Below are 57671 nucleotides of genomic sequence, written 5' to 3'. Positions count from 1 at the left end.
CGCCCTCGGCTACTTTCTGCCTAAGTTGGATGAAGACGCGCGCAACGCGAAGAAAGAAGGGCGTCTCGTTTGCTGGTCCGCCTCCGTTGCCCCGCCGGAATTCTGCGTAGCCATGGATATCGCCATGGTTTATCCCGAAACGCACGCCGCCGGCATCGGCGCCCGTCACGGCGCCCCTGATATGCTGGAAGTCGCCGAAAACAAAGGCTACAATCAGGATATCTGTTCCTATTGCCGCGTTAATATGGGCTATATGGAATTGCTGAAACAGCAGGCCATGACCGGCAAAACGCCGGAAAAACTGAAGAACTCCCCGGCTTCCGCCGTGCCCTTGCCGGACCTCATCATTACATGCAATAACATTTGCAACACCTTGTTGAAGTGGTATGAAAATCTGGCCAAAGAACTACATATCACCCTGATCACCATCGATGTCCCTTTCAACCATGAATACCCTGTCACACAGCACGCCAAAGACTACATCGTCGGGGAATTCAAACATGCTATCACCCAGTTGGAAGCGATCTGCGGCCGTCCTTTTGACTACGACAAATTCTTTGAAGTACAAAAGCAGACGCAGCGATCCATCGCCGCCTGGAATAAAATCGCGTCTTTCTTACAATACAAACCGTCTCCGTTAAACGGTTTTGACCTCTTCAACTTCATGGGACTCGCCGTCGCCGCCCGTTCTCTCGACTATGCGGAAATTACGTTCACAAAATTAGTCAAGGAACTGGAAGAAAAAGTCTCCCAACAGAAATGGGCTTTCGGCGATAACGAAAAAAGCCGTATAACCTGGGAAGGCATCGCTGTCTGGATCGCCTTGGGACATACGTTCAAAGAGTTAAAGGGCAAGGGATCGCTGATGACCGGTTCCGCCTATCCCGGCATGTGGGATGTTTCTTACGAACCGGGCAATCTCGAATCGATGGCCGAAGCCTATACGCGCACCTATATCAATTGTTGTCTCGAACGGCGCGGCGAAGTGCTGGAACAAGTCGTCCGTGACGGTAAATGCGACGGACTCATCATACATCAGAACCGGAGCTGCAAAAACATGAGCCTCCTGAACAACGAAGGCGGTCAACGCGTGCAGAAAAATCTCGGCGTTCCCTATGTCATTTTTGACGGTGACCAGACCGATCCGCGCAATTTCAACGAAGCGCAGTTTGATACGCGCGTCGAAGCCTTAGCCGAAATGATGGCCGATCAAAAAGCACAAGGAGGAAATCACTAATGAACCACATTGATGAACTTATCAGCAAATTGGAAACTATATCAAACCACCCGCAAGCTGCCGTCTTGTCCTATAAGCGGAATACCGGCAAAGGGCTCGTCGGCGTCATGCCCTACTATGCCCCCGAAGAAATCGTCTATGCCGCCGGCTATCTCCCTGTCGGCATGTTCGGCGCGCAAAAGCCGGCAATCGCCGCCGCGCGAACCTATCTGCCGCCCTTTGCCTGTTCGCTGATGCAGGCCGATATGGAATTACAACTCAACGGCACCTATGACTGCCTCGACGCCGTTCTCTTCTCCGTGCCTTGCGACACGCTCCGCTGCATGAGTCAAAAATGGCACGGCAAAGCGCCGGTCATCGTCTTTACACAGCCCCAGAACCGTAAGATCCGCGCCGCCGTCGACTTTTTGAAAGCCGAATACGCCCATGTCCGCCGCGAACTGGAACGGATTCTGCAAGTCAAGATCAGCGACCTGGCCTTGCAAAAGGCCATTCATATTTATAACGAAAACCGCCGCACAATGCGTGAATTCTGCGACATTGCCGCGCAGTACCCGCAAATTTTCACACCGACCAAACGCCATGCCGTTATCAAAGCCCGCTGGTTTATGGATAAAGCCGAACATACAGCGCTCCTGCGCCAACTCATCGATGCCGTAAAAAAAGAACCGGTACAGCCCTGGAAAGGAAAAAAGGTTATTCTTTCCGGCATCATGGCCGAACCGAATGAATTTCTCGATATCTTCAGCGAATTCAACATCGCCGTCGTCGCCGACGATCTGGCACAGGAATCCAGGCAATATCGCAACGACGTTCCTGCCGGCATTGATCCGCTGGAACAGCTGGCACAATGGTGGCAGGATTTCGACGGCTGCCCGCTGGCGATGAATACCGACAAGCCGCGCGGCCAGATGATCATCGACATGGCCAAAAAATGCGACGCAGACGCCGTCGTCATCTGCATGATGCGTTTTTGTGATCCCGAAGAATTCGACTACCCCATTTACAAAACCGAATTTGAAGAAGCGGGCCTTCGTTATACGGTAATCGACGTCGACCTCGAATCTCCGTCACTGGAACAGGTCCGTACCCGCCTTCAAGCCTTCTCGGAAATACTTTGACCGATGCGGCGTAAACCGGACATACCGGTGTATCTAAATTGACGCACATACGTAAGGAGGAGTGTATTATGGATTTTGCTGTAAGAGAACTGGATCAGGATATCGTAAAATTAGCCGCCGACTTTGCGGAAAAGCGCCTGGCGCCGACAGTCAAAGAACGGGACGAAAAAGAGGTTTTCGACCGCAAGCTGATCGACGAAATGGGCGAACTCGGCCTGCTCGGCATTCCTTATGAAGAGGAATACGGCGGCGTCGGCGCAGACTTTCTCAGCATGGCGATGGCATGCGAAGAAATTTCCAAGACAGATCCGTCTATCGGCCTGAGTTTCGAAGTACACACAACGCTTTGCTCCTGGCCGATTTGGAAATTCGGGACGGAAGAACAGAAACAGAAATTTTTAAAACCCTTGGCAAGCGGTGAAAAACTGGGCGCCTTCGGCCTGACCGAACCGAATGCCGGTACCGATGCGCTGAACGGCTCTACGACAGCCGTCAAAGACGGTGATTCTTATATTTTGAACGGTTCCAAGGTTTTCAATACGAATGGCGGCGAAGCGGAAATCACCGTTGTCTTCGCGGCTACGGACAAGACCAAAGGCGCCAAAGGCATGAGCGCTTTTATCGTGGAAAAAGGAACGCCCGGCTTCACGTACGGCAAAAAAGAAGTAAAAATGGGAATTCACGGCTCCGTCCAACGCGAGTTAATCTTCCAAGATGTCAAAATTCCGGCAGCCCATCTCCTCGGCAAAGAAGGGGAAGGATTCAAAATCGCCATGATGACCCTTGACGGCGGCCGCGTCGGCGTCGGCGCACAGGCGCTCGGCATTGCCGAAGGCGCCTTTCACCACGCGCTCACCTATGCCACCGAACGGGTGCAGTTCGGCAAACCGATTGCGAAATTTCAAGCAGTCAGCTTTCTCCTGGCCGATATGAAAGCTAAGATTGAAGCCGCCCGTTATCTCGTTTACAAAGCGGCCTACAGTATGAATCAGGGAGGCTCGTACAGCATGGATGCCGCTATCGCCAAAAAGGTGGCCTCCGACGTGGCCATGCAGGTAACAACCGACGCCGTACAGATTTTCGGCGGCTACGGATTCACTCGGGAATATCCGGTTGAACGCTACATGCGCGACGCCAAGATCACACAGATTTACGAAGGCACGACGCAAGTACAGCAAATGGTTATCTCCGGCGCACTGCTTCGATAAGCGCGTCGGCAACAAAAGACCTATGGACACGACAGAACCCGTGCCATAGGTCTTTTGTTACCGGCAACTAGCCGGATTTTTCTATTTTTCTTTACCTTTCGAGCAACACGGGCCACGTAAACTTGCCGCGTCAGACGCCGCTCCGACGGCATCGCGCCCCCTGAAGTTGAACGAAACGGCCACAGCCTGCACGGCAGTAAAACGGATGCGCACCTGCTGCCGCCATTTTCGAAAAACCGATTTTCCGCTACTCGATCAGGCTGATATCGTATGCCCCTAAAGACGCTTTCAAAACGTCATCGGCCACCTCATGATTCCGGTCCATATACACTTCAACGAAATGCTTATCACGCCGTACCGCCACGTCGAAAACACCGGAAACGGCCATGACGGCAGTACGCAAATCAGCAACAGCCGCATTCGACATGTAATCAAAAAACTGCAGCTTCATGACCTTGTAATCGAGGCGCTCTATCTTGAAAATAACAGGCCGTGTCCCGTCAGAACAACAGGCGATCATGATATGTTCGTCCTTCATCCAGCCGCGCATGACAGCGCCGCCCTGCAGGCCCGTATAAATGTACCGTGAAATGGCATCCCATGCCTCCGAACAATGCGGTTTTACCGGACCGCCGGCAACGGTATTCTCGTCGGCAATACTCTGTTGTAACGAACGAATCCCCATACGCCAGAAATCATCCTGCGTCCCGTACCGCTCAAAGAGGAACACATCGCCCACATTATAACAAGGACAGACACCGGCATCGGGATCGGCGCAATAGGCCTCCTGCAAATTAGGGTATAACTTCTTGTCAATGACCGTAACCTTTACCTTGTACTGCATCAGACCGCCCCCTTGTACGGAAACTCCCTTATTGCATTCAATACGGTGCATTGGCCGCTTTTATCATAAGCTGCCGGACACGCTGTTTGCTACCTCTATTATCCTATTAAACCCGAAACAGTTCAAGTGCCTTGGAAGCGCATGGCCGTCATATAGCTGCACGCCTGAAGCGATCAGACCGCTTCGCCGCCCGCTTAAATGATCATCGCTTCCCAACAGCCACGCCGCCAACCGCTCGGTAAGGCAGATGGCGGAAAGGAAAAACAGGACCCGGCAGCCGCTGCCGACGCCAGGCCCTGTAAACCTGTTTCGCCCATCGCCCCGATACCGTTTACGCTCCTTGATAAATCAATTCAATTAATTTCATCGTCATATCGTATGATTTCTTCAGACTTTGAACGGGCAGGAATTCGTATTTGGAATGGAAGTTCAACGCACCGGTAAAGTAATTCGGCGTCAAAATCCCCTTGGTAGAAATGAAGGAGCCGTCCGTACCGCCTCGCATGGCAATTGTCTTAGGCGTAATATGCAATTCCTTCATTGCCGCATAAATGTAGTCTATCGCCTTATGGTTTTCATCAGTAACGGCATCGGCAATATTCCCATACGTATCGCTTATTACGCATTCCACGGTTGCACGCGGTTCTCGTGATCGCAACGTTTCTACATGCCGTAAAATCCGCTCCTTCTTTTCTTCGTATTTGTCCTTATGATGATCTCTGATATTCAGATGAACTACCGCTTTGGATTGATTGGACTCTATCTGTTGACACCATATATACCCTTCTTTCCCTTCCGTGCACTCCGGCGTCTCCCTTCTGTCAAACATATTGACAAAATCACACGCCAATAATGTCGGGTTGACCAATACGCCTTTTGCACTCATCGGATGAGCCGAAACGCCGTAAATCGTCACTTCCGCCGAACCGGCATTAAACGTTTCATATACCACTTCTCCCACTTCGCAGGAGTCTATCGTATACGCGAAATCGACAGGGAATTTTTCATAGTCCATATTCTTGGAGCCGAAAAGTCCGCACTCTTCATCGGGGACAAATGCAACATATATATCGCCATGATATATCGTCCGATCGGCGGACAACGTTTCCAAAGCCGTCATAATATTGGCGATGGCCGCTTTATTATCTGCGCCGAGAACGCTCGTCCCATCGGAAGTAATGATATCCTGACCGACGTACGGCAGCAGTTCCGGATGTTCTTCCACCTTCATGACGATGTGGGCGTCCTGATTCAGGACAATGTCCTTTCCATCGTATGTTTCCGTTAGCTTAGGCCGTACCAGCGGGGAAAGATCGACATCTACCGTATCTACGTGCGCACAAAACCCGACAGCCGGAATGACGGCCGCGCTGCCGTCCGGCACATTGGCCGGCAATTTCCCAGTCAAAACGCCATACGGGCTGATTTCCAAATCAACAACACCCAACGACGCGCATTCATCGCGCAAGGTCTTCACCATATCCCATTGCGACGCCGTGCTGGGCACTTTGCTCCCACCATTGAACTTACTTTGAGAGGGAATTTGCACATATTTCCAAAAACGATTCCGTAACCTGTTTTCTATCGAATTCATCTGTTTCTCTCCTATCCAATCCTTAGAACATGCTGCGCGGATAACTATAATCGGCTTGGAATCCGAGAGGAATGCCTAAGCCCCAGAACAAATACAACATGATGGTTAAGACGATCAACAGCGCGACCGTATAGGGCAGCATCAGACTGCTCAACGTCCCGACGCCGGTGTTCTTGCAAAATTTCTGGCAATAAATAATGATCAGCGGATAAAAGGCAAACATCGGCGTGCAAACGTTGACAGCCGAATCACTGACACGAAACGCGCATTGCGTCAATTCGGGCGCAATACCGACAGACATCAGCATAGGCACGAAGATGGGCGCCAAAATAGCCCACTTTGCCGAAGCCGAGGTAATAATCAAGTTCAGGAACGCAACAAATACAATGACGCCAAAAACCGTAACTTGCGGCGGCAAGGCCAAGGATTTCAAAAACTCCGCTCCCGATACGGCCAACAAGGCTCCCAAGTTAGAAGCGCCGAAGGCATACATGAATTGAGCCGCAAAAAAATAAAAGACGATAAGCTGAATCAAGGTCTTGGTTATTTCTTCCATGGAGTGCGTAAAATCCTGGGAGCTTCTGAACTTACCGCTAATCACGCCATACACGATACCGGTAACGGCAAAAAGCAAGAATATGATCGCAACGATAGACTGCATAACAGGCGCTTTAAAACTGGCTATATTGCCGGCAGGATCCCGCAGAATGGAATTCTCCGGCAGCAAAGCGACTGCCAGACCCACCAACATAGCGATCAGAACGAAGCTGGCCACATAAAAAGCTTTATTTTCTCTTGGCGTGATTACCGTCAATTCTTCGCTCGAAAGATCCATATCTTCATTAAGCGGACACGCTTTCCGGCACCAAGGTTCCGTTATCTTTTCCGTAACCCACCAACAGGAAAGGATGACGGCAAACGTAGATCCGAAAGCAAAAAAGTAATTGCATAACACATTAACTTCATAAGCCGGATCAATAATCTGAGCCGCCAATTGAGTAAATCCCTGTATAACGGGATCAATAGCCGAAGGCGTATAGTTTGCCGCAAACGCGCCGGCAATACCGGCAAAGGACGCCGCCACACCTGCCAGCGGGTGTTTTCCGGACGCGTAAAACAAATATGCCGCAATAGGGATAATAATCATGTACCCGCTATCCGGCGCGATATGACTCAACATGCCTACGACGATGACAATGGGCGTCAGCAAAAATTTAGGCGTAACAGATAAAATCTTTTTGAGTCCCGTATTAATGAACCCGGATCCGTCGGCAATGCCGATCCCTAAGGTCGCGACAATGACCATGCCCAGCGGCGGGAAAGACACGTAGTTTTGAACCATTTTCGTCATTAACGTGACCAAGGCGGTTCCGCTTAACATATTATTAATTTCAATAACTTTACCGTTCGCCGGATTTACATAGGAAAACGTGACCTGCGATAACGCTGCCGAAATAATACACGTAATAAAAAAGGCGGCAATAAACAGCATCGTTATATCGGGAATTTTATTTCCTATCCGCTCGATCCAACCTAAAAAACCACCAACTTCCGCCGTCTTCACACTTGTCGAATTACTGTCCGTCATTCTTCATCATCCTTTCATGGAAACAGAGTGTCTTTCATGTACTGCTAAATATAATAAATGCCCATTTTTGCACAGGCCTTTTATATTGCCCTTGCATTTGTGAAAACAAGGTCCCGGCACACGCGTATCGTCCCTCCATCTTCGTAAAGCCGCCTGCTCACCGCAAAGGCTTAGCCAACCAGAAAACCCGCCGACAGCAGGACGCTGCCGCGAAAACGGCGAAATGAAGAGTTTGCCTTTCAACTATAACGCAAACATATGTCCATTGTCAACGGATTTTGCAGCTGGGACGTGCGTTTTTGAAAAGACGGTCTTATCCTGAGGATATAAAACGCATCACGATTGCCTCTTAAGACGAAAAAAAATACGGACAGCTCTCCTTGAGAACTGTCCGTATTTTTTTCTCCGTCATTTCTTCGGCGGCATGTGAATCGTTCTGTTCAATACATCCAACGCGGCTTCCCGCACTGCTTCCGTCACCGTCGGATGTGAATGAATGGTGGAAATCAATTCGTCTACCGTCGCTTCCAGACGAATCGCCAGCGCACCTTCGCTGATCAGATCCGTTGCCCGCGGACCGATGATCTGCATTCCCAGGATCTTCTTGTACTTCGGCGTCGTCAATATCTTGACCAACCCTTCGCCGCCGTTCAGGATCATCGCCTTGCCGTTGCCCATGATCGGGAACGTGCCGACAAGATATTCAATTCCCTGCGCCTTTGCATCCTTTTCCGTCAAACCGACAACGGCCGCTTCCGGCGCAACGTATACACAAGTCGGATTCGTCGTTTCGTTATAGTAAACGCGATGGCCGCAAGCCGTTTCCGCCGCCACCTCTCCCATGGCCGACGCCGTATGCGCGAGCCGCACTTTATCGAAAACACAGTCCCCGATAGCGTACACATTGAAAATGTTCGTTTCCATACTGTCCGTCACGATAATTTGGCCCCGTATATGCTTGATCCCGCAAGCGTCCAGATCAAGATCGGCCGTATTGGCCTTGCGCCCGGTCGCCACCAAAATCTTATCCGCTTGCAGCGTCAGTTCCGTACCGTCGGCGCGTTTACAACAAACGCGATTTCCTTCAATGGACTGTACGGGAGAGGCAACATGAAAGCGAACGCCTATTTTCTCCATATTCTTGACGGCGATATCCGTAATATCCGAATCCAGCATCGGCAAAACCTGTTCCGCCGCTTCGACAACGTCGACTTGCGTTCCGAATGCGGCGTAGGCACAGGCGATCTCCATCCCGATAACGCCGCCGCCGATAACAATCATGGACGACGGCAGCTCTGTCAGTGCCAAGGCGCCGGTCGAATCGAGACAATACGGCGACTCCTTCAACCCCGGGATAGGCGGCACATCATTTATCGACCCCGTTGCGATAATAAACGCGTCGCCCTTCATCCGCTCCGTCGTGCCGTCAACTTTTTTCAGGACCAATTTGCCGGGACCGGTGAAGGCTGCCGCCCCTTCGACGATATCAATGCCATAGCTTGCCAGTAGGGAACGAATACTGTCTCCCATCTTTTTGGCAATATCATTTTTATGGTTCATGACCTGTCCAAAATCGACGGACAGATTATCCGCTTTAATGCCGACGGCAGGTCCTTCCTTGCGCATCGCTTCCAGCAATTCGGCGCTGTGGAGCAGGCATTTCGTCGAAATGCAACCGATATTCACACAGGTCCCGCCAATACGCTCCCGTTCGATCAGGGTAACAGCCGAACCCATTTGCGCCGCGCGGATCGCCGCCACATAACCGCCAGGCCCGCCGCCGATAACAACAATTCGTCTTTTCGTATCACTCATGTCAACACCTCCAATTCCCGCCGTTCCTACGCTAAGAGAAGCCATGGATTTTCCAGCAATTCAGCGATCCGATCCAAGAACTTCGCCGCCATCATACCGTCAATAACGCGGGGATCCGCCGTCAGGGAAAGGTTCATCAACGGCTTGAAAATGATTTCTCCGCCAACGCTTCTGACTGGCGTATCCACAATGGCACAGACCCCGAGAATAGCCAATTCCGGCTGATTGATAATCGGACTGAACGAAGTAATGCCGTACGCGCCTAAATTCGTAATGGTAAAGGTGCCGCCGCTGATATCGTCGACACCGATCTGCTCATTGCGCACGGCGGCAACGAGCCGTGCCGCCTCGTTGGCAAGGTCCGTCAGTGTCCGCTGTTCACAATTCTTAACATTGGGAATAATCAGACCATCATCTTTGGCTACGGCCAATCCCATATTGATGTAACGATGCCGGGTCAGCATATTGTCTTCGAAGCTGGCGTTCACATCGGGAAAATCCTGCAAGGCCTTCGTCACGACATACATCAGTATATGATTGTACTGGATCCGGACGGCGCCCTGCATACTCTCGTTCAACTTGCGACGCATCTCCTTGATTGCCGTCACATCGACGCTGTGATTATATGTAATAACCGGCGAAGTCTGCCATGAGGCCACCATGTTTTCGGCAATCGTCTGCCGCCGCGGCGCAACCTTCGTCTTATCTTCCGTCACCTTTTTCGCCGCTTTTACCGTATCTTCCGTCGCCTTCGCCATGGCCGCCTCCTTGACGTCCGCCTCCATGACACGCCGTCCGTGATAAAGGACATCGACATCGACATGCAGGTCCTTCGCCAACTTGGCTGCCATGGGCGACACTTTGCCGGGAATCGCTTCAATGCCCTGATATTCCACCTGATCCGAGACCACGTCCGACGCCGCCACAGCGCCGTCATTCAACAAAATGCCGCTGCGCTGCAACAGCGCCCCGATATCTTCGCCTTTTTCTCCGATAACGGCAAGCGGCGCCGAGGTTGCTGCCACTTCGCCGTCAGAAACAAGGATTTTCAGCAAATACCCTGCTTCATCATCTCTCGCCTGAATAGTATTGGTCGCTCCCGCCGATTCGACAACGACCAGCTCTTCGCCGGCACGCACCATATCGCCTTCGCCCTTGAGCCATGCGCCGATCTTTCCCTGTGTCACCGTCAGCCCCAACTGGGGCATCACTACGATTTTAGCCATGTCTTGTCCTCCCCTCATCGGTATAAAAACGCCTGTTTATCCTCAGTGCCTGACCGGCAGATAACGGTCCGGCCAATTACGAAACGACGGCAGAAATAAGCAGTCCACAAGAAGGGCGGCTTCGCATCAACCTGTTGTACCGGACTGCCTCAATCAGAACCGGTTAATCATCCCGAATCATTCCATCGGCACAGCGCTGTCTTTTTTTAAGTTTTCCTCGTTTTTTTATTGTAATTAAAATGAAATTTCAAACTTTTTTATCTATACATTGTATTTTACTCCATCTCCTTACGTTTTCATAGTATCTTCTTAACAAAAAAAGATATTGGATTATAACAATACATATGGTACACCGGTTAGTAAAGAAAGAGCTCTTCCTTTATGTTATGCTTTAAACGCTAATAAAAAACAATCACAAAAGAGACTGCCTCATGAACAGCTTAACACAAAACATCCGTTTTCGTCTATCGATTCTTGCTTACGCTGTGACTCGGGCCGCCCGCAAGTGATCCCGTGCCATTTTTTCATTCCCTATTCATACCATTTAGACTGATAACGGAACGAAGTCTACGAAATGATCCACCAAAGCACTGTAATAGCCTGCGTTCTTTTTACCTTAATGTGTGACATTATGTTTAACAAACCTACACTTCTTAATAAAAAATCATAACAGTCAGTAGTACTAGAGAGCTCGGGCCCTATAAGAGCCTACCTCTTGTAGTAGCACTCTAAAGAACGTACTAAATAAACATCTAGCAATCACACGGTTACTACTGGCAGCGCTTCCTCTCAAGGGCCCTTTCTTTGCCTATTTTTACTACCCACAAACGGATTCATATATTCCTTAATAACTCCTTCTTATTTTCCACCGTATCCACGTAATAGCCTCGACACCAAAATCGTTAATTCCTATATTTGTACTTTAAGTCCGCAAGATGGTCAAAAATCAGCAGATAACTTTTACTCTAAATACCTATGAATTAGGATACACTAAGATGTAGTGGAATCGTTATTAAGATATGAATATAATCCATGTAGTCTTTCCCTTCAATTAACTAGCTTGCCTTCGATTGCAAAGTAATCTCAATGTTTTTCCTATATCTTCTTTAATTTGTCCATAGCTGACTTGTATGCAATACTTAGCACAAATATAATGTAATACTTGCATTGCCATTTGCCAGTGATTGACGAACCTTTTATATTTTATCATGGGCGTTTTCTTTTTACTTTAATGAATCCTACTTACCACAAATAAACCGGAAGGTATCATACCTATTCGACGCCAAGAAAAAGGCGACAGCGAGACTTGCCGTCACGCAATCGCCCTCACGGTTCCCATAGAGTACTGACCGTCCTCTTCTTTTTTTACCGGCAACCCCGACGTATCCGTATTGACAAGCGTCTGCTACGCCGATTGTCACGTCTTCAGTACACGGACGGTAGATGGCTGCCTTCCTTGCGGCATCCATGCCAATATCGTGCAGCAGAAGATACCGGCAACGATTACCGTAAGCATTGGCCAAGGCGTATGATTATTAATCAGACCGAGAAAAAACGTTGAAACAATGCCGCTGCCGTATTGCAGCGATCCGATCAGCGCCGCTGCGGTTCCGGCCTTATCGCCGACATGGTCCAACGCCGCCGCCGTTGAACAAGCGGCAATGATCCCGTTCATGGAAAACATCAGGATAATCGCCCCGACAACACCGTAAACGCCTAACAGTGTTGTTTTCACGAAAAAGACCAGTAACACAACAGCCAGCGACGCTATGCCCGTAGAATATTTCAACAAAACATCCAGCGTATACAGGCGTAAGAGGTGGCGATTGAAAAAACTGACGACCATAACGCCGATAACATTTAAGCCGAACAGCAATCCGTAATATACCTCAGATATGCCATAATATGTAATGTACATGAACGGCGTACCTGCTATTACCGCGTAGGCGGCCATGTAGAACATCGCTATGCATAAGGTGTATTTCATAAACGTAAAATCTTTTATCAATATGCCGTATATGTTAAAAACATGGCGCATAGATGTACTTTGCCGCCTGTTTTCGGGCAAGGTTTCAGGAAGGACATGAATCATCAAGCCAATCGCCGCGCCAATACAAGCAACGGCATAAAAAATCATTTGCCATGAGAACGTGACGACAATGATGCCGCCCAGCAAAGGTCCGGCAATCGGCGCAACGGCCATGATCATCGTCACTAACGACAGTTTATCGGCCGCTTCCTTTGCTGTACAGACATCTCTGATCATCGCCCGCGATAACATGGGACCGACACAGGCGCCTGTCGCTTGAAATACACGCCAGCATACAAGCTCGGGCATGGATGTGGACATTGCGCAGCCGACAGTTCCTAAAACAAAAATAACGGAACCTGCGATTAAAGGCTTAATTCTCCCAATCTTATCACTGATAGGCCCCCAAACCAGCTGCGCTATCATAAATCCCAGCAAATATCCTGTAATCGTAAACTCCGAGCCGGCCCCCAGCTCTCCGGCCATCACCGGTAAAGCCGGCAGATAGACATCTGTCGCGAGAGAATTGACTGCCATAAAAGCGCTTAGGACGATTAAAAACATAACTTCCGCTGTTTTAGACGTGAATTTTTCCATATAAATCTAAATCATCATCCTTTCTGAGAACCAAAGGACCTTTCTCCTTTCAGGCGATAAAAATACTCTCTTTATTCATATTTCCGCCAAAGGCGGTCTTAAACAAAGAGAGTATCGCTTACGCCTGAAAAGATTTTCTATCTTAGCGCGCCGTTAAACTCGCGACATGAACCACTCTACCGTTTCCGGATCTGCGTGGCTAAAGAAAAGGCTTTGAGCCCGATCCAAGGCACCAATGGCCGCCATATCGCCGTCAGACAAGGTGAAATCAAAGACGTTGAAATTCTCTTCCATCCTGTCCTTATGAACGGATTTGGGAATAACGACAACATCCCGTTGCAATAAAAACCGAAGCGCCACCTGAGCAACCGTCTTGTGATATCGTTGACCAATGTCCTGTAACGCCGGATTGGTGAAGAAATCATTTCTCCCTTCTGCAAAGGGCCCCCATGATTCGATCTGACATTGATATTTTTTCAAATATCGTCGCGCCACTTTTTGCTGCTGAAAAACATGGGTTTCTATTTGATTGACGGCCGGTTTTATTTGCGCGAAATGCTGCATGTCAATAAATCTGTCCGGCGCGAAATTAGATACGCCGATCGCTCGGACCTGTCCTTTTTTTACGGCTTCTTCCATCGCTCTGTAGGTTCCGTAATAATCGCCAAAGGGCTGGTGAATGAGCAACAAATCGATATACGGACTTTGTAATTTCTCGAGTGACTCCTGAATGGAATTGCTGGCTTTTTCATACCCTGCATTCGTAATCCAAACCTTGGTCGTAATAAAAAACTCTTCCCGAGGTAACCCCGATGCGGCCAACGCCCGTCCCACACCGGATTCGTTCTGATAAGCCTGCGCCGTATCGATACTGCGATAGCCTATACGGATGGCATCTGCTACGGCCCTTTGCGTTTCTTCAGCCGGCGTTTGATATACCCCATACCCTAACTTCGGCATTTTAATTCCGTTATTCAGCGTTACATATTCCATGGTAAATTCCTCCTCTGAAAGCAACCCTTCGTTTCATGCTTGTATTTTACGAAGAGAGTTTCGGCGTCCCCTTATTTACCCGCAGCGTCAATAAGATCGCGCTGAATGAAACCGGCAAAAAAGCGGTCCGCGCGGCACAGATAATTCTGCGCACAGCAGAAACGGCAATCCAAGATGTACAGCGTTTCGATCAGGCGCAAAAGACAATTTATATTTCCGCTTGTGCCCCGATGCCCTTATGGAATATTCTCCCGCGCCTCTCTGCTATTTATCCGCAAAAAATCATCTCTCATCAGATAAGCCAAGTGGAAGATATCCTTTCGGAAATAAAGAACGGTCAAATCAATTTAGCAATTTTGCCTTTTCCGTTAGAAAACGGTAACTACAAGATGGAACCGTTGCTGACAGAAAAACTGTTTATCTCCGTCAGGCCTGGCCATGAATTGGCCAACCGATCAGAAGTCTCCTTTGAAGAAATAAACGGTTATAATTTTTTGCTGCGCAGTGAAATCGGCTTCTGGGACAGTCTCTGCCGGGAATACATGCCTTCTTCAAAGTTTTTAGTTCAAAATAATCAATTTGAATTCGACGAATTGGTTCGCACCTCCTCTTTACCGCGGTTCATTACCAACTGTTCTGCCGATTTCCGGTCCATAAAAAAAGACAGGATTGCAATCCCTATCTCTAACCCTGAAGCAACCGTTACCTTTTATTTACACCATGTGGACCGGGAGACAGCACTCGAAAAAAATCACGGATAATAGCGGCGCGGAATACCGTTTAACGGTGTCTTCCGTATCAACATCTGCGCTAATAAGACGCGCTCTCTCCTCCCGTTACCGATGGTGAGATCAAAATTAAACCGAATCTTCCGCCTGACTAAGATGGTCATATAGATAAACGGTTCATAAATGTAGTAAAATAAACGTAATCCCTTTACTACTGGGAGGCGATATGCAGCAAAACCGCCAACAGCCTGTGCAAGTACGACGATCGTGCGCCGTGACGACCGGAGCAGGCTTATTGCCGCCGCTATCCTTGTCTTGGGCTACGCCCGCATGGGACAATTGGACACGGCAACCAACCGTCGCACGATGTCGCGAATACCAATACGCCGCAACGGTGAGGACATCGGTGATTTCTTTCGTTAAGGAGATCGCTGCCGGCCGGCGGCCGCAGCATGTAACGAAAACACCGAAGCAGCAACGATACGCGCGGCTGTTTCCATTATCTGTTAGAGCAATGTATGGCCATATGGCAAAATTGCAGAAAAGAGGACTTTATGCGCATAAAAACGAAAACCTATTTATTATTGTGCCTCCTTGGCGCGATGACGACCTGCAGCGTTGCAGCAGAGCCGGTAGTGATGATTCCCAATGTATATGGCGACGGAGAAAAAATTGAAGCTTTAGCCATCCAGTATCCCTTCAGCATTGATCATACTTCCGTTGCGGCAGATGCTTTCCAAGTTGCCGATCATCAAGTGGCCGACGTGTATACCAATGTAGAACCGAAAACAGGAAATAAACACGAAGACGGCAAGTATGTCATCGTCGATTTGGTCACTAAAAATACATTATCCCCCTTAGACAAGCAGGGGCCCAAAAAACCGAAAAAGGCAGAAAATGAGAAAGCGGACGCTCCGCTTCATTCCGACCGGACGGCGCCGGTACTCACGGCTTCCGTAGTACAAGTCAAAAATATCAGAGGTACAGACGGTACAATATATCCCGCCAGTACGGAAGTCATGAAAGCAGAAACGGCGACAAGCTCTATTATTGATAAATTTATCATCAAACATTATACGGATAACGAAACAAAAAGCACGATCAGCTATACTGTATTTTTGCCGGAAAACTATACACCGCAGCAAAAATATCCTTTGGTTTTCTTTATCGCCGATGCGAGCGCCAATATTAACAACGACCGTACGCCTCTATTCCAAGGCAACGGCGCCACCATTTGGGCTACAGCGGAAGAACAACGGAAACATCAGGCGATCGTAGTCGCGCCGCAATACTCCGAAGACCTGGTCAACTCTTTGGGAATGATGACTACAGATGAAAATAAATGGACACCAGGATTGACACTGATTACCAATTTACTGAAAAACATCATTTCCACATATCCTGTCGATAAAGATCGTATTTACGGTACAGGTCAATCCCAGGGCGGCATGGCCAACATTGCCATCAGCGACCGATACCCGGATCTATTTGCAGCTCAGTACCTCGTAGCTTGTCAGTGGAATACAGATGAGATGAACGCCTTGCTGCATAAGAATTTATGGATCCTTGTTTCAGAAGGAGACACCAAAGCGTATCCGAGTATGAACGAAGCTGTTTCCAAGTGGCGGCAGGCAGGCGGAAAGGTGGCGACTTCGCCATATTTGTGGGACAGCACCGCCGATGCCGCCACCTTCGCACAATACGTGGCGGACATGGAAGCCAAAGGGGCAACCATAAATTATTCCGTATTTAAAAACGGCAGCCATACCTATACCTGGTCTGTGGCTTATACCATTGAAGGCATCCGCGATTGGCTGTTCAATCAGACTAAATCGGGAAGACCCGTATCGGCGACCGCGTCCGGCAAATTCGAAGCTAAACGGCAGAGGCAACTGGCGTTAAAAAAAGAGGCCAGACAGTATTTAGAAACGGGAAAGAACTACTTTAACGGTGAAAACGGCGCACCCAAAGATGCCGTTAAGGCTTGGGCCGCCTTTACGAAAGCGGATAAACAAGGCGATAAAAAAGCGGCTCGTTATTTGGGATTATTATCGCTTAGCGACCGGAAAATGAAGGCAAGGACCAAACAAGCGTTTACGTATTTCATGAAAGGCGCCGAAAACGGAGATATTACCAGCATGTACTACCTTGGCCGCTGCTATGAAACCGGCACAGGCACCAAGCAAAATGTTCAGCTGGCATACCATTGGTATAAAGAAGCCGCCAAACGCGAAGATATCATCGCAGCGCCCGCCATGGCGGCGCTAGCAAGTTTATATGAACGTGGACTGGGTGTAGAGCAAAATCTCCAAATAAGTGAAGAGCTATATGAAAAAGCGGCGCGCGCCGGATATAAAGAAGCCGCCGACGGTTTACAACGAGTGCGTGCCAGCCAAAGATCGCAGCGAGAACGGCAATAAAGGCCGTTAAAAAGAACACGCAGACAGGTGCCGTCCGATCGAACCCCTGCTCCACTGTGGTTTCACCCATTAAAACGGCAGCTCACAGGAACGCAAGGCTGTCCAGCAACGCGCAGTTATGCGCTAAAACAACCAGGTAACCAGCGTTTCTGCAGTGGCATTCCTTGCAGGCACAAAAAAACGCCGGCAGAATATTCTGCCAGCATCTCTTTCATTACCAAGCAACGTTTAGCATGTCAATGCTTTTTAAACCGCATGGTCAATGTATTTTCAATGGTGCGCCCAGAGGGAATCGAACCCACGACACATGGTTTAGGAAACCACCGCTCTATCCTACTGAGCTATGGACGCATAAACAATAGTTATATCTTATCATACCATGTATTGAACATGCTGTCACGGAATAAATATCGCCATACTTGAGATATTTACGGTATCATAGAAAAACATAAAGGAGACTCCTTTCATCATGATGGAATTGGAAAAATTGGCTACTGAGAAACGAAATGCTGAGACTGCCGAAATCGACAGTGTCTCCACGCTGGAAATGATCCGTCTCATCCATACGGAAGATCAAAAAGCGACAGCTGCGATCACGCCGCTCTTGCCACAGATAGCTGCCGCCGTCGACGTCATTGCCGAGCGGCTGCGCCGAGGCGGCCGCCTGTTTTACGTTGGCGCTGGCACATCCGGCCGCCTCGGTATTCTTGATGCTGCCGAATGCCCGCCGACATACGGCACGGCGCCGGAATTGGTACAAGGCCTGATCGCCGGCGGTCGGGCGGCCGTGTTCTGCGCGCAAGAAGGGGCGGAAGATGATAGCGACGGCGGCCGTCAGGATCTGGCAGCGTGCACCCTCACCGCCGCCGATGCCGTCGTCGGACTCAGCGCCTCCGGCAGAACACCTTACGTCATCGGCGCCCTGACCTATGCCAAAAACTGCGGCGCTGCCGTCATTTCCGTCGACTGCAGCAGCGATGCTCCTATCAGTCGTTGCAGCGATATCGACATTTGCGCCCTCGTCGGCGCCGAAGTTATTACCGGCTCGACGCGAATGAAGGCCGGTACGGCGCAGAAACTGATTCTCAATATGCTTTCTACAGGAGTCATGGTCCGCCTGGGCAAAGTCTACGGCAATCTCATGGTTGACGTGAAGACGTCGAACAAAAAGCTGGAAGAAAGAGCTTGCCGTATCGTCATGGAAGCGGCGTCCTGTTCCCGCGCGGCGGCGACGGAAGCATTGTCCGCCGCAAACGGTCACGCCAAAACGGCGATCGTCATGATTCTCCTCGGTCTTTCCGCCATCGCCGCAGCAGCGGCCTTGGAACGACACGGCGGGTATATTCGCAACGTACTGGAGGCCGGCTGTGGAACATAAAGAAAGGGCGGAAGCAATTTACCGTATCATCGGCCCGAAAGACAATATTATCGAGCCGTACAACTGTATGACTCGGCTCCGTTTCCGCGTCAAAGAAGAGTCCTTTACAACGAAGGAACTGGAAATGATTGACGGCGTCAAAGGCATCAATAAAAGCGGCGACGAATGGCAGCTCATCTTCGGCCCGGGCACGGCGGCCAAGGTGACGGCTGAATTGAAAGTGCTCTTGGCAGCGATACCGGCAAAAGAGGCGACATTGCCGGCCGCAGATGCCGCGAAAAGTACTCCGTCCGTCGCAGCCCTTGCCGGAAGAGCCGGTTTCGGCGACGGCAAAGAGCTGCACGAAGCCATTCGCCGGAGAAACAGTACGCCCGGCAGAGACGTGCTGAAAAAAATATCTCATATTTTCGTTCCCATTATTCCCGCATTTATCGCCTGCGGCCTGATTACGGGGCTCGTCAACATTTTCGTTAAGGCCGATCCGTCGCTGACGACTTATCCGGCAGTACAGCTCCTGGCCATTGCCGGCAACGCCGCCTTCTGGGGACTGAATCTTTTCGTCGGCGTCCAGGCGGCCGACGAATTCGGCGGCACACCGATCCTCGGCGGAGTCATGGCGGCTGTCATCAGCCATCCCGGCCTCTCGTCCGTCACGCTTTTCGACACCTCCCTGATGCCCGGCCGAGGCGGCATCATCGCCGTCCTGCTCATCGCGTTCTTCGCGGCGACGCTGGAAAAGAGGCTGCACCGCATCGTTCCCGATATGTTCGATCTGTTCCTGACGCCCTTGCTCGTCGTCGTCATTTCGACAGCTGTCGCCATCGGCATTTGTCAGCCCGCCGGCGCCGTTCTCTCCGAAGCGATCGGCACGGCGGCGACGACAGCCATTGACAGCGGCGGCGCCGTGACGGGCTTCGTGCTGGGCGGAACATTTCTGCCCATGGTGATGGTCGGCATCCACCAGGGACTGACTCCGATTCACGCCGAACTGCTCAATCGCTACGGCGTCACGATTCTTCTGCCGGTCCTCGCCATGGCCGGCGCCGGACAGGTCGGAGCCGCCTTCGCCGTCTATGGGAAAACGAAAAACAATACTCTGAAAAAAACGATTCTCTCAGCCCTTCCTGTCGGCTTTATGGGCATTGGCGAGCCTTTATTTACGGAGTCACCTTGCCTTTGGGCAAACCGTTTATCGGCGCCTGCATCGGCGGCGCATTCGGCGGCGCCGTGCAGGCCGCCTACGGAATCGGCGCCGCCGCCATCGGCATTTCGGGCCTGCCGTTAGCTGCCGCTACGACAAACCTGAGCGTCTATGTAGCGGGCTTGTTGACAGCTTACGCCACCGGCTTTGTTGCCACTTGGCTGATCGGCTTCACCGACCCGCCTGAAAGCGAGGTATAGCAATGCGTACAGGACTTTCTCTTTATCCCGGTCTCGATAGTACCGCAACATTGGAAAAAACGCTGTCACTGGCTTGCACGTACGGGATAGACCGACTCTTTCTCTCTCTGCACATACCGGAAGCGGATACAACGAAACTCCGTTGCGATCTGCAAAAAATACTGCGCCGCGCCCGGGAAAACCGGCTGGACGTCATCGCCGACATCAGCCCGGAAACAGCCGCCTTCTTAGGGTTCGACGAAGTAACGCCGCAAGCCCTGCTTGCCTGCGGCATTACGACAGCTCGTCTGGATGCCGGGTTCACACCTGCCCAAACGACGTATTTCAGCAAATGCATGACCGTTCAGCTCAATGCCTCGACGATACGGGAAGACGATCTCCTTGCCCTCCGCGCCGCAGGCGCCGATTTTTCCCATATTGACAGTCTGCACAACTTTTATCCTCGCCCTTTTACCGGCTTATCCCCTGCTTTTACGGCGCAACAAACAGCCTTACTGCATCGTTACGGTATCCACGTCGGCGCTTTTATTGCCGGTATGAACACCAAGCGGGCGCCGCTTTACGAAGGGCTGCCGACAGTGGAAGATCATCGCTCTTGGGAAACGCTCCGCGCCGTACGTCATTTAAGCGCCCTTCAACTGGATACGGTTTTTATCGGTGACTCCGCCCCGACAGCAGAAGAGGTCAACACCTTAGGCAACGTCGCCCCCATGGATGCCGACACCGTCGTCTTGCGCATCCAGATGCACAGCGACGCCCCTCACCTCCGTCGACTCCTTCAGCGCACCTTTACATTGCGTCCCGACAGATCCGCCTACGTTCTGCGCACGGCCGGCAGCCGCGCACTGACCGGCGACATTCCCATTCTGCCGGCAGGACCGCACCGCAGGCGTCAACGCGGCGACATCACGATAGATAATCAAGGCTTCGGCCGTTACATGGGAGAAGTCGAAATCGTCCTGACAGACCTCCCCGTTGAAGAACGGACGAATATTGTCGCTTCCGTCCTGGCCGAAGACTTGCCGCTTCTCGACGCGGCACCGTATAAAAAGAAAATCATCTTCCAATGGCAACAACTAAAAAAACACCGTGATATCATATTCGCCTGATATCACGGTGTTTTTTATTCGCTCTGCTGTACCGCTGCGGCAAAGTCGCTGAAATGGTCGTTTTTTCTTCCTTCACTGCCCGGCACGAGGTTGAAAAAACAATTCGGGATTTCTTTTAACCGCAAGTTCCCGGCAATACACGGCGTACAGCCTTGGTCCTGATTCTGCAGATGATACGGACAGACCGTATTGGTACACGTACAAAACGTTGCCCGATTCGCCATCGTTTCCTCCTTTATGGATTCTTATTAAAAACAGGACACGCTCTGGCAGCGTATCCTGTTATCACACATACTTTAAATTGTCCGTTTGCAAAGCGTCGGCGTGACGATCACGACGCGGGACATCCAGTCAAACCGCTATTTCATCAAATCAAATTCCGGGCCTGCCGTTTTGAATTCCGCCGTACCTTCGAGGTATTCGCCCGTTCCCATACCCATGGCGCCTTGCACTTGTTTGGAAACGACAACTAATTTAACGTGATTATTTTCGTTAATATTTTTTTCCGTTTTACGGAACCCGAAAGCGGGAATCAAGATGCGTTCATCATCTGTAACATGGAGATAATTATTCCACGTATTGACGATGTGGGCATCACCGTTCGCCCAAGATACGAACGATACCGAGCCTTCATGCTTTAACAAGTCGTAAAACAATTCGTCTAAAACTTTTTCCATTTTTCATCCTCCATTCTCATATACCAAGTTAACACAGTCAGCTAACGAAGTGAACATTAACCTGATTGTGATTGATATTACCATCTCTGACATCGCTTAACAAGGGGAATTACAATAAAACAAAAAAAATATTTACCCCTGCGAAAAGACCGCCGGCCAGCATCGTATACGGATACAGAGGGTAGAAAAACAGGCATACCGCGAATGGTCCTCACAAACGCCCTTCGCCGCCACAGACATACGGCGCTACCCGGTCTGCGTCGTCAAATAAACGCCGCCTAAAACGATAACGGCACCAAACACTTCTGAAGGCAAGAGCGCATTGCCTAAAAGCAAACTGATCAAAGCCGTAAAGATGACGACAAAATTGGCAAAAACACCGACTTGCGCCGCCTTTATCGTTTGCAGCGCCCGGTTCCAGAACACAAACGCCAAAGCCGACGGAAAAATAATGATATAGGTCATACCGATAAGGGCATCTCGGGAGAGGGACGACGGCCACGGCGACAATAGCGCCGCCGGCGTCAGCGCAGCGGTAGCCCAAAAAACGGACAGCGCCGTCGCCGTAATCGGCGGAACGGCGCACGCCCTTTTGCCGTAGATCGTATAAAACGCCCAGAGCAGTCCGGACAGCAACATCAAGGCATCCCCGAAATTATAGGAAAAGGACAGTATCTGCCAGACCGCGCCCTTCGTCACAACGGTCAACACGCCGATAAAAGAAATGATGAGGCCTGCAGTTTGACGCCTTGTCAGCCGTTCCTTCAACAGGAGGGCGGAACCGATAAAAATAAAAAGCGGATTCAGCGTATTGATCACGGCAGCATGAAATGATGTCGTATACTCCAACGCCGTATACAGAAAAAAATTATAACCGAAGGAACCGGCCAGGGCCAAAATCAGCAACTGCGGCCACTGCGGCAAAAAAGAGCGCCACGCCGGCTTTTCCAGCCACTGCGCCAGCGGCAGCAGAAGGACGAGGGCAAAAAGCCAGCGCAAATAGGTCAGCTGAAACGGCGTCACTTCAGTAACGACGTATTTCCCCCAGACAAAATTCCCCGCCCAAAACAGAGTCGCCAGGAGCAATAATATATAGGACTGCGTAAATATCTCCTCCTTTATCTGCGCCGCTGTCAACTCGGAGCGGCACGATAAATACCGGTTCATATCTTAATGAAACGGATATTTCCGCATCCATCTTACTGGAAGCGGCGCGCTGTGTCAATCGGCAACTGCCGATACGCAAAATGCTCATCTGCCCGACAATCCCCGTGCCGCACAATGGCGGCCTGCCTGATTGGTATATCAGGCAGGCCGCCATTGCCTCCTTTTGCTCCCCTTTACATACTGTACCGTTTATTCATCAACGACCTCGTCGTCAATAATCGCTCTGGACCCCCGAGTCCCTGTCCGTATCCGCATACAATCGTCGATCGTGTAAACAAATATCTTGCCGTCTCCAACCCTTCCGGTCTGCAGCGTTTGCCGCGCCGTTTCCAAAACGTCTTCGACCAGCACCTCACAGACGACGGTTTCCAGCTTGATCATCGGCAGTAAATTGACGCTGTATTCCTGTCCCCGATACACTTCGGTGTGTCCTTTCTGCAAGCCGCAGCCAAAGACCTGGCTCACTGTCATCCCCTGAACGCCGATGGCATTCAAGGCCCCTTTCAACTCTTCCAATTTTTCAGGCCGTGCAATAATGTCGATTTTAGTCATTTTACTCATAAACTGCCCACCTCCTTCAGCGCATATCGTCGCTACGCATTTGGACCGCTGTGTACGGCATGTGCCAAAGGCGCCGATACAGGACCTGCCGCCTTGAGCAACGGAGCGTTGGCGGCAAAAATAGATTGGTTGTACGCATGTTCTCCATGTTCGCCGATATCCATCCCGGTAATTTCTTCCGTTTCTTCTGCCCGCACGGTTGTAACCAAGGTAACCAGATAAAAAATGACGGCAGAACCGATAACAGCCAGCGCATACGCTACGACAACGGAAATCAATTGTGCAACAAGAGTATCCGCGCTGCCGTAAAACAAGCCGTCGGCGCCGGCGGGATTAACGGCCGTTGAACTCCAAAGGCCTGTCGCGATCGCCCCCCACGTACCGCCAATACCGTGTACGCCGAAGGCATCCAGAGAATCGTCATAACCGGCCTTCGTCTTCAGCACCGCTACGGCCAAATAACAGATAATCCCACCGCAGAGCCCGATAATTACACTCGGCAAGGGCGCGACAAAACCGGCGGCCGGGGTAATGGCGACCAAGCCGGCCACACAACCGGAGGCCGCGCCGAAGACGGTCGGCTTGCCATGATGAAGCCATTCACAAAGGACCCACGATACGGCCGCCACAGCAGCCGACGCCTGCGTCGTAATGAACGCATTGGCAGCCAATTCATTGGCGCCCAGGGCAGATCCGGCATTAAATCCGAACCAGCCGAACCAAAGGATCGACGCCCCCAGGACGACCATCGGCAAATGATGGGGCAACATCGGAACTTTGCCGTAGCCATGCCGTTTACCGAGTAACAAGCAAAGCGTCAGACCGGAAACGCCCGAAAGGATATGAATGACCAGCCCGCCGGCAAAATCCAGCGCTCCCAACTTGGCCAAAAAACCGCCGCCCCATACCCAATGGGCCATGGGATTATAAATGAAGATCGTCCACAACAGCGTAAAAAGCGCATACGCCCCGAATTTAATCCGTTCGGCGAAAGCGCCGGTAATCAAAGCCGGTGTAATCACGGCAAACATACACTGAAAAGAAACGAAAGCCAATTCCGGAATTCCCGCATCGGCGATAAGCCCGTTAATATCATTACCGAAAACCAGCGTATACCCTAACATAATCCATTCTGCTGAAACCATGGCGACGATAAAAAAGCTGTGCATGATTGTGCTTAATACATTTTTACTGCGAACCATGCCGCCATAAAAGAAAGCCAGTCCCGGCGTCATGAAGAAGACCAAGGCCGCACTGATAAGCACCCATGCCGTATTGCCGGTATCGATTATACCCATGTTCATTCCCTCTCTCTGCTTGGAATATAAGAAACGTTCTCTCTTATGACCAAAACGCGGCCTGCAGCTGCCGACGCCGTAATCATACAAAAAATGTCTTGTTGATTACGGCATCACGCCATAATCAACAAGACATCGTCGTCTCCATCTATTTACTTTGAGCTAGTACTAACTTACTATGGAGTATACTATGCTATTTTTCATTCGCCAATCGTTTTATTTAATTAATTTAAGTTCTTTGCAGATCAAATCCTTCTTTTATAATTCCGTACCATGAAATTCAATGTACATTTAACAACACCGAATGACATTCCCTCATTCGACCAGTTTGACCAGCTTCATGCGGACGATGCGTTTAACCGATGCATCAAGTCGCTGCCGGGAAATTTGACCGCTTTTAACGGCTTTCATCATGCCGTTATAGGCCTCTTCCATGTGGGCGTACTCATGACAGACCAAGAGTATATCGGCGCCGGCCGTAAAAGATTGAACGGCCATTTCGGCAAAGGAGTAATGATTGGCAACGGCCCCCATTTCAAGATCATCCGTAATAATGATGCCGTTAAACCGTTCCTCCTTGCGCAAAAGATCGGTAAGAATGCGCGGCGACAAGCTGGCTGGATACTGCGGATCCAAAGCAAGGTATTTGGCATGGGAAACCATGACCATGAAATCACTCGCTGCAAACTGCGGTATCAACGCTTCAAACGGCTTCAAATCCGTCGCCTTCAGCGTGTCGTAATCGGCAGTAATCGTATTCCCTTCGACATGCAGATCCGATTCGGTGCGGCCGATGCCGGGAAAATGCTTCAGCGAAAAAATAAGGCCTTCGCCTTTATAGGCCCAAGCAACGGCTCCGGCAAAATCACTGACCCGCTGCGGATCTGAAGTGCTGAAAGACCGGCCGTTAGCCAGACCGAGATCCGCGTCGGGAGCAAAATTGACGTTGAAGCCGATGTCATTCAATTCCCTTGCTGAACGCTTGGCATAGGCTGCCGCTTCGCTCACGTCACCGCGGCCGAGATCCGCTGCAGCCGGTACCGTCACCAGTTCCCGTTGCAGCCGCGCTACGGCGCCACCTTCTTGATCAACAGCCAGGAAAAGAGGCAATGTCTGTTTTTCTCGTGCCGCTGCCTGCAGTTGCCTGCTGAGTTCTGTTACCTGTGCTTTCGTCTGCATATTGCGATCGAAGAGGATGATGCCGCCGAACTTAAACTCATTCAAGATAAATTTCGAATCGCTATTGAGTTCACCGCCGTGAATACCGACAATAAAAAGCTGGCCAACCTTTTCATCAAGCGGCATGTCCGCTACGATCCGATCGACGCGCTGATCGAGAGTCAGCGACGTATCCGTCACGGACGACCTGGTTTCACCGCCGGCGCCACTGCCGCCGAAAGGCAGCGCACAGCCCGTCAAAGCGGCGGACACAAAAAAGGACAACGTCACCGCTCTGACAATTTTTTTCACTTGAAAAATTTTCACAATATACCTCTTTTGCCGTTTTTATTCGTACGTCGTAGAAATAACCCGACCGTCACTGTCCGCCATGAGCCACAAGTTCCCCTGCCTGACCATGGTAACATTACCACTGATAATCTGTTTCTTAATCCGGCTGCCTTCGCTGTCACGGGCTTCCAATTGATACGCGAAAATGACCCGATCAGGCGCGACTGACGTCGGTTTGGCATCCAAAATCTTACTGGAAAGGGTAGATGCATACCCGTCCTTCCACGCCTCATACGTTCCCAGATCAGACTGTTTCTGCGATGTCATCAGCGCGTAAGCTTGTATAAAATCATGATTGGTTATCGCTTCATGATACGTTGACAACGACTTGCGCGCTTCATCGGCAATGACTACGTTCGGATCGACAGGCGGCGGTGCCGGCGCCGCTTCTTCCTTCTGCATTCCCCAGCGTGAATCAACGCTATACGTATAAACACCGTATGCGCCGCCGATAAGCAGAACGGCAATGATTCCGGCAACAGCCAACAGCTTCCATTTCTTTCCTGCTGATTCAATCGCCACCGCAGCATCTGCAGGGGCCGCAACAGCGCCGGACGCTCTCGCTAAAGCCGCACCGCACTTTGCACAAAACTTGGCTTCTTCTTTATTTTTTGTGCCACAATTTGGACAAAACATGATCGTATCTCCTCTACTGACTTCATGGCGTTATAAATTATATTTCGTTTTAAAGGCATTCAATTTTGCATAGTAATCGCCATAATATTGATCGCCAGTGGCAAACTTACTGCTGTCACCATTCAATCCCTGATACATCATATTGGCTCGAACGCGCTGGATCTCTATCAGGGCTTTGACTTCGCTTTTGGCCGTATTATCGTTACCGGCCATAATGGTATCAAGTTCATCAACAGGCGCCAATAATTCTTTATAGAAACTGCTTCGCTTCATATTGAAATACGCGCTGTCATAGGTTCCGGAGTTCAGTTTATCGGCCATATCTTTGAGCATTTCTTCATTATGCTGCAAACGCCCCAATGCATTGCTGAGTCCGGCACGAACTTTAGCATGCTGTTCCTGCATCTTCTTTTCAGCTGCCGCTTTTTCGGCGGCTTTTCTATCGTCTTCCGCCTTCTGCGCAGCCCGTGCTTCTGCTTCCGCTTCCGCCTGTGCCGCTGCGACCTTTTGGTTCTGATAATACGTATAACCGCCGGCACAACAGCCTAATACGGCGGCAACAGCAACGGCAATGACCAGCAAATTTTTCTTATTTCGTTCAAAAAATGACGATCTTGCCACAAACGCTACCGGCTGTTCGCACGACAGTTTCTCCGGCTCAACTGTAGATTTTCCGTTGAGAGCCATCCCGCATTCAGGACAAAATTGGACATGATCGGCAATTTTTTTTGCCGCATTTGGGGCAAAACCTTGTCATAATGCGCCTCCGCTTCTATTTAAGGTCAATTAATTTTTTCGCACTGTATCTGTACGGAAATATCCGTAGGCCTGTCTTGCTTTACGATACCGACACATATTCCCTGCGCCGTCACAAAATCGCCGATCTTGACTTTATTCGCTTCAGCGGCTTTATCGGCAGGAATATCGACGAGAAGGGTATACGATTTTCCGCCGACAGTCTTCGTATAAAGCGCTAAGGCAAAATTGCTCGAATTATGGAATTGATTCTTAGCAATCAGTTTGCCTGTAATTTTTATCTTCTTATTTTTATATTTTTGTTCGGCCGTTCCCTGGTCGCGGATATAGTCTTCAATAACGGTCTGCGATTTCACGACTTCCACACTTGATGAACCGCTGTTATCTCTACTGAGAAGAAAACCCGCTGCCGCCAAAATAATGATAACAACGCCAACAATAATACCGATCACTTTCCCCTTACTCATCCCTTGGGCAGCTCCCATCTGTCCCGCCACGGCAGCGGCGGCGCTTTTTATTTTCGTACCGCATTCAGTACAAAATACCGCATCTTCATCCACTACCTTGCCGCACTTCGGGCATTTGTGTACAACCGGCTGAGAAGCGCCGCATTCTGTACAGAACTTCGTTTCATCTGGTAATTGAGCCCCGCATTTAACACATGCTTTCAACATAATACACCCTCCATGATTATTTAATGATGATACTAACCAGACCTCGTCATATATTTATGATTATTATATCATTTTTATATATATGTTACATTACAAATGCATTGCAAAGCCCTCTTTGCAGACCCTTTTTCAACTATTATTTTTTACTGCTGACATAAACGGTTCGTTCCATTTAAACTTTACGCTCTGACAAATACACCTGTTCGCCGCTATAGTTAAAGAACGCAGACGTTTCATACAGCCCCTTCCTTTCGCTTCTCCATTGTCGGCGAACGACGTCGCTGTCTGCGCGCAGTATATCATTTTCTTCTGCGTACTGCCCGTATTGACGGAAACCACATTTGTTTTCTGTCTCAGCAAAAGATACCTCTCCCGCCAATAAACGCCGCGTATCCGTAAGAAGCATGTCCCCAACCAAAACTTGATTCTTTTCAGTCATTCCTTTATACTCAATTAGTCAAATATTTTTACTTTTTTTGAGGAAAGCTAAATGAATACACAACAGCCTACAGATTCTTTACTTTCCAGACAGCGCCTTTACGCCCGCCTGCGAGATCATCAATTTTCCCTGTACGAAGACTATGCCCGCAAGCACGGCCTGCAAAGCAAGTCGCTCTTGATCCTCTTATGGATCTATCGCCATCGGCAGGGCATTTCCCAGGAAACGATCGTCAAACATACGTATTCGACGAAGCAAGTCGTCAACGCGACGATCAAGATGTTTCTGAAAAAAGACTATGTCCGCATCACCGTAAGCCTTGCGGACAAGCGAAAAAAAATCATTACCTTGACGCCAAAAGGACATCACTTCGCCGCTTCCGTTATCGACCCGATGGATGAGGCGGAAAGCAAGGCCTTGACGCGGCTCGCGCCGGCGAAGCAAGCGGCGCTGCTCCGACTGACGCAAGACTTCACCTTTTTATTAACGGATGAGTTGACGGCGCTACAGCGCGAAAGAAAGGACTGCCATGATCGAATTTAGAGACGTTTCCAAGACATACGGAAACACAACCGTTCTCTCCTTACCGAGCTTGACGATTAACGACGGCGATTTCTTCGTTCTCGTCGGCCCCAGCGGCAGCGGCAAGACGACGACGCTGAAACTGATCAATCGTCTGCTTGATCCGAGTCGCGGCGAAATCACCATTGACGGAAAAAAAGTCAGCGACTATCCGCTCCGCGAACTGCGACTCCATATGGGGTACGTTTTACAGCAAATCGCCCTTTTTCCCAATCTTACGGTAGAGGAAAATATCGGTCTTGTCCCAACCATGAAGGGGTGGACAAAAGCCGAGCGGCTTGCACAAACAACGGACTGGTTAGAAAAAGCGGGATTATCTCCCGCCCTATACAGCCGCCGTTATCCCCGTGAACTTTCCGGCGGAGAGCAACAACGTGTCGGCATTATTCGCGCCCTCATCGGCAAACCGAAGATCGTCTTGATGGACGAGCCTTTCAGCGCCTTAGACCCGCTTTCACGCCGCCAACTGCAGAACCTGGTCAAAGCGCTGCACCGCGAGCTGGGTCTGACGATTGTCTTCGTCACCCATGATCTGGCAGAAGCCGCGTACTTAGGCAATCATCTGGCCATTATGGAATCCGGAAAAATCGTCCAGATCGGAACGCCTGACGAACTCCGCAATAACCCGAAAAACACCTTCGTTTCCCGTTTTTTCCATCCTGGAGGTTCCGATGCTGAATAACCTGCTGATTACCTTCACAGCACGGCAGAACACCTGGCTGCCGGCATTAGGGCAGCATATACAACTTTCTCTCAGCGCACTGCTGCTCGCCACTATCATCGCCGTCCCGCTGGGAATCGTGCTCTCCGGTCAAAAACGGCCGGCAGAAGCAGTCTTGCAGCTTTCCGGTATTATGCAAACGATTCCGTCATTGGCGCTCTTAGGCCTCATGATCCCCTTTTTCGGTATCGGCGCCGTTCCCGCACTAATCGCCCTCATCGTCTATGCACTCTTTCCGATCCTGCAAGGCACGCTGACAGGTTTGCAGGAAATCCCGCCGGAACTGCATGAAGCCGCTGAAGCCTTGGGCCTGAACAGGCGTGAAAAATTGAAAACTTATGAACTGGCGCTGGCCATGCCTGTAATCACCGCCGGCATTCGTACGGCAGCCGTCATGATCATCGGCACCGCCACGCTGGCAGCATTGATCGGCGCCGGCGGTCTCGGCACCTTCATCCTTCTGGGAATCGACCGCAGCAACGACGCGCTCATTCTCATCGGCGCCGTCACGTCAGCTCTGTTGGCGGTTCTCTTCAGCTACGCGATTCACACGTTGGAACGGCGTTCGCTCCGAACGGTTCTGCTGACGTTGGGAATCGTTTCCCTGGGACTCGTTATTTCCTTCGTTCCCTTGATTCCGAAGCATGACAAGATCGTCATTGCCGGCAAGCTTGGCCCCGAACCGGAAATCCTGATCAATATGTACGGTGAACTGATTCGGAAAAACACGGATCTGGAAGTGGAGTTGAAGCCGAACTTCGGCAAGACAACCTTTCTTTATGAAGCGCTGAAAGTGGGAACCATTGATATTTACCCCGAATTTACAGGCACGGTGACAGCCAGTCTCCTGAAAACGCCGCCATCGGTAACGAACGACGCGCGACTGGTCTACGAGGCGGCCCGCGACGGCATCAAGGCGCAGGATAATTTAGCCTATCTCGAGCCGGCAGCGTATGAAAACACCTACGCCATTGCCGTCCCCCGCATCTATGCGGCCGCCAATCAACTGCAAACGATTTCCGATCTTGCTGCCGTAGAAAAAACGGCACAGGCCGGCTTCACCCTGGAATTTAACGACCGAGATGACGGCAATCGCGGCCTTGTCTCTCTGTATGGACTCAACCTGCGCGTCAATACGATGGAACCGGCTCTCCGTTATCAGGCAATAGCGCAAGGAACCATCCAGATCACCGACGCCTACTCAACGGACAGTGAACTGAAACAATACGATTTGGTCGTATTGGCTGACGACAAACATCTCTTTCCACCTTATCAGGGGGCCCCGCTCATGCGCCAGGAGACACTTGACAACCATCCTGAACTGCAGGCCGCGCTGGAAAAACTAGCAGGGCGTATGACAGCGGAAGAGATGCGCGCCATGAACTACGACGTGCGAGTCAACGGCCGCAGCGCCCACGACGTCGCTGTCGAATATCTGAAACGTCACCACTTGATCTGACCCCATGACCAAACGAGAAAGGAAAAACACGATGTCATTGATGAAAGCAGCCGTCCTCTATCAGGCAGGCGGACCGGAACAACCGAAATGGGAACCTGTTCCCATTCTGCCGTCCGCTCCAACGGATCTTTAGTCCAAGTCAAAGTCTTCGGCGTTAATCACTCGGAGATCTTCACGCGCCAAGGACTGTCCCCGTCGGTAACCTTGCCGCGCATTTTGGGCATCGAATGCGTCGGCATCATCGCCGCCTGTACTGCCCCGTCGGCACTAAAGTCACGTTCACCGGAAAAACTAGCCCTTCCGGAAAGTCTCGATTACGATTAAAGGATCAGCGATCAAAACGACCGCGTGCCGTTGCCGTCGACTACAGATTAGAAACTCGTTGTCCCCAAGACGATCAGAGATTCCTTTGCTCATTTGCGGCCGGACGGCATTCTCTGGAAAGTCGGCTTATTAGGCGGCTAGCAGTATGTAGAAGACTTCGACTCAATCAGGAATGCTCCCGATCAAACGTACCGCTTCCTCCCACTCCGGCAACGAAATTCCTGCAGAACTTATTCGACTACACCAACCCCTATCACGTTACATAAGGCCAGAACGAATCTCTTCCCTTACCCACAGCCAAGATACCTCCGCTACATAGAATATAAAAACGGTTTCGGTAAAACCATCCTCGTCCTTTGAGTTCAAAAGCAAACAATGAGGAACACTGCCGCGTTATCGTCACAGTTCGTATTCGTAAAACACATCTCTCGATAAGTGTCTTAGACGGTATCATGGCTCGGATTAACGCCATAATATAAGAGCGCTGTAGTTATATTGTTCCGAAAATGTAATTGCACAACATCCCCTTTAAAGCCATTATCTGTTCTCCTATCCTCATGCTTATCCTCAGTATCCCCATCTCAGTCGATAAAAAAGCAAGCACCACGTCAGCTGACGACCGGTGCTTGCCCGTAAATTATCTATATTTTTTTCATCACTCCGTGCAAACGCCAGCCGGCCAGAAGACAACAACCGAGACCAATGGCGACGAGAACGAGGATATTGAGCGGCAAGTGAGCCGCATACCCTGCCGTAAAGAGCTGCCGCATGGCATTGGAAAGCCAAGCAATAGGGAAAAAGTACGAAACCGTCTGCAGTACTTGTCCCATCGATTCCTGGGGCCATGTATAGCCCGACATGATGAAAGCCGGTACGGGATACAAGACGGCGAGACGAATAAACTGCAATTCGTTTTGGCACAATAGAGAAATAAACAGACTGAAGCCGATAAAGGCGAAGGCAAAGGCGCCGGCCAAGCCGTAGACTTGATAGAGAGGTGCCTTCAGTGGCAACTGCCAACCGAAGTGGGCCGCCAAGAGAATGACGCTGAAAGCAAGGAGCGCCATGACCCAATAGGTGATCAATTTAGCGGCAAAGAGAAGATGGCCACGACGGCGATCGGTCAGCGCTACGTCGCCCTCCGAAGAAGCTACGCGCTCTTCCCATTCGCGCAGTTCATAATGGACCGATGAACCGAGGGTAAAGAAGATCCCCTGCTGGAAGGCCGCCATAGCTAACCCAATGAGGAAGAAGAGCATGTACCCCTGCGTCGGGTTATTGAGCACACGCGTTTCATATGTAACGGGATTGATTCGTTTCGCCAGGCGGCTTTCATCCATTCCCAAGCGCAGTGCCCCTTGTTGCGCGGCGATCTTGTTGGAAAAATCAGCCGTAATATTCTGCGCCGCACTGCTCGTAATATTCGTCAAAATGATATTCGACCCATTGACGACGAAGAGCGGCGTCGACGTATCCCCCGTTTTTACTTTTTTAGAGAAATCGGCTGGAATATAGACGGCAGCGTAGGCCGTTTTGTTCTGAAGAGCAACATCCATTTCTTCTTCCGAATTTACATTACCAACAATCGTAAAAGCATCGCTCGAGTCGTAAGCCCGCACGAGGGAGCGGCTGAACGACGTTTGATCCTGATCGTAAATGATGAGAGGAATGTTCTTGACGATATTCGGCGTATACAGAATACCGAAGAGGACGAGGTACGCAATGGCGGCGCCAAAAAGGAACAGGACACGCATCGGTGAATCGACAAAAAATTGATGGATTTCTCTTTTAATAAGCTGCCCCAATTCGGGCAGACATGGAGTTAGATTCATGAGACACTTTCTTTCTGCTCAGCATCGAATGCTCGCATCCGCCGTTTCTGGAAAATCAGCGTCGCCAAAACGAGGCAGACAATACCGATACCGATCATATAGGCACAGTTGCTCCAGAGCATCGGACTCATTCCGTTCAGGGACAAATCGCGCAGCGTATCACCAACATAGGCCATTGGCATGGTCAGCGACAAGACGTGAGCCACGGTATTCATGTCGAAACTTGGCCAAGACAGACCGCTGTATAAAAGGCCCGGCATGATATAGACCATCGGCAGCTGCATGGAACTGCCGCGGTTGGAAGCACAAGCCGAAAAGAGCATGAGCACGGAAATGAGGAAGGTCAGGAAGGAGGCAATCAAGACGCCTACTTCCAGCCAATTGCCCCGCATCGGCACATGAAAGCCATACACGGCAACGAGGAAAGAAATAAAGAAGGAAACCATACCTAAGGCCCAAATGGGCAGCCAGTTTGCCAGTACGATGCAGACGGCTTTCGTCTGTCGGTTGTAACGGCGTCGCAGGATCTCACCGATCAATATCGGTCCGACAATGCCCATCATGCTGACTTGCATTCCGTTGAGGAGCAGGCCGGAGAGCATGAACTGCGTATAGCCATTAGTCGGGTTATTCAAAATGCGAATGCCGAAGTGGACAGGATATACCATATTCAGCGCGACGTCAGGCACGACGTTCAAGCCTTCGACCAGCTTCTGACCGACAGCCACGGTATAACTCCGGTTGATTTCCTGAGCCGAAGCCAAGGCGGCATTACTGAACATATTATTTACCGAGTTTACCGTTACCAATACGTTGCTCTGTTTACCGCTGCGGATATCTTTCGAAAAACCTTTGGGAATCTCCAGCGTCACTAACGCGTCATATTGGTGAATTGCTTCTTCCAGCTGTCCTTCGCTGACGATCTGATCGACGACAGTGAAGCGTTCGGAATCGCTGTACATCTGTATCAACTTCCGACTGGCATTACTCTGATCCCGATCATAAATGGCCAAGGGGATGTGATTGACGGAATTTTCCATGTACACGAACCCGAAGAGGACCGTAAAGCCCAAAGGCACTAAGAGGATGAGCAGCGCCAACGGATAGCGGCCGCGCCATAAATCATGCCAAGCATCGCAAAGTATGCTTTTTATCTTCATAATGAACCTTCATCTACCTTAAAGCGCATGCCCGGACGAAGCACTTCCGAATTGACTTGAACCTTGACATTGAAACTGATTACGTCCGTATCGTCGCCTCGTTCACTCGTAGCACGCTGCGTCGCAAATTCTGCTTTCTTGCTGATATTGACAATTTCGCCTTCGACAGTCGTTGTACCGTCACGACCGACTAAAGTTACGTTTTGGTTCAGCTTGATCTTCGCCAACGCCGTTTCCGGAACTTTGAAATCGACCCAGTTGTCCGTCGGATCCTGTACGGCTACAATCGGTGTTCCCTGCGAGATCATCGACCCTTCTTCGATGTATTTCGTCGTAATGATACCGTCATAAGGCGCTCTGATTTCCGTTTCGCTCAAGGCAACATTGATTTGATCCAGTTTCGCCTGAGCCGAGACGATCTTTTGGGCGACAGCCGCTTCGTTGGCCTTGTTGACATCGGTCTGCTGCAAGGCTGCCGTCGCTTTTCCGGCACCGGCTACGGCTTGGTTGTACGTTTCCTGCGCGACTTTATACTTCGTCGAAATCGCATCGAAGCTCTGCGCCGAAACGGCGCCTTCATCAACGAGTTGTGCATAGCGATCGTAATCGGCCTTAGCGTTGTCTAAATTGGCCTGCGCCTGGCTGACCTGCGTATTGGCAGCCGTCACATCGGACCCTGTCGTCCCTTCCTGCATGGACGTTACCGATTGGGCCTGCGTTAACTGGGCCTGCAAGGCCATGATTTCCGCTTCGATCTGACTTTTTTGCGTCATCAAATCCCGCTGATCAATAACGGCCATCAACTGACCAGCCTTGACTTGGTCGCCTTCTTTAACCAAAAGCCGGACAACACGACCGGGCACCTTGGCGTTGACGTCGATTTCTTTGGCATCGGCGCGCCCCCACGTATCAAACTTGACGGTATCTGATGAACCGCAGCCGGCCAACAAGCCTACCAAGAACAGACTCGACAAGGCCGCCGCCATGATCTTCCGCCAGCCAAAGGGCGATTTTCCCGTATTTTTCTTCGTAGTATACATTTCGAACTTCCTCCAACTCGATGATTTCGTTTACCTGACGGTAACGCGCGTAATGAGATCTTGCGTAACGTCGTGAATTTGCTGATGCAGCGCCTCAATGCGGGCGGTGATCACTGCGATCTCCGCCTCTTTGACGCCATACACGGGCAGCACCATGCGCAAAAAGAGGCCATAACTCAGCTTCGTCTGTACTTTCCGCGTAAAATAATACGACGTAATATAGCTTCGCATCATACCGTGAATCAATAAGGTGCGCGCAAAGTAATCTTCATAGGCTAATGACGGCAGCAATTCCGCAAATAACTGCTGTGATAAATGGGAAATGCTGTCGATTCGGTGCTCAAAAGCTTCTAACATCGCATCCCCTTCGAAAAATGAATCGCGTACGTTCTTATTCGACTTGATCGCTTCAATTTCAATCAAAAAAATAATGGCAATCTGAATCACAGCCGATTCTCTACCGAAGCGCTCTTTGACCAAGCGTGACGATTGATCGAGCATTTCCTGCATTAACGATTGGAAAATATCGGCTTTATTCTTAAAAAAATGATAAATGCTACCGATCATAATCCCTGAATCGTCAACGATCTGACGAATCGTCGTCTTTGCATAACCTTGCTCGATGAAGAGGCGTTTGGCACTCATCAAGACCTTGCGGCGAACTTCTTCATCGTGCTTTTCCTTAGCCGGTAATCTCGCCATACGAACAACTGGTAATCATAAAAATTATCAGTGTGCCTCCTTTCTACAAACTCAGCTATTCACACTAATACGATGATATATCAATTTAAACATGTTCAAATTAGTCTGTCAATTGATTTACGCCCTTTAGTATGCCTTTTTTACTCATTAAAGCCATTTATGAATTCCCTTCTCCTATTTTCTGACCATTCGTACTACATATAGTATGCTGCTACTGCAGAAAATTTCATGCACCCGCCGAAAGCCTACGCGTCTGCATAAAAGGGAGGGCGCAGCTTGCCTTAGCCGTCTCATCCCTTTTCCTTTCCAATCTTCGTTTTATACATCTATTATTGCCAACTGAAATCCATTACAGATAGTACACCTTATCGTTCGCGGCGCTGCCAAAGCAAACAAAAAAAGCACCTATCAACGATAGCTGCTTCAATTTCACTATGTGGTGCGGTCGATGGGACTTGAACCCATACGAACTTTCGTTCACTACCCCCTCAAAGTAGCGCGTCTGCCATTCCGCCACGACCGCATATGGAATTGTTGGTGCTCAGGGACGGAATCGAACCGCCGACACGGGGATTTTCAGTCCCCTGCTCTACCGACTGAGCTACCTGAGCAAATATGGCGACCCCGATCAGATTTGAACTGACGATCTTCGCCGTGACAGGGCGACATGTTAAACCGCTACACCACGGGGCCGTTTCATACTCTCCTAAGGCGACTCAATCGCCTCAAACAAGAGGAATTATACCATGTTGGCCATTTTTTGGCAATAGGTAATTTCCCGAAAGACCCTGTAATATTTTTCCATACCTGTACTATATTTATCTAAATCAGTTGATGTATAATAGGAAATGTATATATCATGTTATGTAAAATAACGGTAAAGAAAGGGTATATTTCATGCCAAATTTCGGTCTCAGCGATATGCTCCGTTACATTCTGTCGCTCTTCAAACAGGCGCCTGGAGAAGGTAAGCGAAGGGGACATCGCATCGTGTATTTTCTCTTGACCTTCGTGGTCATTTATGTCCTCTGCTTCCAATGGCAGCTGCTCGTCTCGCTCGGCCTCGGCGCCGATAATCTGTCCGCCATGGCCTACGGCCTGATTCCGTCAGTCGGTTCCGTCGTACTGTCATTGGCGTTGTACCACCGCTGTCTCTCACCGTCAGCCATATTGCCGACAGCGTTCGTCGCCTTATCTTGGATCATCGTCGGTCCCCTGCTCAGTTACACTTCGCTGGTAAACGGAAATACGATTTACCTGAATAATATTTACGACATTTACGTCGGTCTCTACGGCTTTGCGCTGTTGTTTTTGATAAACATGCTTGTCAACCAGTATTTGCCCCGCAAAATCGGGGCCGCTTTGATGACGGGCCTTCAACTTGCCGCCGCCTCCATCAATCTGCTGCAACTCATTTATTATTATCTGTACAGTTCGTCGATCACGACTTCCGGAGCGCTGATCATCTTCCAAACGGGACCTGCCGAAACGTTGGAATATCTTCATTCTCTCGGTGCTGCCATGATCTGCCTGGTAGTCTTTTTCCTGATCGTCTTGTTAGGAATCTTCTATGCCCTCAACTACAACCAGCCTCATTTACCGAAGACGAAGGCGTATCGCCTCGTCTTGCCGCTATTTTCTCTGCTCATCACCGTTCCTTGTCTTACTGCGCTGGGCGAAGAAATTTTTCCGCAGGCCTTTCCCGTACGCACCTTCATCGATACGCACGATTATTTGAAAAGCGCTTTGCTGTACGCCGAAAACCACGATGAAAAATTCGCCGCGCTGCAAGCCGTTCAGCTGAATCCGGCGCCGTATCCGAATACGGTCATCGTAATTATCGGCGAATCGGAAACACGGACACTGATGAATGCGTACGATTCGACGCATGTCCCGAATACGCCGTGGCTGACGGCGGCAAAAGAAGATCCCCATTTCACATTGTTTACCAACGCCTACGCCTGCGTCTGGTACACGGTTCCCGTTTTGGAACATGCTTTGACGGAATCCAATTTCTATAATGATCTCCAGTTTAACCAGTCTATTTCCATTATCGATATGGCAAAAAAAGCCGGATACAAAACCTACTGGTTCAGCAATCAAGGCTCTGTAGGTGTCGCCGATACGCCGATTTCGCTCATTGCCAATACGGCCGACGTCGCCGAATGGGTCGATCGCGATCTGAAAGAATCCACGTTGGACGGAGCCCTCTTGAAATTTCTGGATCGCGTCAATCCGAATGAGAAGAATTTTATCGTTCTCCATATCATGGGCAGTCATATCGAATACCGCAACCGCTATCCTGCCGAATTCCAGCGGTTTAACGACGGCAAGATCAATCAGGAAGCCGACTTCGATAATACCATCCTGTACACGGATTGGTTCCTGTCGCAGGTCTTCACATATGCCGAGACGAATCTGAATCTTGATGCCATGATCTACTTCTCCGATCACGGCTCCGATCCCGACATAGCCCGCCAGCCTGACGGAGCTAGCTTTAAGGTACTGCGCATCCCCATGTTCTGCTACCTCTCCGACGATTATATGCGGCGGAACGGAGACGTTGCGGCGACGATCAAGTCTCACGCCAATTGTTATTTCACCAACGATCTGGAATATGAATTTATCTGCGGCGTCCTCAATATGCAGTCGCCCAATTATGATCCCACGTTCAGTCTCGCTTCGCCGCTCTGGCATATGGAACGAAAAGATCTCGTTACCCGCTTCGGCAGAACGAGCTTGCTTGAAGATACGGAGTATTGAGACCGCGCCGGATAAAACAACCGGCCAGAAGCAGGGCAACAATTTCTTGCAGGGCAAAGCAAGGGCCGCCGCGACGAAGGAAATGCGATTGTCCGATAGCTTTTTGCTCCAACTGTATTATAATAAAGATGAAGAGTCGGTGAAATGAGGTGAGCAACATGGAACAGTCTTGCATTGCAGCGGCCTTCATGGCAGCGGCGCCGGCGGTACTGCCCGACGAGAAGCGCCGTTTTAACAAAACCAAAGCCGCAATGGCGAAAACCGCTGCATTTCTGACCGATCAGAAGCCAGATACGCTGATTCTGATCGGCCGTCACGGCAATCTGTATCCGCAGGCGGCGACGGTCATAACGGCGCCGTTCATTTCCGGCTGCCTGTCTTGTGCCGGCACGGCCGAAGCAACGGTAAAGACGACGACAGATACGCTTCTGGCCGAAACGGTTGCAGCACAATCGGAAGCGCTGCCGCTGAATAATCACTGGAGCAGCGCCACCGGCATTCCGCTGCGCTTGGATACAGCCGCGCTGGTACCGCTCAGCTATCTGCAAGACGCGGGGTTCTCCGGTTCCGTGGTCATCGTCTCTCCACAGGCAAACGCCTTGCAGGCGGCCTTTGCGCTCGGCCACGATATCTGCACCGCGATTGCCGGTCTGAATCGCAAAACGGCAATCATCGTCGCTGCCGATCTGTCGCAGCGTATCAACAGCAGGGATGCGGCCAACCGTTTTGACCGCGCAGTCATGGAAAGCTTGAAAAGCCAACGCCTTGCACACCTGCTCGACTTGCCGCGAGAGCTTTGCGCCGCTGCCGGCTCCTATGCGCTGACAGAGCTTTATGCCCTCTTCGGCGCCTTGGACGCGTTAAAAATGAAAACGGTTTTACATTCTTACGAAGCAGGCGCCTGCCTCTCTTTCGGTATCGCCTGTTATGAACGGGAAAACGAAAAAAATCCGGCGACAGACCATATTCTGCCCGAATTGCACCGAGAAGACCTTTGTGAGCGCCCGTCTTATTATGTCGATAATGGCAGATAACAAGCAGCCGCTTGTCATCCAATATATTTTTCCAAAGGGGGATCTGCAATGGAAACGATCAGAGTAGACCATGCATCAGGCGGTAAAGGGTATATTTTAAAAAAGCCGCTCCTCAATGAGCAACAGCTCAACGGCAAATGTCGCTTATACGCCGAAGTCACCATCCCGCCGGACTGTTCCTTAGGGTATCATGAACATCACGGCGAAAGTGAAACGTACTATATTCTTTCCGGTACGGGAGAATATGACGATAACGGCACTAAGCGAACCGTTACGACAGGAGACGTGACCTTCACGCCCGATAATTTCGGACACGGCATTGTCAATATCGGTACGGATAATCTGGTTTTCATGGCGTTGATCATTGTAGACTGAGCGGATAAACCTCATCGTTTTACAGATGAGATTTATTTATTTTATATTATTCACAAATATTATAACTATTTTTAAAAATAATACGTGACAACATTATTTTTTAATGTTATGCTATAAGTAGGAAATACGAAAGAGGTGAGTCCAATGGGCACGGAGCAGGAAAATCATTACCAATGTACGATGATTCAAGTTCTTCCTTTGGATAACGACGACGCGGATACACGATTCTGTTCTAACCGCTGAAAGAAAAAAGGCGGCAGCTGATGGAGTTTGAACCGCAATGAACGTGTAATCACAAATACAGGCAGTCGGAAACAGCGGATGCGATGTCGTCGTGCCAACAGCAATTGCTGATTCGATAGATGAATGTACGGCAGCTTAAATCATGTACTATCCGATTTCAGAGAGGTTAAAGAAAACGAAACCAGCAACAGAAAACTTCCATATACGGAAAGACCCCCGGTAAGCATTTGTCTTTTGTTTACCGGGGGTCTTTCCGTTATGCCCGCAAAACGGCTTCTTTCATGGATCGAACGTACTCGTAAAGGTACGGGCCCGCCGCTTCTCCGTGTACAGCAATAATCCGGACGACAGCGCTGCCGACGATAACACCGTCAGCCAGCTTCGCCAGGGCTGTCGCCTGCTCTGGCGTATTGATGCCGAAACCAACGGCAGCCGGCACATCCGTTACATTGCGTATCGTTTTGATCATATCGTCGATACCCGTTTTTATATCACTGCGCATGCCCGTAACGCCAAGGGAGGAAACGACATACAGAAATCCGCTGCCGACAGAAGCAATCGTTTTGATTCGTTCACGGGAAGTCGGCGCGATCATGGAAATGATATCAATCCCATACGCCGCCGCGGCAGTTGCACATTCTCCCCGCTCTTCATAAGGCATATCGGGCACGATAACGCCGTCGACGCCGACGTCTGCGCACGCCGAAAAAAAGGACTCTGCACCATAGCGAAAAATCGGGTTGACGTATGTCAGAAAAACGAGCGGTATTTGTGATTTTTCCCGAACCATGCGAACCAGACGAAAGACTTGCCCCAAATCGGTGTGAACAGAAAGAGCGCGGATATTGGCCGCTTGGATAACAGGGCCTTCGGCAATGGGATCGGAAAAGGGAATGCCTATTTCCACCAAGTCGGCGCCGGCTCTCTCCATTTCCAGAATAAATTTACAACTTTTTTCAACGGAAGGATCTCCCGCTGTCAAGTACGGAATAAAGGCTTTCCCGCTTTTAAATGCGTTTCCGATCTTACTCATGCAAATCCCTCCCTTTATAGCGTGCAATAGCCGCAACATCTTTATCGCCGCGCCCGGAAACGCAAACGATCAGCACATCATCTTTTTTCAATTTCGGCGCCTCCTGCATGGCGCCGTAGACGGCATGAGCACTTTCGATGGCACAGATGATCCCTTCCGTTTTCGCTAAATATTCAAAAGCCGCAACAGCTTCATCATCCTTTACCGGTATGTATGACGCGCGTCCCGTTTCCTTAAGATACGCATGTTCCGGCCCGATACCCGGATAGTCAAGGCCGGCGGAAAGAGAATAAACTTCGTCAATCTGTCCCTCTTCATTCTGGCAAAAGAGAGATTTCATGCCGTGAAAGATCCCGACTGTTCCTTTTGCCATCGTCGCCGCATGTAATTTTGTGTCAATTCCTTTACCGGCTGCTTCACAACCGATAAGTCGCACATCTTGATCGGCGATAAAATGGTAAAACATCCCCATCGCATTACTGCCGCCGCCGACGCAGTCCATGACGACAGCCGGCAATTTTCCTTCCCGTTCCAGAATCTGCTGCCGCGCTTCCTCACTGATGACGGATTGAAAATCGCGGACCATCATCGGAAACGGATGGGGGCCCATCGTGGATCCGATGACGTAATGCGTATCGTCCACACGGCTGACCCACTCACGCATAGCTTCGTTGACAGCGTCTTTGAGCACTTTTGTTCCCGTCGTAACGGCGTGAACGGTGGCGCCGAGAAGTTCCATGCGGTACACGTTCAACGCCTGGCGGACCGTATCCTCTTCTCCCATGAAGATCTCACATTCCAACCCGAGAAAGGCCGCCGCCGTTGCCGTCGCGACCCCGTGCTGGCCGGCGCCGGTCTCGGCAATGACGCGGGTCTTTCCCATCTTCTTTGCCAACAGGCATTGGCCGAGGGCGTTGTTTATTTTATGCGCCCCCGTGTGGTTCAGATCCTCCCGTTTCAGATAAATCTTGGCGCCGCCCAGATCCTTCGTCATCTTTTCGGCGTAATACAGTAATGACGGCCTGTTCGCATAAGACGTAAACAAGTCCTTCAACTCCGACTGAAAGGTCGGATCGTTTTTATAATACGCGTATTCTCTTTCCAAGCGATGGATCTCGTTCATTAACGTTTCCGGTATATACTGGCCGCCAAAAGATCCGTATCTTCCTGTTTCCATTATAGTCCCTCCTGCCGCGCCGCCGCTCTGGCAAACGCCATAAATTGTTTCATTTTTGTTCTGCTTTTATGCCCGTCTCTTTCGATGCCGCTGCTCACATCGACAGCAAAGGGCCTGCGCCGAGCCGCCTCCCGCACGTTATGTAAAGAAATACCGCCAGCTAAGAAAAAAGGCCGTTCCAAAGACGGTAACAGCGACCAGTCAAAGGGTCGCCCCGTACCGCCGCTACCGCTGTCAAGCAGAATATAGTCTGCCGAACTGGCTTGTGCCCGCCGCAAATCCACAGGTGAGTTGACAGCGAACGCTTGTATTAGCGGCGCATCCGTTAAACGGCGCAAATTCTCGATGTACTTTTCATCTTCATGGCCGTGCAACTGTACCCATTGAATCGTTCCGTCCCGCACAAGAGCGGCGATCTCCGCTGCGGCGGCATCGGCGAAAACGCCGACAGCGGCAATGGATACATGCAGCTGTCGCCGCAGAATTCCCGCCAACTGCGGTGAAATACGCCGTTTCACGCCGGCAAAAACGAAGCCGGCAAAATCAGGCCGCGTTTCATTCGCCCAAGCAACATCACAAGGTCTTGTCAATCCGCACAGTTTGATCTTCATACCTCCTCCCTGCCTGCCAACATGGCCAGGTCACGTTTTTTGTCCCGACTGCGCATCAGCGTTTCTCCAATCAAGACGGCGTCGGCACCGGCAGCCTCCAGGCGTTGCACATCAGCCCGCGTCTTGATACCGCTTTCGGCGACAAAAAGCACGGACGGCGGCACGCGCTTACGCAATATCAGACTGGTGTCAAGGGATACGCTAAAATCCCTCAAATTCCGATTATTGACACCGATAATAGTTGCGCCGCAGGCTAATGCCCGATCAATTTCCGCTTCATCATGCGCTTCGACGAGAACAGACAGTCCCAACGCCGTTGCCAGCTCATGAAATGGCTGCAGTTCATCGTCACAAAGAACGGCGCAGATCAAGAGGATGGCAGACGCACCGCAGGCCTTGGCCTCATATATCTGATAGGCATCAACGATAACGTCTTTTCGCAATACCGGAATGGAAACGGCGGCGGCGATTTCCCGCAAATGCGTCGTCGAGCCTTGAAAGTACTCTCGCTCTGTAAGGACAGAAACGGCGGCAGCACCGGCCGCCTCATACGCCGCCGCAATAGAGCGATAGGGAAATTCTTCGGCAATAACGCCTTTTGAAGGCGAAGCCTTCTTTACTTCACAAATAAAGGACATGCCCGGCTGCGCTATGGCTTTCTGAAAGGGGAAGTCCCGTTGCGTGGGAAGCGACAAGGCCCTCGCTTTCATCACTTCCGCTGAAACAATCGCCCGATCGGCGGCAACATTACGTAAGGCCGCTGCCTTCAAATCATCCAAAATCATATTCGTACCTCCTCAAACGCAGTGGCTTAAGGTGATGAACCGTTGCAGCCGTTCCAATGCCGCGCCGCTGTCGATCAGTTCGCCGGCCAAACGGATTCCGTCGTCCAGCGTCGCCGCCTTGCCGCTGACATAAAGGCCGGCCCCGGCGTTCATTGCCACGGCCGTACGGCGCGTCCCCTTTTCTCCGCCCAGAACGGACAACGTAATTGTCGCATTTTCCGCCGGTGTACCGCCGATAATCTCCGCTTTCCGTCCCCGCTTCAATCCAAACCGTTCCGGTTCGATCGTATACGTCTGAAATGCATCGCCATTGAATTCGCAAACCTTCGTCACCGCCGAAGGCGAGATCTCATCCAGCCCGTCTGTCCCAAAAACCACCATACCCCGTTTGACATCCAAACCCCGCAAAGCGCGCGCCATCGGTTCCAGAAGCGCTTCCTCGTACACGCCCAGGACCTGGTAAGCGGAACGTGCGGGATTGGTCAACGGTCCAAGCAAATTAAACACCGTCGGCGTATGCAGTTCCCTGCGTACAGGCGCGACATACTTCATTGCCCAATGATACGTTTGCGCGAAAAGAAAACAAAAGCCGACTTCTTTAAGCAGCGTCAGACAAGCGGCCGGAGCGAGTGATATTCGCGCGCCCAACGCTTCCAACACATCGGCAGCGCCGCTCTTTGAGGTAGCTGCCCGATTGCCGTGTTTAGCCACATAGCAGCCGCCGGCGGCGCAAACGAAGGCCGATGTCGAGGAAATGTTGAAGGACTGCGCATGATCGCCGCCGGTCCCGACAATTTCCAACAACGGCAGCGGCGTTTTTACCGGCGTCGCATGATTGCGCATAGATCGGGCGCAGGCCATGATTTCTTCCGCCGTGGCTCCCTTCGCCTGCAGGGCGGTCAAAAACGCCGCCGTTTCCACAGCCATCGCCTTGCCTTCCATGATCTCGTCGATAACGGCGCCGGCTTCAGATATACTCAAATTTTCATGATTGATCAATCGTACCGTACTTTCCCCTATCATCCTATGTTCCCCCTTATTATGTATATGTAACAATAAAAAATTATGCCTGGTTCAAAAAATTCCGTATCAGCAACGGTCCCTGCGGCGTCAATATGGATTCGGGGTGGAACTGCACTCCGTAAACAGGCGCTTTTTTATGACCGACAGCCATGATCTCTCCTGCCGCCGTCTCCGCTAAAATTTCCAACTCCGGCGGCAGCGTCATCCGTTCGGCCTGCAACGAATGATATCGGCCGACATCCATTTCCGGCCCGAGTCCATGGAATAACGGTTCTTCGCGCAAGATCCTGGCCACAGACTGTTTGCCGTGCATCAAGGTTCCTGCATAAGTCACGGTGCCGCCGAACGCTTCGCAAATAGCCTGATGTCCCAGACAAATGCCGAGAATCGGCACCTTTCCGCAGAAGTGGCGAACCACCTCTTCACAGATACCCGCCGCGGCAGGCCGTCCCGGACCTGGCGAAAGGACGATGTAATCCGGTTTTCGCGCCGCCAACGCGGCGACGGACTCGGCGTCATTGCGGATAACGGCGATGTCCTCGTCGAATTGTCCCAAAAGCTGATAAACGTTGTATGAAAAGCTGTCGTAATTATCAATGAGCACGATCATCTGTCGATCCCTCCGTTCGCCGTTTCCAATGCCGTCACGATGGCCTGCGCCTTATGCACGCATTCCTGATATTCCGCTTCCGGCCGACTGTCAGCCACGATACCGGCGCCGGCGCGAACATAAACGATGTCATCCTTTTTATAAGCCAACCGAATGGCAATAGCCATATCCATATTTCCCGTAAAGTCGATATATCCGACGGCGCCACCGTAAATTCCGCGCTTGCAGTCTTCCAACTCGTCAATAATCTGGCAAGCCCTGATCTTCGGAGCGCCCGACAAGGTTCCTGCCGGCAGAACGGCGCCGATCGCGTCGATTGCCGTCTTGCCGTCGCCTATCTCGCCGGTGACAGTAGAGCCGAGATGCATGACATGAGAAAAACGGAGAATATCAAGATACGTTTCGACGTGAACGGTGCCGAACTTACTGATACGTCCCAGATCATTGCGCCCCAGATCGACCAACATGTTATGTTCGGCCAATTCCTTCGGATCGCGCACAAGTTCTGCCGCCAACGCTTCGTCTTCACGCGACGTCCGGCCGCGGCGACGCGTGCCTGCCAGCGGAAATGTGGACAGCGCGCCGTCTGTCAGACGAATCAGCGTTTCCGGTGAGGATCCGGCTATTTCTACCGTCTCGCTGCACAGGTAAAACAGATACGGCGACGGATTCAACGTTCGCAAAACGCGATAGGCATCAAAAAGACTGCCTTTCGCTCTCGCCTTCACCCGGTTGGAAAGAACAACTTGGAAAATCTCCCCTTCTTTGATATAGTGTTTTCCTCTTCGTACCATTGCACAGTATTCGTCTTTTGTAAAAAGAGGCTGAAACGATGTCTGCAGCCGTAACGGCGCAGGATATACGCTTCTGCCGCACCGCAGCGCACGCGCCATATCTGCCAATTCCCTCAACGCCTGCGAGTAATTTTTTTCAGCCTCGTCGAGACGAACATTGACAATCAAGACGATCTGTTGTCGCCAATGATCAAAAGCAACGACCTTATCAAACAGCATCAGCTCGAAATCGGCGAACCCGCCTTCATCCTCACCATGCAACTGCAACGACCTTTCACTGCAAGCGACATAATCATAGGAAAAGTAGCCCGTAAAGCCGCCTGTAAAGGGCGGAAGATTCGCCAATCGCGGCGCTCGGTAATGTTGTAAAACCGTCTGCAACACCGCCACAGGGTCCTCTCTCATCTCCGTACCGCCACCTGCGTCCTTTATCTGTATGACGCCGTCTTTACAACGCATCTCCATTGACGGCGCAACGCCAATGAACGTATACCGCCCCCAACGCGTAGCATCCTCCATGCTTTCCAGCAGGCAACAGCGTTTACTTTCCCCTCTCAATCTGCATAACGCCTCTACCGGCGTGCAGGTATCGGCATACAAGGTCGCCGCAACCGGCACAATATCGTACGACTTACGATATTGAAGAATCTCATTCAACGACATCGTTTCCATTTTTGCTTCCCCCATTAACAAAANAAAAAAAATCCGTCCATGACAAATACCTTGTCAAGGACGGATACAGTTCCGCGGTGCCACCTTGTTTTAGGATATGACTCCTACGCTCGACGGAATACCAACATATTCCCGGCAACTGACGTATGCCCTCACGTCGCAGAATACTCGGCCCCGGCCTTTCCCTGCGCCCTCAGCGGTCCATTTGACGAGCTGCGTTCTACCGGATCTCACCATTCCGGTTCTCTGTAAGTGCACGACTTCGCCGTTACTTCCGCGTCTTAGGTTTTGTAACCAATATGTGTTGTTGAACTAGATAATACGCTTCACCATTTCATTTGTCAACAACTTTTTATTTATACGGAAATATTTAGTTAAAATAGCGAACAGGTGCGCCTTAGTATAAAGGCACACCTGTTTTTCCGTTTAGGCTTATTTTTTATTCCTTTGGACAAACCGTTCCATCCGATTCAACGCTTCTTTAATCGTTTCCATCGAAGCGGCATAGGAAATACGGATAAATCCTTCGCCACTGGCGCCGAAGGCCGATCCCGGCACGACAGCCACCTTTTCTTCCTTGACAAGACGTTCACAAAATTCCGCCGAAGTCATGCCTGTACTGCGGATATCGGGGAAAATATAGAAAGCGCCTTTCGGTTCAAAGACGTTCAGGCCTATCTTTTTCAAGCCTTCATAGATAACCTTACGACGGCTGTCATATTCCTGACGCATGGCTTGAACTTCTTCGTCACAATCCCGCAACGCCGTAATCCCGCCTTGCTGCGCCTGCGTATTGGCACACATGATGGCATATTGATGCAGCTTCGTAATAGCCGCCAATCCTTCCCGCGGCGCGCAGACATAACCGAGGCGCATGCCGGTCATGGCCCATGCCTTGGAGAAGCCGTTGAAAACGATCGTCCGTTCCCGCATGCCCGGTAATTTGGCGAAGGAGGTGAACTTCGTATCGCCGTATACCAATTCACAGTAAATTTCATCGCTCAGAACAACGAGATCGTGTTCTTCTACAAACTTGGCAATCGGCATCAGTTCTTCCGCCGTCATTACCGTACCGGTCGGGTTGTTCGGATAGCCGATAACCAGTGCTTTCGTCTTCGGCGTAACGACTTTTTCCAGATTTTCCACGGTCAGCTTGAAGTCGTCTTCCGGATAGGTCGGCACGAACACGGCTTTGCCGTGAGCCATTTCAACGGCTGCCGGATAGGCAACATAAGCCGGGTCCGGAATAATGACTTCATCTCCGGGCTCAACCAGGGAAATCAGCGCCATAGTCAGCGCTTCCGATACGCCGACGGTAACGAGGATTTCATCTTGCGGATCGTAAGTCACACCGTAATGAGCGGCAAAGTAATCGGCAATAGCCTGCCGCAGTTCCAGCATGCCTGCATTAGCCGTATAACTCGTATCCTTGGCATCCAAGCTGGCCTTCATGGCATTCAAAACCTTGTCAGGCGCAGCAAAATCAGGCTCCCCGATACTTAACGACAAAACGCCTTTCACCTGCGCGGCAATATCAAAGAATTTACGAATTCCCGACGGTTTCATATCCTGTACATTTTTTGCTACTTTCTGATCCCACTTCATCATTCACGCACCACCTTTCTATAAGTTAATTGACACCAAAACACGCGTTACCCCGTCTATAACACTATCCACTTCCCTTCTTATGCGCCGGCTGGCGGCACAAGTGATATTAGCCATATCACTTTACGACGAGAATTTTATATACAGAATACATTCTGCGCTTTACTACTTTTTCATCATACTCCATTTTATATGCCCTGTAAATTATATTCATATCATAAATGCGTTTTTATCATTTTATTCTTATTTATCATGCTATTCATTTCTAAGCTGCACAGCACTTCCTTCTTCGTAGGCAAATCGCAACAGCTCCGTTTATACGCGTCAAAACAACGCCGGCAACAGGTTACACTGCCGAAGTCCGTGCTGTCTCCTAAAAAGACGCGTGACTCGATTGTATCGCCAGACACACCCCGGCAGAACCACCAACTGGCGACAAAACTGCACGGCAATTATGGCGAAAAAAAGCAGAGCGGTAATGTATAGTAACGTTACCGTTCTGCACGTCATGGCTATGCCTCGCGAACTGACAGTCGCGCCGTTTCACACGCTGCCATCTTCCCTTATCAAGCCTCATCTCGCGGCGACCGATCAGCAATTAACGCATACTGTTTGACTCCGCTCTCCACCGTGTACGAAATACGTTGACGGCTGCACAGGTATTCCAGATGCGCCAACGTTTCACCTAAAGCGAACCACTTCTGTGTCGGCGGAAAAGCAGGCCATTGTTTCCCGCGCATGGACCAAGTCATATGCGGCGCTATGGCAAATGCGGAAAGACGACCGTATCGTCGCAAAATCCCCTCCACTTCCAACAGCCGCCGCCGATGGTGGTCGTGAAGCTCGGCAATCCGCTCGACAATGGAGATCCGTCCCTTGCGGTGACCGGGCAGTACAAGGCGAACCGGAAGATTCCGCACCTTATCAAGGCTGTGCAGATATTGCGCCAGCGAATCCTTCATGTTGGACCAGACCTGAATATTCGGCGTAATATCAAAAAGGATGTGATCGCTCGTAAAAAAGATTTTCTCCTGCGGCAAATACAGACAGCAGAGCCCTTTCGTATGGCCCGGCGTATGAATGACTTGCACTTCCGTTCCGGCCAGTTGCAGGCGGTCGCCGTCTTCGACAAAATGAGCCGTGAAATTCGGATCAGGCGAATAAAGCCGGGCATGATTGGAAAATTGCAATTTAATATCCGCCTCCGGCATGCCTTCACGCATGAAATTTTCTTCTGTAAAGCGCCACGTAGAGCCGTCTTTTGAATCCTGCAAATACGTGTAATCGACGGCGTGCATATAGATAGTGCTGCCGGCAGCCGCAAAATCACCGACCAAACCGGTATGATCGGCATGAAGGTGCGTCAAAAACAGATCCGACCGGCGCAGATCGATATCCAATTCGGCCAAGGCGCCGAAAAGATCGCGCCGGCATTCGGATCTGTTGAATCCCGTATCAACGATCAAGTTTCGCGTTTCACCTTTAATGACATAGGCGTTCAGATACCGCAGCGGATTGTCCGGCAGATTCACTTCAATCTGATAGATATGGGGATGAAAAAAAAGTCGTTTAATCATGGAATGCTCCTCGCCTATAGAAATACTCTCTGTTTTGTCATTATACCACACGCCTTTATGTTATAATATGATTAGCAGTTCACTTATCGTATCTATTTGCCAAGGAGGCATGATATTCATGAAAACACCGGGAAAGAAAGTGAAAACGTCCCTTTTGGCCTGTCTTATTGCCGTCAGCTGCGGCGCCGCCGTTGTCCCGTCGGCAACAGCCGAAGCCTTCAGCCTCGGAAATCTCGGTACTATCGGCACCTTGATTAATGCCGGCGCCGAATATATTTATCTCGACCAACAGTTACGTTATCTGGATAATGAAGGACGCGACGATTTTATGAAGCAGATCAAAAAAAAATACGGCGTCAGCACCGATGAGCGCGCCAATGCCATGCTGACCCGGATCGTGACCAATCTCTCCGCTTCCATTGCCCAGACGGATCCGTCAATTACGAAAAAGCCGTACAACTATTTTGTCAACGAGGACAAGGACTTCAACGCGTTCTGTACCATAGGCCACAACTTAAGCGTCAATATCGGACTCTTCGAGCCGTTGAATTATAATGAAAATGAAATTGCCTTCATCGTCGCCCACGAAATGGGACACGGTCAAAAAGGACACCCCATCAGCGGTATCAAAAAAACGATGCCGATTTCTCTCATCGCTTCCATTGCCGGCGCCAACGGCGGCGCTGCCGAAGTCGGATCAGCCATCCTCTCCCAAATCGGTACGGCCAAACTCATCACAAAGCCGATGGAAATAGAGGCTGACGCACTCGCCTTCACCTACGCCGTCAACGCCGGTTATAATATCGGCGGCGGCGCCGCCGTATGGCAGCGCGTCCTCGATCACGCCGACGGCAAGACGAAGAGCAGCGGGGTAATGGAACTGTTTAACGACCATCCGACAAATATCAACCGCCTGAAGACCTACAGCGAAGACATTACGAAATGGAGCAACGGCGTTGTCAAGGTTAACGGAGACAGCGGTATGATTTCGCTGCACGACAAGGATTGGTACAAACCGGAAACGATTGATTCCATGTCGGGAAAAGAACGGGCGTATTTAATCGCCGGCAATTTGTCCGCCGTGTACCACAATGATAAAACAACGACAGAAAAAGCCTACAGAGGCGAAGACAATATCCTTTACGTCGGCAAACAGCCGATCATGGATCTGGCGCCGGAAAAGGCCCCCGAAGAAGTTACGGCATCTTTACAGAAACTGCTATAAACAACGGTACCATAAAACCTGATTCATTTCGTATGAATCGGGTTTTATGGTACAATAGGAAAGGGAAAGGAGGAATGTGTAACGTATGACCCAGGAAAAAGAAATGAAACTGGCCGTCTTAATCGATGCCGAGAATATATCGAACAAATACATCAACATCATCATTTCCGAAGCAAATAATTTGGGAAATGTCGTGTATAAGAGAATTTACGGCAATTGGACAACACCGCAGATGGCTTCATGGAAAAACATCATCCTTGACAACGCCATCCAGCCGATACAGCAATACAGCAATACGATCGGCAAGAATTCATCCGATTCGGCGCTGATTATTGACACCATGGACCTGCTCTATCAGAGCAGTCTCGATGCCTTCTGCATCATTTCATCGGACAGCGATTTCACGCGTCTCGCCTCACGGCTGCGCGAATCACAGAAATATGTCATCGGTATGGGCGAGAGCAAAACGCCTCGATCCTTTATTTCTGCTTGCAATCGTTTTCTCTACCTCGATGTGCTGTGGTCCGAAACCCACGAAGAGGAACATGCGGCCCCGCCGGCCCGACAGGAAACGCACGGCACTACCGCCGTTTTGCCGCCTGTCACGGAAGTGACAACGTCATGTCCCTTAAAAGAAGAAACGACTTCGGGTAAAGATTTTATGACGATCAAACAGGCGCTGATCAAGTTGGCGGAAGAAAATTCCGATGATACGGGCTGGATTTTTTCCGGTACCTTAGGAAATCTGCTGAACAAGCAATTCTCAGACTTTGATGTCCGCAATTTCGGTTACAAAAAATTTGTTCCCTTCATTGAATCATTGAATCTCTTTGAAGTCAGCACGACGACAGATGAAAAAAACAAAACGGTTAAACACAATTATTTCAAATTGAATCCCCATCGGCCGATACAACATCACCGCACACCGCATCGCCGCAAATAAAAACGAACCGGGCCTGTAGTAGGTCCGGTTCGTTTTTATGTTTCCTTCATGATCTCGTTGTTAAAAATTTCTTTTCCCAGCGTTTGGATCCAGAATCCGATAAGCTGTCCGTATGCGCCGTTGCCGTCTTCGGAAACGGACTGCAACAGCTGCGTCATGAATTGCTGCGCCCAGGTGTACCCGTAGCGCTCAAATACGCCCTTCCCGGATAAAGCGGGAACTCTTTCGATGAGCGGCAGAAAAACATCCTGCGTCACGTTGAGAAGCCGCGCCGTAATCGGGTAAACGTAACCGGAACCGGCCTTGCCCTCTTCCATGAACACCAATGCCAAGGAATCGGACCGGCCGGCGCCGTCAGCATAATCGAGATGATACGCTGCTAACGGCAGTTTCTGCCGGTCGGCTTCTTTGATAAGACGGTACGCGCCGTACTTGATCAGTTCATAGAGCCTGTCGTCATAACCGGACTCCATTTCGATGAGCTTCTCGCGCCATTCGCCCCACGTTAAAACGGCCCGGCAACGATAGTCGTCGAAAGATGCTTCACCGGTGAAGGCCTGAACGGCAGCGGCGCTGACTTCCAGTTTCGGTTCCGGAATGTGCCAAATCAACAGTTTTTGGTCCCTGTCACCGTAAAGACACTGCGACTCCACCTGTACGGCAGCGTCACAGTGAGGACAAGTATAAAAAAACAGGCCTTCGTCCGTCAGCACACGGCGGCGCAGCGCGCCGTCGGCGGCATCAATATAATCCCAAGTGGCAAAAGTTCCGTCTGTCCCGCAAGCGGGGCAGCGCAAAGATAACGTTACGGCATGACTCTTCGTTTCCATCAGTTGCTCTCCTCATATACTTGTAAGATCGAATCGGCAAGTACGTTCAGTGTCATAAAATTCCAATCTTCGGCCTCCCTTGAAGCAGCCCGGATAACAGGGTTGATCGCTTTCATGTTCGCGGCAAACCGAGACGGCTCCGGCAGCGGTTCCGCCGTCAACAACAACGCCAAGGCGGCAACCGTTTCCGCCGTCGTCCGGCCGCGATGCCAAGCCTGCAAAAGAAGCAGGGTGAGCTGCCGCACCACGGCAGCGCAGGCAGCCGCGTCAGCACAGACGAAATCAATCTGCTCGGCAAAAGCACCGCCGCGCAAGACGGCAGGCGCCAAAAGAGCCACAGCTTTCTGCAAGGGGAAACGTTTATCTTCCACGCTGATAAGCGAAACCGCCAGGTGCAGGAGTGTATTCTCTCGAGCCAGCCGCAAAGCCGCTTCACAGGCGCTGACCAAAAGGGCCGCTTCATTTTCCGTGCCGCCGCGCCAAAACGGTCCGACGGCATGAATGACATAACGCGCCGGCAGTTTGTATCCATACGTTATTTTGGCCTCTCCCTGCCGGCATCCTTGCAAAGACCGGCAGGCCGCGGTCAGGGAAATGCCGCCTTTGCGATGGACGGCAGCTGCCACCGCGCCGCCGCCGAGTAAGGTCGTACCGGCGGAAATGATGATCCCTGCCGCTTTCGAATCCGTTATATCGCCTTTAAAAACACGCAGCCGCATCGTCCCCTCCTGAAGCGTTCCGCTTTCATTATACCATACACGTTGAACCCAAATTTATTTGACAAAGATCGTAATCGCCTGCTTCAACCGTTCGACGGCTCCCAAATCATTCTGTTTGACCGCTTCGACAAGGCAATGATCGATATGATCCTTCAAAATGACTTTGCTGACGCTGACGACGGCCGAATCGACGGCTGCCAGCTGAATCAACACATCGCTGCAATCTCTGCCGCCCTCAATCATACGCTTGACCGCCTCCAAATGGCCGCTGATACGGGCCAAGCGATTGATGACAATTTTTTCCTGCTGATGATATCGGCCGCAGTGAGCGGACTGCGACCGGTCTCCGTCAGCAGTCGGTACAGGCAATTCCAAACAGCGTCTGGCTTTGACAAAATAGATCGTCCCGTCATCAACGGCAGCCGTTACAACAAACCCTGCGCCGGTCAGCAACGTGCTCATGACATCGATCGCCGGCAAGGCTGCCTCTCCCTCCGCCAGGTGTCCCGGATTCATGGCATTGACCTTTTGCCGCCCCTGATCATGCATAATAATCAAATCGCCGCCGTCTCTGACGGCAGAACCGATCTGTTTAATGAACCGGTGCGTATTCTTGCTCATGTGCGGGTAAAAGTCAAAGCATAAAACCGTATCGTACGTTCCCGGCGGCACATCATATTTTAAAATATCTTTTTCGATAAAAGAAATCCCCTCCAAGGCGCCGTACTTTTCCTTCGCCTTGGTCAACATCGCTTTAGAATAATCGAGAGCGTCAATACGGCCGCCGCCGAGGCGCGCATGCAAATAGGGCAGCAAGACGCCGGTGCCGCAACCGACGTCGAGAACGACGGCCGCCGCCGGTATGTCGGCAAGGTCAAGGAGCCGACCGATCAGCGCCGCGTCTTCTTTCCTGTCACGATCCCAATTAGCCGCGTAATTATCAAAAAACATATGTTCTTTATCCATGCCAAGATTCCTCCTCTTCGTTCCCCTCAAAAGCGGCGCCTCTCAACGGGCCGTTTTCGTCAGCAGCCGCCCGTCAAAGCCGGTTTATCCCGCAAATACACCGCAATCCCGCTTCTCCCGCTATGTACTCTTCTTAGTATACAATCATATGCGACCGTTTCCTATCCCTCCCCCCGCGGTTTAAGGGATAAAAAACGCAGCCGCTTCTCATAAAGCGTGCAGCAAGAAACGTATCCTTGCGTTTTACCGGATAAATGTCTTTCTTGGATGATTCGGGACCGCAAAAAAGGCATGGGCTAAAAGCCCATGCCTTTGACAATATGATCGATTGCCGGCTATACGGCAACGAAGTTGCTTTATAGGAACCCTCACATTTCTGCAGGAGCAAAAGCTCTTAGCGGAAGAGACCGCCGGAAATGACGAGCTTCTGAATTTCATTCGTGCCTTCGTAGATCTGTGTGATCTTGGCGTCGCGCATCATGCGTTCTACGTGATATTCTTTCATATAGCCGTTACCGCCGAGCATCTGCACGCATTCCGTCGTAACCTTCATCGCCACATCGGTGCAAGTCATTTTAGCAATGGCAGCAGCCGTCGTAAACGGTTTTCCCGCTTCTTTCAATTTCGCTGCTTTATAAAGAACCAATTTGGCTTTTTCAATATCAGCATACAATTCAGCCATCTTGAAGGCCAGATACTGCTGCTTGAAGAGCGGTTTGCCGAACTGTTCACGCTGTTTCAGGTAATCTCTGGCAATTTCAAATGCTCCTTCAGCGATACCGAGAGCCTGCGCACCGACACCGATACGGCCGCCGTCCAACGTCTTCATCGCCAACTTAAAGCCTTCGCCCGGTTTGGCAATCATTTGATCGGCAGATACCTTCACGTTGCTCAAGACCATTTCAGATACTTGCGCCGAGCGAATCCCCATTTTGTTTTCGATCTTGCCGACATGGAAGCCGGGCGTGCCTTTTTCGACAACGAAAGCTGCCATGCTCTTTGTTCCTACAGAAGGATCGAGGAGGCAATATACGACAGTGTAATCGGCCAGAGGACCATTGGTATTGAAAATCTTCGTGCCGTTCAATACATAACCGTCACCGTCCGGAGTGGCGATCGTCTGCTGCCCTGCAGCATCGGAACCGGCACTGGCTTCTGTCAGCCCGAAAGAGCCGATAGCTTTACCGCTGGCAATAGGCGAGAGAAAACGTTTTTTCTGTTCGTCTGTGGCATTGGAGTACATGACACTGCCGCCGTAAAGAGACGTATTGACAGAGAACCCGATACCAAAAGACGCATCAATTTTGGAAACTTCTTCTACTGCAAGAATATATGCGAGATATCCCGTATCAGTGCCGCCGAATTCCTGTGGATAGCAGAGACCGTACATCCCCATGTTGCCGAATTCCTTGAACGCTTCAAGGGGGAATTCCGATTTTTCATCGCGTTCAACAACACCGGGAGCCAATCGTTTTTGTGTGAATTCACGAACTTGATTTACGATTTCCTGTTCTTGTGCGCTGAGTTCAAAATCCATTCTGCATCTCTCCTCTGTAGTTGTATATCACTTTCCATGTATTTATTATGAAGGGTTATTCTACCAATAATTTGCAATTACTTACTAAATAAAGTTTACATTAATGTAAACTTTCCCAAAAGCTTTATGAGACTCAATATATATATCAATAACACCATTGTTGTTTATTTGTGGTACAAAAAACCATTTGTCTAAACTTTGTTTTTCTTCATGTACGGCTGAATTAACATATCTCATAAGTTTCACTCCTTCTATCGTTTTTTGTATTTGTATAAGGACATTTCGTATTAAGAAATATCTTGGTTAAATAATATCATGAGTAGT

The 57671-nt window shown here is 50.5% G+C and carries 55 protein-coding genes and 4 tRNA genes (1 of these 59 only partly in view); 19 read left to right on the top strand and 40 right to left on the bottom strand.

The window, feature by feature from the left end; translation table 11 throughout:
* From HMPREF1250_RS00815 to HMPREF1250_RS00805, 3 genes are all read left to right on the top strand, one after another.
* A protein-coding gene (locus HMPREF1250_RS00815) for a 2-hydroxyacyl-CoA dehydratase subunit D (RefSeq protein ID WP_023052686.1) crosses the window boundary here: on the top strand, nt 1–1237 show its 3' portion. 47 nt of this gene lie to the left of the window's left edge; 1237 of the gene's 1284 nt are visible here — the last part of the coding sequence; the start codon falls outside the window, past its left edge; the stop codon is at nt 1235–1237.
* The gene (locus HMPREF1250_RS00810) at nt 1237–2358 is read left to right on the top strand and encodes a 2-hydroxyacyl-CoA dehydratase subunit D (RefSeq protein WP_023052678.1); all 1122 of its coding nucleotides are present in this window, start codon (nt 1237–1239) and stop codon (nt 2356–2358) included. The genes HMPREF1250_RS00815 and HMPREF1250_RS00810 overlap by 1 nt, the downstream gene beginning before the upstream one ends.
* Before the next feature lie 68 nt (nt 2359–2426).
* Nucleotides 2427–3566 (top strand): acyl-CoA dehydrogenase, encoded by a 1140-nt coding sequence (locus tag HMPREF1250_RS00805; RefSeq protein WP_023052606.1) that lies wholly within the window; start codon nt 2427–2429, stop codon nt 3564–3566.
* Nucleotides 3567–3813: 247 nt separating this feature from the next.
* Here HMPREF1250_RS00805 and HMPREF1250_RS00800 read toward each other — a convergent pair whose 3' ends face one another.
* From HMPREF1250_RS00800 to HMPREF1250_RS00770, 7 genes are all read right to left on the bottom strand, one after another.
* The gene (locus HMPREF1250_RS00800; protein ID WP_036242143.1) at nt 3814–4410 is read right to left on the bottom strand and encodes a TIGR04076 family protein; all 597 of its coding nucleotides are present in this window, start codon (nt 4408–4410) and stop codon (nt 3814–3816) included.
* Between the two features lie 331 nt (nt 4411–4741).
* Nucleotides 4742–6004 (bottom strand): peptidase T, encoded by a 1263-nt coding sequence (gene pepT, locus HMPREF1250_RS00795; RefSeq protein WP_023052674.1) that lies wholly within the window; start codon nt 6002–6004, stop codon nt 4742–4744.
* Between the two features lie 22 nt (nt 6005–6026).
* Nucleotides 6027–7592, bottom strand: a complete 1566-nt coding sequence (locus tag HMPREF1250_RS00790; protein WP_023052654.1) for an AbgT family transporter — start codon at nt 7590–7592, stop codon at nt 6027–6029.
* 408 nt (nt 7593–8000) lie between these two features.
* Nucleotides 8001–9407, bottom strand: coding sequence for a dihydrolipoyl dehydrogenase (gene lpdA, locus HMPREF1250_RS00785; protein WP_023052684.1), 1407 nt, complete (start codon nt 9405–9407; stop codon nt 8001–8003).
* Nucleotides 9408–9433: 26 nt separating this feature from the next.
* Complete coding sequence (locus tag HMPREF1250_RS00780; RefSeq protein WP_023052685.1) at nt 9434–10633, bottom strand: dihydrolipoamide acetyltransferase family protein; 1200 nt, start codon at nt 10631–10633, stop codon at nt 9434–9436.
* A 1417-nt stretch (nt 10634–12050) separates the two neighbouring features.
* Entirely contained in the window at nt 12051–13226 is a 1176-nt protein-coding gene (locus HMPREF1250_RS00775; RefSeq protein WP_036242208.1) for a multidrug effflux MFS transporter, read from the bottom strand.
* 186 nt (nt 13227–13412) lie between these two features.
* Nucleotides 13413–14252 carry an aldo/keto reductase gene (locus HMPREF1250_RS00770; RefSeq protein WP_023052617.1) on the bottom strand — a complete coding sequence of 280 codons (840 nt, stop codon included), beginning with the start codon at nt 14250–14252 and terminating at the stop codon, nt 13413–13415.
* Nucleotides 14253–14287: 35 nt separating this feature from the next.
* Here HMPREF1250_RS00770 and HMPREF1250_RS00765 point away from each other — a divergent pair, with 35 nt between their 5' ends.
* The 3 genes from HMPREF1250_RS00765 to HMPREF1250_RS10800 all read left to right on the top strand — a co-directional run bounded on the left by HMPREF1250_RS00765 (nt 14288) and on the right by HMPREF1250_RS10800 (nt 17400).
* The gene (locus HMPREF1250_RS00765) at nt 14288–15013 is read left to right on the top strand and encodes a LysR family transcriptional regulator (RefSeq protein WP_023052593.1); all 726 of its coding nucleotides are present in this window, start codon (nt 14288–14290) and stop codon (nt 15011–15013) included.
* 234 nt (nt 15014–15247) lie between these two features.
* Entirely contained in the window at nt 15248–15403 is a 156-nt protein-coding gene (locus HMPREF1250_RS11485) for a hypothetical protein (RefSeq protein ID WP_155914474.1), read from the top strand.
* A gap of 131 nt (nt 15404–15534) precedes the next feature.
* Nucleotides 15535–17400, top strand: a complete 1866-nt coding sequence (locus HMPREF1250_RS10800; protein ID WP_023052618.1) for an alpha/beta hydrolase-fold protein — start codon at nt 15535–15537, stop codon at nt 17398–17400.
* A 274-nt stretch (nt 17401–17674) separates the two neighbouring features.
* On the opposite strand, the gene HMPREF1250_RS00755 is transcribed toward HMPREF1250_RS10800, so the two are convergent.
* Nucleotides 17675–17751 (bottom strand) — tRNA-Arg (locus HMPREF1250_RS00755).
* 118 nt (nt 17752–17869) lie between these two features.
* On the opposite strand from HMPREF1250_RS00755, the gene murQ reads away from it, so the two are divergent.
* The 4 genes from murQ to HMPREF1250_RS00740 are packed head-to-tail and all read left to right on the top strand — an operon-like array spanning nt 17870 to nt 21288.
* Complete coding sequence (murQ, locus tag HMPREF1250_RS00750; RefSeq protein ID WP_023052601.1) at nt 17870–18778, top strand: N-acetylmuramic acid 6-phosphate etherase; 909 nt, start codon at nt 17870–17872, stop codon at nt 18776–18778.
* The gene (locus HMPREF1250_RS00745) at nt 18768–20063 is read left to right on the top strand and encodes a PTS transporter subunit EIIC (RefSeq protein WP_023052589.1); all 1296 of its coding nucleotides are present in this window, start codon (nt 18768–18770) and stop codon (nt 20061–20063) included. Before murQ ends, HMPREF1250_RS00745 begins: the two co-directional genes overlap by 11 nt.
* The gene (locus HMPREF1250_RS11935) at nt 19955–20179 is read left to right on the top strand and encodes a hypothetical protein (RefSeq protein ID WP_231391256.1); all 225 of its coding nucleotides are present in this window, start codon (nt 19955–19957) and stop codon (nt 20177–20179) included. The genes HMPREF1250_RS00745 and HMPREF1250_RS11935 overlap by 109 nt, the downstream gene beginning before the upstream one ends.
* Nucleotides 20180–20181: 2 nt before the next feature.
* Nucleotides 20182–21288, top strand: a complete 1107-nt coding sequence (locus HMPREF1250_RS00740; protein WP_023052677.1) for a MupG family TIM beta-alpha barrel fold protein — start codon at nt 20182–20184, stop codon at nt 21286–21288.
* 14 nt (nt 21289–21302) lie between these two features.
* On the opposite strand, the gene HMPREF1250_RS00735 is transcribed toward HMPREF1250_RS00740, so the two are convergent.
* The 11 genes from HMPREF1250_RS00735 to HMPREF1250_RS00690 form a co-directional block, all read right to left on the bottom strand.
* Nucleotides 21303–21512, bottom strand: coding sequence for a DUF6485 family protein (locus HMPREF1250_RS00735; protein ID WP_023052599.1), 210 nt, complete (start codon nt 21510–21512; stop codon nt 21303–21305).
* Nucleotides 21513–21647: 135 nt separating this feature from the next.
* The gene (locus HMPREF1250_RS00730) at nt 21648–21965 is read right to left on the bottom strand and encodes a pyridoxamine 5'-phosphate oxidase family protein (RefSeq protein ID WP_023052627.1); all 318 of its coding nucleotides are present in this window, start codon (nt 21963–21965) and stop codon (nt 21648–21650) included.
* A gap of 246 nt (nt 21966–22211) precedes the next feature.
* A complete protein-coding gene (locus tag HMPREF1250_RS00725; protein WP_196806831.1) occupies nt 22212–23051 on the bottom strand; it encodes a DMT family transporter in 840 nt (279 codons plus the stop codon).
* Nucleotides 22990–23286, bottom strand: coding sequence for a hypothetical protein (locus tag HMPREF1250_RS11685; RefSeq protein ID WP_159459047.1), 297 nt, complete (start codon nt 23284–23286; stop codon nt 22990–22992). Before HMPREF1250_RS11685 ends, HMPREF1250_RS00725 begins: the two co-directional genes overlap by 62 nt.
* 35 nt (nt 23287–23321) lie before the next feature.
* Nucleotides 23322–23684, bottom strand: coding sequence for a P-II family nitrogen regulator (locus HMPREF1250_RS00720; RefSeq protein ID WP_231391257.1), 363 nt, complete (start codon nt 23682–23684; stop codon nt 23322–23324).
* A 41-nt stretch (nt 23685–23725) separates the two neighbouring features.
* Nucleotides 23726–24991: an ammonium transporter gene (locus HMPREF1250_RS00715; RefSeq protein WP_081696465.1), complete on the bottom strand. Its 1266-nt coding sequence runs from the start codon at nt 24989–24991 to the stop codon at nt 23726–23728.
* Between the two features lie 315 nt (nt 24992–25306).
* Nucleotides 25307–26476 carry a glycoside hydrolase family 3 N-terminal domain-containing protein gene (locus HMPREF1250_RS00710; protein ID WP_023052647.1) on the bottom strand — a complete coding sequence of 390 codons (1170 nt, stop codon included), beginning with the start codon at nt 26474–26476 and terminating at the stop codon, nt 25307–25309.
* 21 nt (nt 26477–26497) lie between these two features.
* A complete protein-coding gene (locus tag HMPREF1250_RS00705) occupies nt 26498–27136 on the bottom strand; it encodes a zinc ribbon domain-containing protein (protein WP_023052624.1) in 639 nt (212 codons plus the stop codon).
* A gap of 30 nt (nt 27137–27166) precedes the next feature.
* Nucleotides 27167–27757: a hypothetical protein gene (locus HMPREF1250_RS00700; protein ID WP_155914473.1), complete on the bottom strand. Its 591-nt coding sequence runs from the start codon at nt 27755–27757 to the stop codon at nt 27167–27169.
* Nucleotides 27758–27918: 161 nt separating this feature from the next.
* Nucleotides 27919–28566 carry a zinc-ribbon domain-containing protein gene (locus HMPREF1250_RS00695; protein WP_023052633.1) on the bottom strand — a complete coding sequence of 216 codons (648 nt, stop codon included), beginning with the start codon at nt 28564–28566 and terminating at the stop codon, nt 27919–27921.
* A 172-nt stretch (nt 28567–28738) separates the two neighbouring features.
* A complete protein-coding gene (locus HMPREF1250_RS00690) occupies nt 28739–29005 on the bottom strand; it encodes a hypothetical protein (RefSeq protein WP_036242140.1) in 267 nt (88 codons plus the stop codon).
* 51 nt (nt 29006–29056) lie between these two features.
* On the opposite strand from HMPREF1250_RS00690, the gene HMPREF1250_RS00685 reads away from it, so the two are divergent.
* From HMPREF1250_RS00685 to HMPREF1250_RS11480, 4 genes are all read left to right on the top strand, one after another.
* Nucleotides 29057–29548 carry a MarR family winged helix-turn-helix transcriptional regulator gene (locus tag HMPREF1250_RS00685; RefSeq protein WP_023052612.1) on the top strand — a complete coding sequence of 164 codons (492 nt, stop codon included), beginning with the start codon at nt 29057–29059 and terminating at the stop codon, nt 29546–29548.
* Nucleotides 29535–30269 (top strand): ABC transporter ATP-binding protein, encoded by a 735-nt coding sequence (locus HMPREF1250_RS00680; RefSeq protein WP_023052602.1) that lies wholly within the window; start codon nt 29535–29537, stop codon nt 30267–30269. Before HMPREF1250_RS00685 ends, HMPREF1250_RS00680 begins: the two co-directional genes overlap by 14 nt.
* Nucleotides 30259–31767 carry an ABC transporter permease/substrate-binding protein gene (locus HMPREF1250_RS00675; RefSeq protein ID WP_023052665.1) on the top strand — a complete coding sequence of 503 codons (1509 nt, stop codon included), beginning with the start codon at nt 30259–30261 and terminating at the stop codon, nt 31765–31767. Before HMPREF1250_RS00680 ends, HMPREF1250_RS00675 begins: the two co-directional genes overlap by 11 nt.
* An 87-nt stretch (nt 31768–31854) precedes the next feature.
* Nucleotides 31855–32091: an alcohol dehydrogenase catalytic domain-containing protein gene (locus HMPREF1250_RS11480; RefSeq protein ID WP_023052675.1), complete on the top strand. Its 237-nt coding sequence runs from the start codon at nt 31855–31857 to the stop codon at nt 32089–32091.
* A gap of 641 nt (nt 32092–32732) precedes the next feature.
* Here HMPREF1250_RS11480 and HMPREF1250_RS00670 read toward each other — a convergent pair.
* From HMPREF1250_RS00670 to HMPREF1250_RS00640, 7 genes are all read right to left on the bottom strand, one after another.
* Nucleotides 32733–33923, bottom strand: coding sequence for an ABC transporter permease (locus HMPREF1250_RS00670; RefSeq protein WP_023052680.1), 1191 nt, complete (start codon nt 33921–33923; stop codon nt 32733–32735).
* The gene (locus HMPREF1250_RS00665) at nt 33920–35083 is read right to left on the bottom strand and encodes an ABC transporter permease (protein ID WP_023052652.1); all 1164 of its coding nucleotides are present in this window, start codon (nt 35081–35083) and stop codon (nt 33920–33922) included. The genes HMPREF1250_RS00670 and HMPREF1250_RS00665 overlap by 4 nt, the downstream gene beginning before the upstream one ends.
* A complete protein-coding gene (locus HMPREF1250_RS00660) occupies nt 35080–36123 on the bottom strand; it encodes an HlyD family secretion protein (RefSeq protein ID WP_023052614.1) in 1044 nt (347 codons plus the stop codon). Before HMPREF1250_RS00660 ends, HMPREF1250_RS00665 begins: the two co-directional genes overlap by 4 nt.
* Nucleotides 36124–36153: 30 nt before the next feature.
* Nucleotides 36154–36825, bottom strand: a complete 672-nt coding sequence (locus HMPREF1250_RS00655) for a TetR/AcrR family transcriptional regulator (protein ID WP_023052691.1) — start codon at nt 36823–36825, stop codon at nt 36154–36156.
* A gap of 437 nt (nt 36826–37262) precedes the next feature.
* Nucleotides 37263–37348 (bottom strand) — tRNA-Leu (locus tag HMPREF1250_RS00650).
* 12 nt (nt 37349–37360) lie between these two features.
* Nucleotides 37361–37436: transfer RNA gene (locus HMPREF1250_RS00645), tRNA-Phe, on the bottom strand.
* A gap of 5 nt (nt 37437–37441) precedes the next feature.
* Nucleotides 37442–37518: transfer RNA gene (locus HMPREF1250_RS00640), tRNA-Asp, on the bottom strand.
* A 228-nt stretch (nt 37519–37746) separates the two neighbouring features.
* On the opposite strand from HMPREF1250_RS00640, the gene HMPREF1250_RS00635 reads away from it, so the two are divergent.
* The 3 genes from HMPREF1250_RS00635 to HMPREF1250_RS00625 all read left to right on the top strand — a co-directional run bounded on the left by HMPREF1250_RS00635 (nt 37747) and on the right by HMPREF1250_RS00625 (nt 40997).
* Complete coding sequence (locus HMPREF1250_RS00635; RefSeq protein WP_036242185.1) at nt 37747–39588, top strand: phosphoethanolamine transferase; 1842 nt, start codon at nt 37747–37749, stop codon at nt 39586–39588.
* Nucleotides 39589–39746: 158 nt separating this feature from the next.
* Entirely contained in the window at nt 39747–40622 is an 876-nt protein-coding gene (locus HMPREF1250_RS00630) for an aromatic ring-opening dioxygenase catalytic subunit LigB (protein ID WP_023052655.1), read from the top strand.
* A gap of 48 nt (nt 40623–40670) precedes the next feature.
* Complete coding sequence (locus HMPREF1250_RS00625; RefSeq protein ID WP_023052629.1) at nt 40671–40997, top strand: cupin domain-containing protein; 327 nt, start codon at nt 40671–40673, stop codon at nt 40995–40997.
* Nucleotides 40998–41496: 499 nt separating this feature from the next.
* On the opposite strand, the gene trpA is transcribed toward HMPREF1250_RS00625, so the two are convergent.
* From trpA to HMPREF1250_RS00580, 9 genes are all read right to left on the bottom strand, one after another.
* Complete coding sequence (gene trpA / locus HMPREF1250_RS00620) at nt 41497–42273, bottom strand: tryptophan synthase subunit alpha (protein ID WP_023052585.1); 777 nt, start codon at nt 42271–42273, stop codon at nt 41497–41499.
* Complete coding sequence (trpB, locus tag HMPREF1250_RS00615) at nt 42266–43450, bottom strand: tryptophan synthase subunit beta (RefSeq protein WP_023052651.1); 1185 nt, start codon at nt 43448–43450, stop codon at nt 42266–42268. Before trpB ends, trpA begins: the two co-directional genes overlap by 8 nt.
* A complete protein-coding gene (locus HMPREF1250_RS00610) occupies nt 43450–44061 on the bottom strand; it encodes a phosphoribosylanthranilate isomerase (RefSeq protein WP_023052692.1) in 612 nt (203 codons plus the stop codon). The genes trpB and HMPREF1250_RS00610 overlap by 1 nt, the downstream gene beginning before the upstream one ends.
* Nucleotides 44058–44846 carry an indole-3-glycerol phosphate synthase TrpC gene (trpC, locus tag HMPREF1250_RS00605; protein WP_023052584.1) on the bottom strand — a complete coding sequence of 263 codons (789 nt, stop codon included), beginning with the start codon at nt 44844–44846 and terminating at the stop codon, nt 44058–44060. The genes HMPREF1250_RS00610 and trpC overlap by 4 nt, the downstream gene beginning before the upstream one ends.
* 12 nt (nt 44847–44858) lie before the next feature.
* Nucleotides 44859–45869, bottom strand: coding sequence for an anthranilate phosphoribosyltransferase (gene trpD / locus HMPREF1250_RS00600; RefSeq protein WP_023052656.1), 1011 nt, complete (start codon nt 45867–45869; stop codon nt 44859–44861).
* Nucleotides 45870–45909: 40 nt separating this feature from the next.
* The gene (locus tag HMPREF1250_RS00595) at nt 45910–46479 is read right to left on the bottom strand and encodes an anthranilate synthase component II (RefSeq protein ID WP_023052594.1); all 570 of its coding nucleotides are present in this window, start codon (nt 46477–46479) and stop codon (nt 45910–45912) included.
* Nucleotides 46476–47945, bottom strand: a complete 1470-nt coding sequence (gene trpE, locus HMPREF1250_RS00590) for an anthranilate synthase component I (RefSeq protein WP_023052681.1) — start codon at nt 47943–47945, stop codon at nt 46476–46478. The genes HMPREF1250_RS00595 and trpE overlap by 4 nt, the downstream gene beginning before the upstream one ends.
* Before the next feature lie 432 nt (nt 47946–48377).
* Nucleotides 48378–49550, bottom strand: a complete 1173-nt coding sequence (locus tag HMPREF1250_RS00585) for a pyridoxal phosphate-dependent aminotransferase (RefSeq protein ID WP_036242182.1) — start codon at nt 49548–49550, stop codon at nt 48378–48380.
* 566 nt (nt 49551–50116) lie between these two features.
* Nucleotides 50117–51127 (bottom strand): MBL fold metallo-hydrolase, encoded by a 1011-nt coding sequence (locus HMPREF1250_RS00580; RefSeq protein ID WP_023052662.1) that lies wholly within the window; start codon nt 51125–51127, stop codon nt 50117–50119.
* Nucleotides 51128–51245: 118 nt separating this feature from the next.
* On the opposite strand from HMPREF1250_RS00580, the gene HMPREF1250_RS00575 reads away from it, so the two are divergent.
* Both HMPREF1250_RS00575 and HMPREF1250_RS00570 read left to right on the top strand, forming a co-directional pair.
* Nucleotides 51246–52352 (top strand): M48 family metallopeptidase, encoded by a 1107-nt coding sequence (locus HMPREF1250_RS00575; protein WP_023052672.1) that lies wholly within the window; start codon nt 51246–51248, stop codon nt 52350–52352.
* A gap of 85 nt (nt 52353–52437) precedes the next feature.
* On the top strand, nt 52438–53295 hold the full coding sequence (locus HMPREF1250_RS00570; RefSeq protein WP_023052603.1) for an NYN domain-containing protein: 858 nt from the start codon (nt 52438–52440) through the stop codon (nt 53293–53295).
* Nucleotides 53296–53330: 35 nt separating this feature from the next.
* Here HMPREF1250_RS00570 and HMPREF1250_RS00565 read toward each other — a convergent pair whose 3' ends face one another.
* From HMPREF1250_RS00565 to HMPREF1250_RS11475, 5 genes are all read right to left on the bottom strand, one after another.
* Nucleotides 53331–54125 (bottom strand): CpXC domain-containing protein, encoded by a 795-nt coding sequence (locus HMPREF1250_RS00565; RefSeq protein WP_023052622.1) that lies wholly within the window; start codon nt 54123–54125, stop codon nt 53331–53333.
* Nucleotides 54125–54844: a macro domain-containing protein gene (locus tag HMPREF1250_RS10795; protein ID WP_023052646.1), complete on the bottom strand. Its 720-nt coding sequence runs from the start codon at nt 54842–54844 to the stop codon at nt 54125–54127. The genes HMPREF1250_RS00565 and HMPREF1250_RS10795 overlap by 1 nt, the downstream gene beginning before the upstream one ends.
* Nucleotides 54845–54898: 54 nt before the next feature.
* A complete protein-coding gene (locus HMPREF1250_RS11005; protein ID WP_023052611.1) occupies nt 54899–55810 on the bottom strand; it encodes a metal-sensing transcriptional repressor in 912 nt (303 codons plus the stop codon).
* Nucleotides 55811–56204: 394 nt separating this feature from the next.
* Nucleotides 56205–57347: an acyl-CoA dehydrogenase family protein gene (locus HMPREF1250_RS00550; protein ID WP_023052615.1), complete on the bottom strand. Its 1143-nt coding sequence runs from the start codon at nt 57345–57347 to the stop codon at nt 56205–56207.
* An 84-nt stretch (nt 57348–57431) separates the two neighbouring features.
* Nucleotides 57432–57584 carry a hypothetical protein gene (locus HMPREF1250_RS11475; RefSeq protein ID WP_155914472.1) on the bottom strand — a complete coding sequence of 51 codons (153 nt, stop codon included), beginning with the start codon at nt 57582–57584 and terminating at the stop codon, nt 57432–57434.
* Between the last annotated feature and the right edge of the window lie 87 nt (nt 57585–57671).

This window comes from Megasphaera vaginalis (ex Srinivasan et al. 2021) (genome assembly GCF_000478965.1).
GTDB lineage: Bacteria > Bacillota > Negativicutes > Veillonellales > Megasphaeraceae > Megasphaera > Megasphaera vaginalis.
This window is presented reverse-complemented; position numbering and strand designations above follow the sequence as displayed.

Coding starts and splice junctions, on each gene's coding strand:
- HMPREF1250_RS00810 (WP_023052678.1), top strand. CDS start 1,237: ATGAACCACATTGATGAACTTATCAGCAAATTGGAAACTATATCAAAC.
- HMPREF1250_RS00805 (WP_023052606.1), top strand. CDS start 2,427: ATGGATTTTGCTGTAAGAGAACTGGATCAGGATATCGTAAAATTAGCC.
- HMPREF1250_RS00800 (WP_036242143.1), bottom strand. CDS start 4,410: ATGCAGTACAAGGTAAAGGTTACGGTCATTGACAAGAAGTTATACCCT.
- pepT (WP_023052674.1), bottom strand. CDS start 6,004: ATGAATTCGATAGAAAACAGGTTACGGAATCGTTTTTGGAAATATGTG.
- HMPREF1250_RS00790 (WP_023052654.1), bottom strand. CDS start 7,592: ATGACGGACAGTAATTCGACAAGTGTGAAGACGGCGGAAGTTGGTGGT.
- lpdA (WP_023052684.1), bottom strand. CDS start 9,407: ATGAGTGATACGAAAAGACGAATTGTTGTTATCGGCGGCGGGCCTGGC.
- HMPREF1250_RS00780 (WP_023052685.1), bottom strand. CDS start 10,633: ATGGCTAAAATCGTAGTGATGCCCCAGTTGGGGCTGACGGTGACACAG.
- HMPREF1250_RS00775 (WP_036242208.1), bottom strand. CDS start 13,226: ATGTTTTTAATCGTCCTAAGCGCTTTTATGGCAGTCAATTCTCTCGCG.
- HMPREF1250_RS00770 (WP_023052617.1), bottom strand. CDS start 14,252: ATGGAATATGTAACGCTGAATAACGGAATTAAAATGCCGAAGTTAGGG.
- HMPREF1250_RS00765 (WP_023052593.1), top strand. CDS start 14,288: ATGCTTGTATTTTACGAAGAGAGTTTCGGCGTCCCCTTATTTACCCGC.
- HMPREF1250_RS10800 (WP_023052618.1), top strand. CDS start 15,535: ATGCGCATAAAAACGAAAACCTATTTATTATTGTGCCTCCTTGGCGCG.
- murQ (WP_023052601.1), top strand. CDS start 17,870: ATGATGGAATTGGAAAAATTGGCTACTGAGAAACGAAATGCTGAGACT.
- HMPREF1250_RS00740 (WP_023052677.1), top strand. CDS start 20,182: ATGCGTACAGGACTTTCTCTTTATCCCGGTCTCGATAGTACCGCAACA.
- HMPREF1250_RS00735 (WP_023052599.1), bottom strand. CDS start 21,512: ATGGCGAATCGGGCAACGTTTTGTACGTGTACCAATACGGTCTGTCCG.
- HMPREF1250_RS00730 (WP_023052627.1), bottom strand. CDS start 21,965: ATGGAAAAAGTTTTAGACGAATTGTTTTACGACTTGTTAAAGCATGAA.
- HMPREF1250_RS11685 (WP_159459047.1), bottom strand. CDS start 23,286: ATGGCGGCCTGCCTGATATACCAATCAGGCAGGCCGCCATTGTGCGGC.
- HMPREF1250_RS00720 (WP_231391257.1), bottom strand. CDS start 23,684: ATGACTAAAATCGACATTATTGCACGGCCTGAAAAATTGGAAGAGTTG.
- HMPREF1250_RS00715 (WP_081696465.1), bottom strand. CDS start 24,991: ATGGGTATAATCGATACCGGCAATACGGCATGGGTGCTTATCAGTGCG.
- HMPREF1250_RS00705 (WP_023052624.1), bottom strand. CDS start 27,136: ATGTTTTGTCCAAATTGTGGCACAAAAAATAAAGAAGAAGCCAAGTTT.
- HMPREF1250_RS00695 (WP_023052633.1), bottom strand. CDS start 28,566: ATGTTGAAAGCATGTGTTAAATGCGGGGCTCAATTACCAGATGAAACG.
- HMPREF1250_RS00690 (WP_036242140.1), bottom strand. CDS start 29,005: ATGACTGAAAAGAATCAAGTTTTGGTTGGGGACATGCTTCTTACGGAT.
- HMPREF1250_RS00685 (WP_023052612.1), top strand. CDS start 29,057: ATGAATACACAACAGCCTACAGATTCTTTACTTTCCAGACAGCGCCTT.
- HMPREF1250_RS00680 (WP_023052602.1), top strand. CDS start 29,535: ATGATCGAATTTAGAGACGTTTCCAAGACATACGGAAACACAACCGTT.
- HMPREF1250_RS00675 (WP_023052665.1), top strand. CDS start 30,259: ATGCTGAATAACCTGCTGATTACCTTCACAGCACGGCAGAACACCTGG.
- HMPREF1250_RS11480 (WP_023052675.1), top strand. CDS start 31,855: ATGGGAACCTGTTCCCATTCTGCCGTCCGCTCCAACGGATCTTTAGTC.
- HMPREF1250_RS00670 (WP_023052680.1), bottom strand. CDS start 33,923: ATGAATCTAACTCCATGTCTGCCCGAATTGGGGCAGCTTATTAAAAGA.
- HMPREF1250_RS00665 (WP_023052652.1), bottom strand. CDS start 35,083: ATGAAGATAAAAAGCATACTTTGCGATGCTTGGCATGATTTATGGCGC.
- HMPREF1250_RS00660 (WP_023052614.1), bottom strand. CDS start 36,123: ATGTATACTACGAAGAAAAATACGGGAAAATCGCCCTTTGGCTGGCGG.
- HMPREF1250_RS00655 (WP_023052691.1), bottom strand. CDS start 36,825: ATGGCGAGATTACCGGCTAAGGAAAAGCACGATGAAGAAGTTCGCCGC.
- HMPREF1250_RS00635 (WP_036242185.1), top strand. CDS start 37,747: ATGCTCCGTTACATTCTGTCGCTCTTCAAACAGGCGCCTGGAGAAGGT.
- HMPREF1250_RS00630 (WP_023052655.1), top strand. CDS start 39,747: ATGGAACAGTCTTGCATTGCAGCGGCCTTCATGGCAGCGGCGCCGGCG.
- HMPREF1250_RS00625 (WP_023052629.1), top strand. CDS start 40,671: ATGGAAACGATCAGAGTAGACCATGCATCAGGCGGTAAAGGGTATATT.
- trpA (WP_023052585.1), bottom strand. CDS start 42,273: ATGAGTAAGATCGGAAACGCATTTAAAAGCGGGAAAGCCTTTATTCCG.
- trpB (WP_023052651.1), bottom strand. CDS start 43,450: ATGGAAACAGGAAGATACGGATCTTTTGGCGGCCAGTATATACCGGAA.
- HMPREF1250_RS00610 (WP_023052692.1), bottom strand. CDS start 44,061: ATGAAGATCAAACTGTGCGGATTGACAAGACCTTGTGATGTTGCTTGG.
- trpC (WP_023052584.1), bottom strand. CDS start 44,846: ATGATTTTGGATGATTTGAAGGCAGCGGCCTTACGTAATGTTGCCGCC.
- trpD (WP_023052656.1), bottom strand. CDS start 45,869: ATGATAGGGGAAAGTACGGTACGATTGATCAATCATGAAAATTTGAGT.
- HMPREF1250_RS00595 (WP_023052594.1), bottom strand. CDS start 46,479: ATGATCGTGCTCATTGATAATTACGACAGCTTTTCATACAACGTTTAT.
- trpE (WP_023052681.1), bottom strand. CDS start 47,945: ATGGAAACGATGTCGTTGAATGAGATTCTTCAATATCGTAAGTCGTAC.
- HMPREF1250_RS00585 (WP_036242182.1), bottom strand. CDS start 49,550: ATGAAGTGGGATCAGAAAGTAGCAAAAAATGTACAGGATATGAAACCG.
- HMPREF1250_RS00580 (WP_023052662.1), bottom strand. CDS start 51,127: ATGATTAAACGACTTTTTTTTCATCCCCATATCTATCAGATTGAAGTG.
- HMPREF1250_RS00575 (WP_023052672.1), top strand. CDS start 51,246: ATGAAAACACCGGGAAAGAAAGTGAAAACGTCCCTTTTGGCCTGTCTT.
- HMPREF1250_RS00570 (WP_023052603.1), top strand. CDS start 52,438: ATGACCCAGGAAAAAGAAATGAAACTGGCCGTCTTAATCGATGCCGAG.
- HMPREF1250_RS00565 (WP_023052622.1), bottom strand. CDS start 54,125: ATGGAAACGAAGAGTCATGCCGTAACGTTATCTTTGCGCTGCCCCGCT.
- HMPREF1250_RS10795 (WP_023052646.1), bottom strand. CDS start 54,844: ATGCGGCTGCGTGTTTTTAAAGGCGATATAACGGATTCGAAAGCGGCA.
- HMPREF1250_RS11005 (WP_023052611.1), bottom strand. CDS start 55,810: ATGGATAAAGAACATATGTTTTTTGATAATTACGCGGCTAATTGGGAT.
- HMPREF1250_RS00550 (WP_023052615.1), bottom strand. CDS start 57,347: ATGGATTTTGAACTCAGCGCACAAGAACAGGAAATCGTAAATCAAGTT.
- HMPREF1250_RS11475 (WP_155914472.1), bottom strand. CDS start 57,584: ATGAGATATGTTAATTCAGCCGTACATGAAGAAAAACAAAGTTTAGAC.